The sequence below is a fragment of the Paenibacillus sp. FSL R5-0407 genome (assembly GCF_038009185.1).
Classification (GTDB): Bacteria; Bacillota; Bacilli; order Paenibacillales; family Paenibacillaceae; genus Fontibacillus; species Fontibacillus vini.
Window position 1 is genome coordinate 3,742,231 of the sequence record NZ_JBBPAX010000001.1, and the last position, 57,671, is coordinate 3,799,901.

The 57,671-nt window shown below is 46.2% G+C and carries 56 protein-coding genes and 1 pseudogene (2 of these 57 only partly in view); 11 read left to right on the forward strand and 46 right to left on the reverse strand.

The genetic code is table 11. From position 1 onward, the window contains the following. Positions 1 to 362 carry the final stretch of a coenzyme F420-0:L-glutamate ligase gene (locus tag NYE70_RS17725; protein ID WP_290406436.1) on the forward strand. 829 nt of this gene lie to the left of the window's left edge, so 362 of the gene's 1,191 nt are visible here — the last part of the coding sequence; its start codon lies beyond the left edge, outside the window; the stop codon is at positions 360 to 362. Between the two features lie 94 nt (positions 363 to 456). On the opposite strand, the pseudogene NYE70_RS17730 reads toward NYE70_RS17725, so the two are convergent. The 4 genes and pseudogenes from NYE70_RS17730 to NYE70_RS17745 all read right to left on the reverse strand — a co-directional run. After that, positions 457 to 687: pseudogene (locus NYE70_RS17730) on the reverse strand (SDR family oxidoreductase); the annotation flags it as partial. Positions 688 to 728: 41 nt separating this feature from the next. Further along, positions 729 to 1,142 carry a VOC family protein gene (locus tag NYE70_RS17735; protein ID WP_290406435.1) on the reverse strand — a complete coding sequence of 138 codons (414 nt, stop codon included), beginning with the start codon at positions 1,140 to 1,142 and terminating at the stop codon, positions 729 to 731. A 23-nt stretch (positions 1,143 to 1,165) separates the two neighbouring features. Beyond that, complete coding sequence (locus NYE70_RS17740; RefSeq protein WP_290406434.1) at positions 1,166 to 2,104, reverse strand: VanZ family protein; 939 nt, start codon at positions 2,102 to 2,104, stop codon at positions 1,166 to 1,168. A gap of 44 nt (positions 2,105 to 2,148) precedes the next feature. Beyond that, a complete protein-coding gene (locus NYE70_RS17745) occupies positions 2,149 to 2,985 on the reverse strand; it encodes a helix-turn-helix transcriptional regulator (protein ID WP_290406433.1) in 837 nt (278 codons plus the stop codon). 154 nt (positions 2,986 to 3,139) lie between these two features. Between NYE70_RS17745 and NYE70_RS17750 the strand changes: the two genes are divergently transcribed. Further along, the gene (locus NYE70_RS17750) at positions 3,140 to 3,745 is read left to right on the forward strand and encodes an isochorismatase family protein (RefSeq protein WP_290406432.1); all 606 of its coding nucleotides are present in this window, start codon (positions 3,140 to 3,142) and stop codon (positions 3,743 to 3,745) included. On the opposite strand, the gene NYE70_RS17755 is transcribed toward NYE70_RS17750, so the two are convergent. Then, entirely contained in the window at positions 3,742 to 4,095 is a 354-nt protein-coding gene (locus tag NYE70_RS17755; RefSeq protein WP_211024448.1) for a DUF4260 domain-containing protein, read from the reverse strand. The genes NYE70_RS17750 and NYE70_RS17755 overlap by 4 nt on opposite strands. A gap of 11 nt (positions 4,096 to 4,106) precedes the next feature. Then, positions 4,107 to 4,523 carry a MerR family transcriptional regulator gene (locus NYE70_RS17760; protein ID WP_341047208.1) on the reverse strand — a complete coding sequence of 139 codons (417 nt, stop codon included), beginning with the start codon at positions 4,521 to 4,523 and terminating at the stop codon, positions 4,107 to 4,109. A gap of 183 nt (positions 4,524 to 4,706) precedes the next feature. Here NYE70_RS17760 and NYE70_RS17765 point away from each other — a divergent pair, with 183 nt between their 5' ends. Then, a complete protein-coding gene (locus tag NYE70_RS17765; protein ID WP_341047209.1) occupies positions 4,707 to 5,123 on the forward strand; it encodes a VOC family protein in 417 nt (138 codons plus the stop codon). 306 nt (positions 5,124 to 5,429) lie between these two features. Here the strand turns inward: NYE70_RS17765 and NYE70_RS17770 are convergent, their stop codons facing one another. The 9 genes from NYE70_RS17770 to NYE70_RS17810 form a co-directional block, all read right to left on the reverse strand. Then, on the reverse strand, positions 5,430 to 7,169 hold the full coding sequence (locus tag NYE70_RS17770) for an ABC-F family ATP-binding cassette domain-containing protein (RefSeq protein WP_211024428.1): 1,740 nt from the start codon (positions 7,167 to 7,169) through the stop codon (positions 5,430 to 5,432). Positions 7,170 to 7,252: 83 nt separating this feature from the next. After that, positions 7,253 to 8,920: a recombinase family protein gene (locus tag NYE70_RS17775; RefSeq protein ID WP_341047210.1), complete on the reverse strand. Its 1,668-nt coding sequence runs from the start codon at positions 8,918 to 8,920 to the stop codon at positions 7,253 to 7,255. A 90-nt stretch (positions 8,921 to 9,010) separates the two neighbouring features. Further along, complete coding sequence (locus NYE70_RS17780) at positions 9,011 to 9,133, reverse strand: hypothetical protein (RefSeq protein WP_341047211.1); 123 nt, start codon at positions 9,131 to 9,133, stop codon at positions 9,011 to 9,013. A 122-nt stretch (positions 9,134 to 9,255) separates the two neighbouring features. Further along, on the reverse strand, positions 9,256 to 9,675 hold the full coding sequence (locus tag NYE70_RS17785; RefSeq protein ID WP_341047212.1) for a hypothetical protein: 420 nt from the start codon (positions 9,673 to 9,675) through the stop codon (positions 9,256 to 9,258). 118 nt (positions 9,676 to 9,793) lie between these two features. Further along, entirely contained in the window at positions 9,794 to 10,579 is a 786-nt protein-coding gene (locus NYE70_RS17790; protein ID WP_341047213.1) for a DNA-methyltransferase, read from the reverse strand. A gap of 85 nt (positions 10,580 to 10,664) precedes the next feature. Beyond that, a complete protein-coding gene (locus NYE70_RS17795) occupies positions 10,665 to 10,919 on the reverse strand; it encodes a DUF5348 domain-containing protein (protein WP_341047215.1) in 255 nt (84 codons plus the stop codon). A 398-nt stretch (positions 10,920 to 11,317) separates the two neighbouring features. After that, a complete protein-coding gene (locus NYE70_RS17800) occupies positions 11,318 to 11,869 on the reverse strand; it encodes a crossover junction endodeoxyribonuclease RuvC (protein ID WP_341047217.1) in 552 nt (183 codons plus the stop codon). Then, complete coding sequence (locus tag NYE70_RS17805; protein ID WP_341047218.1) at positions 11,850 to 12,743, reverse strand: hypothetical protein; 894 nt, start codon at positions 12,741 to 12,743, stop codon at positions 11,850 to 11,852. Before NYE70_RS17805 ends, NYE70_RS17800 begins: the two co-directional genes overlap by 20 nt. Positions 12,744 to 12,747: 4 nt before the next feature. Beyond that, positions 12,748 to 13,266: a TOTE conflict system archaeo-eukaryotic primase domain-containing protein gene (locus tag NYE70_RS17810; RefSeq protein ID WP_341047219.1), complete on the reverse strand. Its 519-nt coding sequence runs from the start codon at positions 13,264 to 13,266 to the stop codon at positions 12,748 to 12,750. Positions 13,267 to 13,415: 149 nt separating this feature from the next. Between NYE70_RS17810 and NYE70_RS17815 the strand changes: the two genes are divergently transcribed. The 3 genes from NYE70_RS17815 to NYE70_RS17825 all read left to right on the forward strand — a co-directional run bounded on the left by NYE70_RS17815 (position 13,416) and on the right by NYE70_RS17825 (position 14,433). After that, on the forward strand, positions 13,416 to 13,577 hold the full coding sequence (locus NYE70_RS17815) for a hypothetical protein (protein WP_341047220.1): 162 nt from the start codon (positions 13,416 to 13,418) through the stop codon (positions 13,575 to 13,577). Between the two features lie 68 nt (positions 13,578 to 13,645). Next, positions 13,646 to 14,029 carry a hypothetical protein gene (locus tag NYE70_RS17820; protein WP_341047222.1) on the forward strand — a complete coding sequence of 128 codons (384 nt, stop codon included), beginning with the start codon at positions 13,646 to 13,648 and terminating at the stop codon, positions 14,027 to 14,029. Continuing rightward, positions 14,026 to 14,433 (forward strand): hypothetical protein, encoded by a 408-nt coding sequence (locus NYE70_RS17825; RefSeq protein WP_341047223.1) that lies wholly within the window; start codon positions 14,026 to 14,028, stop codon positions 14,431 to 14,433. The genes NYE70_RS17820 and NYE70_RS17825 overlap by 4 nt, the downstream gene beginning before the upstream one ends. Positions 14,434 to 14,770: 337 nt before the next feature. On the opposite strand, the gene NYE70_RS17830 is transcribed toward NYE70_RS17825, so the two are convergent. Beyond that, positions 14,771 to 15,673: a tyrosine-type recombinase/integrase gene (locus NYE70_RS17830; protein ID WP_341047224.1), complete on the reverse strand. Its 903-nt coding sequence runs from the start codon at positions 15,671 to 15,673 to the stop codon at positions 14,771 to 14,773. 125 nt (positions 15,674 to 15,798) lie between these two features. Then, positions 15,799 to 16,731: a hypothetical protein gene (locus tag NYE70_RS17835; protein ID WP_341047226.1), complete on the reverse strand. Its 933-nt coding sequence runs from the start codon at positions 16,729 to 16,731 to the stop codon at positions 15,799 to 15,801. A 368-nt stretch (positions 16,732 to 17,099) separates the two neighbouring features. On the opposite strand from NYE70_RS17835, the gene NYE70_RS17840 reads away from it, so the two are divergent. Continuing rightward, a complete protein-coding gene (locus NYE70_RS17840) occupies positions 17,100 to 17,477 on the forward strand; it encodes a type II toxin-antitoxin system PemK/MazF family toxin (protein ID WP_341047228.1) in 378 nt (125 codons plus the stop codon). Positions 17,478 to 18,070: 593 nt separating this feature from the next. Here NYE70_RS17840 and NYE70_RS17845 read toward each other — a convergent pair. From NYE70_RS17845 to NYE70_RS17860, 4 genes are read right to left on the reverse strand one after another with little or no spacing between them, the layout of a single operon-like run. After that, positions 18,071 to 19,798: a DUF262 domain-containing protein gene (locus NYE70_RS17845; protein WP_341047230.1), complete on the reverse strand. Its 1,728-nt coding sequence runs from the start codon at positions 19,796 to 19,798 to the stop codon at positions 18,071 to 18,073. A gap of 30 nt (positions 19,799 to 19,828) precedes the next feature. Next, the gene (locus NYE70_RS17850; RefSeq protein WP_341047232.1) at positions 19,829 to 22,513 is read right to left on the reverse strand and encodes a DEAD/DEAH box helicase family protein; all 2,685 of its coding nucleotides are present in this window, start codon (positions 22,511 to 22,513) and stop codon (positions 19,829 to 19,831) included. Then, complete coding sequence (locus NYE70_RS17855; protein WP_341047234.1) at positions 22,513 to 24,123, reverse strand: site-specific DNA-methyltransferase; 1,611 nt, start codon at positions 24,121 to 24,123, stop codon at positions 22,513 to 22,515. The genes NYE70_RS17850 and NYE70_RS17855 overlap by 1 nt, the downstream gene beginning before the upstream one ends. Positions 24,124 to 24,139: 16 nt before the next feature. Next, complete coding sequence (locus tag NYE70_RS17860; RefSeq protein WP_341047236.1) at positions 24,140 to 27,016, reverse strand: SNF2-related protein; 2,877 nt, start codon at positions 27,014 to 27,016, stop codon at positions 24,140 to 24,142. Between the two features lie 186 nt (positions 27,017 to 27,202). Between NYE70_RS17860 and NYE70_RS17865 the strand changes: the two genes are divergently transcribed. Continuing rightward, on the forward strand, positions 27,203 to 30,217 hold the full coding sequence (locus tag NYE70_RS17865; RefSeq protein ID WP_341047238.1) for a TrlF family AAA-like ATPase: 3,015 nt from the start codon (positions 27,203 to 27,205) through the stop codon (positions 30,215 to 30,217). Between the two features lie 32 nt (positions 30,218 to 30,249). On the opposite strand, the gene NYE70_RS17870 is transcribed toward NYE70_RS17865, so the two are convergent. Further along, positions 30,250 to 30,597 carry a YopX family protein gene (locus NYE70_RS17870; RefSeq protein WP_341047239.1) on the reverse strand — a complete coding sequence of 116 codons (348 nt, stop codon included), beginning with the start codon at positions 30,595 to 30,597 and terminating at the stop codon, positions 30,250 to 30,252. A 144-nt stretch (positions 30,598 to 30,741) separates the two neighbouring features. Here NYE70_RS17870 and NYE70_RS17875 point away from each other — a divergent pair, with 144 nt between their 5' ends. Then, the gene (locus tag NYE70_RS17875; RefSeq protein WP_341047240.1) at positions 30,742 to 31,491 is read left to right on the forward strand and encodes a helix-turn-helix domain-containing protein; all 750 of its coding nucleotides are present in this window, start codon (positions 30,742 to 30,744) and stop codon (positions 31,489 to 31,491) included. Positions 31,492 to 31,596: 105 nt separating this feature from the next. On the opposite strand, the gene NYE70_RS17880 is transcribed toward NYE70_RS17875, so the two are convergent. From NYE70_RS17880 to NYE70_RS17910, 7 genes are all read right to left on the reverse strand, one after another. Beyond that, positions 31,597 to 32,211 carry a tyrosine-type recombinase/integrase gene (locus NYE70_RS17880; RefSeq protein ID WP_341047242.1) on the reverse strand — a complete coding sequence of 205 codons (615 nt, stop codon included), beginning with the start codon at positions 32,209 to 32,211 and terminating at the stop codon, positions 31,597 to 31,599. A gap of 142 nt (positions 32,212 to 32,353) precedes the next feature. Further along, positions 32,354 to 32,581: a hypothetical protein gene (locus NYE70_RS17885; protein WP_341047244.1), complete on the reverse strand. Its 228-nt coding sequence runs from the start codon at positions 32,579 to 32,581 to the stop codon at positions 32,354 to 32,356. A gap of 251 nt (positions 32,582 to 32,832) precedes the next feature. Next, positions 32,833 to 33,312, reverse strand: coding sequence for a 23S rRNA (pseudouridine(1915)-N(3))-methyltransferase RlmH (rlmH, locus tag NYE70_RS17890; protein ID WP_341047246.1), 480 nt, complete (start codon positions 33,310 to 33,312; stop codon positions 32,833 to 32,835). 254 nt (positions 33,313 to 33,566) lie between these two features. Continuing rightward, positions 33,567 to 33,785 carry a hypothetical protein gene (locus NYE70_RS17895; protein WP_341047247.1) on the reverse strand — a complete coding sequence of 73 codons (219 nt, stop codon included), beginning with the start codon at positions 33,783 to 33,785 and terminating at the stop codon, positions 33,567 to 33,569. Between the two features lie 15 nt (positions 33,786 to 33,800). Then, positions 33,801 to 33,968: a CxxH/CxxC protein gene (locus tag NYE70_RS17900; RefSeq protein ID WP_213653314.1), complete on the reverse strand. Its 168-nt coding sequence runs from the start codon at positions 33,966 to 33,968 to the stop codon at positions 33,801 to 33,803. A 201-nt stretch (positions 33,969 to 34,169) separates the two neighbouring features. Beyond that, positions 34,170 to 36,029 carry a glycerol-3-phosphate dehydrogenase/oxidase gene (locus tag NYE70_RS17905; RefSeq protein ID WP_341047249.1) on the reverse strand — a complete coding sequence of 620 codons (1,860 nt, stop codon included), beginning with the start codon at positions 36,027 to 36,029 and terminating at the stop codon, positions 34,170 to 34,172. Positions 36,030 to 36,619: 590 nt separating this feature from the next. Next, positions 36,620 to 37,873, reverse strand: coding sequence for a S1C family serine protease (locus NYE70_RS17910; protein WP_341047629.1), 1,254 nt, complete (start codon positions 37,871 to 37,873; stop codon positions 36,620 to 36,622). A gap of 371 nt (positions 37,874 to 38,244) precedes the next feature. On the opposite strand from NYE70_RS17910, the gene NYE70_RS17915 reads away from it, so the two are divergent. Then, positions 38,245 to 38,454 (forward strand): hypothetical protein, encoded by a 210-nt coding sequence (locus NYE70_RS17915; protein WP_211024417.1) that lies wholly within the window; start codon positions 38,245 to 38,247, stop codon positions 38,452 to 38,454. Here NYE70_RS17915 and NYE70_RS17920 read toward each other — a convergent pair. The 7 genes from NYE70_RS17920 to NYE70_RS17950 form a co-directional block, all read right to left on the reverse strand. Beyond that, positions 38,423 to 39,229: an MBL fold metallo-hydrolase gene (locus NYE70_RS17920; RefSeq protein WP_211024415.1), complete on the reverse strand. Its 807-nt coding sequence runs from the start codon at positions 39,227 to 39,229 to the stop codon at positions 38,423 to 38,425. The genes NYE70_RS17915 and NYE70_RS17920 overlap by 32 nt on opposite strands. Positions 39,230 to 39,237: 8 nt before the next feature. Next, positions 39,238 to 39,993 carry a two-component system regulatory protein YycI gene (gene yycI / locus NYE70_RS17925; RefSeq protein ID WP_211024413.1) on the reverse strand — a complete coding sequence of 252 codons (756 nt, stop codon included), beginning with the start codon at positions 39,991 to 39,993 and terminating at the stop codon, positions 39,238 to 39,240. A gap of 28 nt (positions 39,994 to 40,021) precedes the next feature. Further along, complete coding sequence (locus NYE70_RS17930) at positions 40,022 to 41,314, reverse strand: YycH family regulatory protein (RefSeq protein ID WP_341047251.1); 1,293 nt, start codon at positions 41,312 to 41,314, stop codon at positions 40,022 to 40,024. Continuing rightward, a complete protein-coding gene (walK, locus tag NYE70_RS17935; RefSeq protein WP_290406424.1) occupies positions 41,311 to 43,134 on the reverse strand; it encodes a cell wall metabolism sensor histidine kinase WalK in 1,824 nt (607 codons plus the stop codon). The genes NYE70_RS17930 and walK overlap by 4 nt, the downstream gene beginning before the upstream one ends. 1 nt (position 43,135) lies before the next feature. Beyond that, positions 43,136 to 43,849: a response regulator YycF gene (yycF, locus tag NYE70_RS17940; RefSeq protein WP_341047255.1), complete on the reverse strand. Its 714-nt coding sequence runs from the start codon at positions 43,847 to 43,849 to the stop codon at positions 43,136 to 43,138. A 198-nt stretch (positions 43,850 to 44,047) separates the two neighbouring features. Beyond that, positions 44,048 to 45,634 carry a peptidoglycan DD-metalloendopeptidase family protein gene (locus tag NYE70_RS17945; RefSeq protein ID WP_341047256.1) on the reverse strand — a complete coding sequence of 529 codons (1,587 nt, stop codon included), beginning with the start codon at positions 45,632 to 45,634 and terminating at the stop codon, positions 44,048 to 44,050. Between the two features lie 236 nt (positions 45,635 to 45,870). Then, entirely contained in the window at positions 45,871 to 46,677 is an 807-nt protein-coding gene (locus NYE70_RS17950; RefSeq protein WP_341047258.1) for a hypothetical protein, read from the reverse strand. Between the two features lie 324 nt (positions 46,678 to 47,001). On the opposite strand from NYE70_RS17950, the gene NYE70_RS17955 reads away from it, so the two are divergent. Then, positions 47,002 to 47,244: a hypothetical protein gene (locus NYE70_RS17955; protein WP_341047261.1), complete on the forward strand. Its 243-nt coding sequence runs from the start codon at positions 47,002 to 47,004 to the stop codon at positions 47,242 to 47,244. A gap of 261 nt (positions 47,245 to 47,505) precedes the next feature. On the opposite strand, the gene NYE70_RS17960 is transcribed toward NYE70_RS17955, so the two are convergent. The 10 genes from NYE70_RS17960 to NYE70_RS18005 all read right to left on the reverse strand — a co-directional run. Further along, the gene (locus NYE70_RS17960; RefSeq protein ID WP_213653306.1) at positions 47,506 to 48,792 is read right to left on the reverse strand and encodes an adenylosuccinate synthase; all 1,287 of its coding nucleotides are present in this window, start codon (positions 48,790 to 48,792) and stop codon (positions 47,506 to 47,508) included. Positions 48,793 to 49,028: 236 nt separating this feature from the next. Continuing rightward, positions 49,029 to 50,390, reverse strand: coding sequence for a replicative DNA helicase (gene dnaB, locus NYE70_RS17965; protein ID WP_211025828.1), 1,362 nt, complete (start codon positions 50,388 to 50,390; stop codon positions 49,029 to 49,031). A gap of 1 nt (position 50,391) precedes the next feature. Then, a complete protein-coding gene (rplI, locus tag NYE70_RS17970) occupies positions 50,392 to 50,835 on the reverse strand; it encodes a 50S ribosomal protein L9 (protein ID WP_211025826.1) in 444 nt (147 codons plus the stop codon). Next, positions 50,832 to 52,814: a DHH family phosphoesterase gene (locus NYE70_RS17975; RefSeq protein ID WP_341047264.1), complete on the reverse strand. Its 1,983-nt coding sequence runs from the start codon at positions 52,812 to 52,814 to the stop codon at positions 50,832 to 50,834. The genes rplI and NYE70_RS17975 overlap by 4 nt, the downstream gene beginning before the upstream one ends. A gap of 11 nt (positions 52,815 to 52,825) precedes the next feature. Further along, positions 52,826 to 53,746, reverse strand: coding sequence for a DUF2232 domain-containing protein (locus NYE70_RS17980; RefSeq protein ID WP_211025822.1), 921 nt, complete (start codon positions 53,744 to 53,746; stop codon positions 52,826 to 52,828). Positions 53,747 to 53,752: 6 nt separating this feature from the next. Continuing rightward, positions 53,753 to 54,055, reverse strand: coding sequence for a MazG-like family protein (locus tag NYE70_RS17985; RefSeq protein ID WP_211025820.1), 303 nt, complete (start codon positions 54,053 to 54,055; stop codon positions 53,753 to 53,755). A 104-nt stretch (positions 54,056 to 54,159) separates the two neighbouring features. Further along, positions 54,160 to 54,591: a CBS domain-containing protein gene (locus NYE70_RS17990; protein WP_211025818.1), complete on the reverse strand. Its 432-nt coding sequence runs from the start codon at positions 54,589 to 54,591 to the stop codon at positions 54,160 to 54,162. Positions 54,592 to 54,739: 148 nt separating this feature from the next. After that, the gene (locus NYE70_RS17995) at positions 54,740 to 55,837 is read right to left on the reverse strand and encodes an LCP family protein (RefSeq protein ID WP_341047267.1); all 1,098 of its coding nucleotides are present in this window, start codon (positions 55,835 to 55,837) and stop codon (positions 54,740 to 54,742) included. Positions 55,838 to 56,105: 268 nt separating this feature from the next. After that, a complete protein-coding gene (locus NYE70_RS18000; protein ID WP_341047270.1) occupies positions 56,106 to 57,149 on the reverse strand; it encodes an ABC transporter ATP-binding protein in 1,044 nt (347 codons plus the stop codon). After that, positions 57,146 to 57,671, reverse strand: partial view of an ABC transporter ATP-binding protein gene (locus tag NYE70_RS18005; protein ID WP_341047272.1) — the 3' portion only. Its footprint extends 509 nt past the window's final position; 526 of the gene's 1,035 nt are visible here — the last part of the coding sequence; its start codon lies beyond the right edge, outside the window — the gene reads right to left on this strand; it ends in the stop codon at positions 57,146 to 57,148. Before NYE70_RS18005 ends, NYE70_RS18000 begins: the two co-directional genes overlap by 4 nt.

Consider the following 57,671-nt stretch of genomic DNA (forward strand, 5'->3'; position numbering starts at 1 on the left):
AAGTCATGGTTTATGGCGATGGGGCATTCAAAGATCCTGTCGGGAAGATTTGGGAGCTTGCAGACCCGGTAGTATCACCTGCTTACACTCAAGGACTTAATGGCACGCCAAACGAAGTGAAATTAAAATATTTGGCAGATAACAACTTTTCGCACCTTCGTGGAGAAGAGTTAAAACAAGCTATTTCTGAATACATCCAGAATAAAAATGAAGACTTAGTTGGTGCGATGGAAGCTCAAGGTACTACACCTCGTAGATTAACGGACTTGATCGGATCATTGTCTGATTTGACTTCTGGTAGTGGGGACAAAGGAACACCTATGGTCTATATCCAAGGTTACTTCGATAACTATACAAAATAAGATCAGTAACAAAAAGGGGGTCTTAAACCAAGACATCCTTTTTGTTGCCGTTCGGTACGTTGGCGGATTTACCCGATTGAGCGCCCCGTAGAACTTACAAATGTGAACCGCTGGTTGCGTCAATGAATTGTCCCGTTATCCAGCGGCTACCCGAAGAGGCGAGAAACGCCGTCACATCCGCGATGTCAGACGGTTGTCCAACTCGGCCAAGGGCAGACATGTCATTCGCTTGCTTCTGCCCTTCTGGAGTATGGAGCCAAGGAGCGTTAACATCCGTATCCACAATCCCCGGAAGAACCGGATTTACCCGAACTCCCCAATCTTCAGCATCTCGGCCACCGCTCCTCTCCGGTTAAAGTCTTTTCCCTAGGCATCCCCCGACGAAACAGGGTTAACCGCGAAGAGGGAATGAATGTTGCCTTCAGGGTCTGCAAAGAAGCCCGTAGTATGCCCCCAGGACATGACTTTCGGCGCAGTGATCCCTATCGCTCCTTTTGAAATCAACTCATCATACATCACGTAGACATCCTCAGGAGTATCACATTCAAAATTAAGCTCAAAAGACTGCCCTTTCCGCTCTTCTGCATAAGAAGGATGATCGTTTGTGTTATCCGCCATTAAGGGTGCCGAAAAAATAGCCAGACGAACGCCATCATTTTCAAATTCCGTGTAATTCTCTTCGGTTACGATCACCTTGAACCCCAGCACATCACGATAAAAGCTAGTTAATCCAGGAACGTCCAGCGCCAAAATCGTAATTCCTTCTAATTTTACTCTCATCCCAACCCATCCTCTCCTTAATCTTACTCCCAAGAATATACCATCTCTCTATATCCCACATCCCATAGGGCTTCATCCCCCTCAATAGTTATTGTAAGCTCGTTTCCCTGCTCGATTAAAATGGAGCCCATACCTAGCTCATGGCGCCCGGCTTCGGCAGACGCGGACAACACCTCCCGCCCATCGACGGTAACCTTAATGCTGCCCTGGGAATCCAGATGATCCGGAATGCCATAATTAAAGTAAAGATAAAACTCCTTCTTATTGTCTAGCTTATACGTGAGTGTTTCTTTATTTTTACCTTCACTGCGGTACACATTATATTGAGGTTGTACCTCTTCGCCCCCAATCTTCAGCGGGGCCAGCTCGGTTCCCGTCACTGGAACCCCGGTACCGTCCTCCAATTCGTGGATCGCCACAAAAGGGCCCATTTCCTTCGTGAACACTTGATCAAGGACTCCAAAGACTCCCCATACCCCAATCATCAAGACAATGCCGGATAGGACCGTAACAGCCATATTTCTCAAGTCATTCTTCGTACGAAAACCCAGTTTGTACGCACCGAATCCGACGGCCGCGCCCGTTGAGTTCTGGATGACATCATTGATGTCGAAGCTCCCGAGCAAGGTGAATGCCTGTATGGTCTCCAGCACGAGAATGGATAGGATAAACAACGTCATAAAACGAACAAAGCTCATCCGATATAGCAACGGAATGAGTATACCGAAAGGAATGAAGGCTGCGACATTCCCAAAACCCACCAAATCCATCACCGTAGGGTTCAGAAGATCGGATAAATCCGGCAGCCTAAAAAAACCGTCCGGTAGAAACATAAACGTGTACTCGGAGATTTGATCGGCCTTACCCGCTCTGCCGAAGGCGAAGAATAAAAAGTAAAGAATAAATACGGTATAGAGTATAGTGAGGGTGAACATAACTTTGCGGTGTTTCTTTAAATGCATGGTCTTTCCTCCCATGATGAGACTTTCCTGTTCATTTTAAATTATCATAATCCAGAAAGTAGTTTTTTTATTTTTTCAGTTGTTGGGGGATCCAAAGGAATATTAACTGTAACTTGGAGATCAACAGAGTCTATAGCCTGTAGAGAAAGATGGCCAAGACGAAGGGTACCCGCAACAGGATGATGAAGTAGCTTTTCACCTTCCGGTACATTTATAACATGATGCAACGGCCACCACTCCCGGAACTCCTTGCTTTGCTGATTCAGATCCTCAATAAACTCTTCCCACCAAGGATCCCCGACTTTATTTGCATAATTCGCCCGGAGCTGCGCCAGCCTAAGTTTGGCGTTAGCTTCCCAACTATCACCAAGCATTTGCCTGGCATAATCCGTAGTGAATAAGCGCCATATGGAATTTCTTTCTCTTGCCGACATGGATTCATAATCTCCATAAACAAGAATCGCGGCCTGGTTCCAGGCTACAATATCCCACCTTGAATTGACCACAAAGGCGGGGCTTTCCCCCTGTCTGTCCAAGAAATCCTGCAGTAGCCGGCTTACGTTGTTCTGGGGTGCATATTGATTCGGGGGTAAATGTCCTACAGCCAGCAAGAAGAGATGCTTCCGCTCAAAGTCGTTTAATCTCAGTGCACGGGACAAGCTATCAAGCACCTGAATGGAAACTTGAATATCTCTTCCCTGCTCCAGCCATGTGTACCAATCCACACTGATACCTGCGAGTGCGGCAACCTCCGCCCTTCGAAGACCAGGTGTCCGCCGTCTTTCACCGGGAGGCAAGTCTACCTGCTCCGGAGTCAGAGAGGCTCGTCGGATACGGAGAAATTCCGCTAATTGCCCGGTCTTTTCGCGTTCCCCCTGCATTTTATTCCTTCCCTCCACTCCTGTATTCTGGGAGTAACACTCCTAGGATCATTCCCTCTCTCGTTATTCTATACCATCGACTATATACTAATGTAGTCTTCATTTTAATACAGGATGAGGGTATGAAGCTCATGATCGGAGGAGGAGAATCTATATGAATCTACCACAGGGAAATCAGTTAAAGGGTGAGGAAAGAGAAAAGTTATTGGATTGGAGCAAAACCTCTCTGGTCGTCATCGACCTGCAAAAATGGATCGGCAATCAATATGCTCCTTATTCTGCCGAGACGGTCATTGCCAATTCAGCTAAGCTGGCCCGTCATTTCCGGAATAAGGGGGCTTTTGTGACGCTCGTGCACGTATCCAGTAAAGATTTCAAAGATATGCCTTCTCCCAAGCTCGATATCACACCACCTAAACTAAATCTGATAGAGGGCTGGGATGAATTTGTTCCCGAGCTCGGAGTGACGGAAACAGACCATATCATCTCCAAAAAGCAATGGGGAGCTTTTCATGGAACCGACCTTGATCTGCAATTACGCCGCCGAAACATTGATACGATCGTTCTATGCGGCATAGCCTCAGGGATTGGAGTGGATACAACCGCCAGAGAGGCATTTCAGCATGGCTATCATCTTATTTTTGCAATCGACGCCATGACCGGGTTTACCAAAGGCGAACATGAGCATGTAAGAAATATCATTTTCCCTAGGATGGGCCGGATTCGTACGACAGAAGATATCTTGCTAGCGGAACCTTAAAGCCTTTGTATATGTGTATTAGTAAATGAGGAATCCTGATATTTCAATCCGGCACCTATTGCTCTATCCATGCATATATGAGCGATCCAGATGATTGATCCCAATAATAGATAATCGTTTGAAAAATATAAATAACCTAATACAAAAAGCAGGGGGAAAATAAAGGTGTGTCCCAAATTATAAACCATCGCACCTATTTTCTTATTCATTGTGTACCCAAGCATTGTAAGATCAGGAACGAATAAAAGAACTACGAACAACCATATGGGAAAGTGTAGCTGCATGTAAATAAAAAGGGAAAGCGCAAAGGCAACTGCATATTCAACATGAACGATTTGTTTATTCGTCATCATCTCTCTCCTTATAAATCCTTTTGAAATAAACCAAGCACTAGTTTTTCAATATCGTCTATATTCTCTAAATACTTCACATCACTTGCAAGTTCTTTAATGGTCTGCACGACTTTCAATGCCTGTTGATAAAACGAGATTTTTTCCTCAAGTTTCATGATTTTTTGATCGAATAACAATACTGTTGTATCCTTACATTCGGTTGATATAGATTTGTTGTATCGTAATAGAAGTAATTGTTGAATTTCCTTTATTGTAAAACCTAATTGCTTTAATACGATGGTAATTTGTATTTGTTTTTCACATTCTTCATCAAATTCCCGATAACCATTTTCTCGTCTAATTGGAGTCAATAAGTTCTCTTTTTCATAATAGCGAATGGTGTCCGTTTGAATTTGGTATTTGCTCGCAAAATCCCCGATTTTCATTTTAGCCCCCCTTCCAGGAAAATCATAACATTGGAGTAAACTCCAGAGTCAACTATTTATGACAGATAGCGCTAATGAACCACTTCCGAATCAAGTAGTCCGATGAATTTCCGGCTCGGGTTTCGTCTAAATAAACAAAAGCATCAATGACAACAAACCAATTTGAAGATGAGGTGTATATAAATGGCATTAACATCCACATTCACGAGCATCAATCTGCCTGTAAACAACGTAGAAAAGTCGAAGGCGTTCTTCACCGGACTCGGATTCGAGCTCAACCCTCAATTCCCCGATAATGAGGTGTCGGTGGCCATCGTGATCGGCGATAACCTGCAAGTCATGCTGATCGATGAAGCATTCTTTAAAACGCTCACGGAAAAGGAATCGGTCGATACGAGCAAGTATGCGCAAATGACGATTGCATTGGCCTTCGAGAGCCGGGAAAAGGTCGATGAAATCGTGAATACCGCGGTCTCCTTGGGCGGGAAATTACATGCTGAGCCTGAATATCATGGTTCCATGTATCATTGGGGCTTCGTGGACTTGGACGGCCATTTGTGGGCAATCAACTGCATGAACACGGATGCAGCTCAGGGTTAAGGATAACGGAGAGCACTTATATTGGGATTAACAGGAAAGACGCCGGGAGCCTACCCCGGCGTCTAGTTTTATTCGTTGTATGCAATAGACAGATGATCCGAACCCGCCTTACTAAAACTTTTCGTCATTTAGGATACGGTTCACCGTATGACTCTATCAGCGAATTTTTGCAATATACGGGGCTAATCCTTAATTAATTTTACCAGCCCATAGTGAATTCAATAAGTATGCAGTATAAAGACACTGAGATATTATTCAACAGTGTCTTTTTTGGCCTTTTTCTACCGTTACTCTAAGCGTTGCCGTCTAAAGCTGCTTAATGATGTCTTCCAACTCGTCGACCAAGCCTTTTGCCGTTTCAAAATCCGTATTTTTCAAAGCTAATTCGATCTGCATTTCAACGGCCTTTTTCTTCTGTTCGTTTTCCAAATAGTCTTTATCAAAATGGCTGGCGTAGATCATCTGTCTGAATTTGCGCATACTCATTTTTCTAATCGTCTTGTCGTCAATGATCAGCACATAATCCATGCCGTTTACGACGGAATAGAAATCGTGGGATATCATCAAAATCGCGCCTTTGTAGTCTTCGATGGCTTTCTCCAGCGCAATCTGCGTATAGAGGTCCAAATGGCTGGTCGGTTCGTCAAGCAGCAGCAGGTCGGCTTGGCTACCAGCGACTTTAGCCAGTTGAAGCATGTTTTTTTCTCCACCTGATAATGATTCGATCTTCTGATCCAGAATTTCGCCTTCAAAGCCGTAGTTCGCAAGATGCGCTCTAATCTCGTCATACGTTTTGAACCCAGCGTCGATGAATTCATTAAGGATCGTATTCGAGTCTTTTAGCGTTTCGTCTTGAAGCTGCGATAAATAGGCCACTTTCACATCTGCATTGATTTCGATGGAGTCATGGTTGTTTTTGAAGATTTCGCGGAGCAAAGTCGTTTTCCCTGTGCCGTTCGGGCCGATGATCGCGACTTTATCTGTAGATTGGATTTCAAAATTAACGTTGTGCAGAAGCAGCTCGTCGAAGGCGACGCTGTAATTGGCAACCTTTACAACAGTGGCGTCTTCCACTTCACGATCCAGATCAAAACGAATATTCGGCTGCTTGATCTCGACAAACGGCGCTTTGATTCGGCGTGCTTCCAATCTTTCCTGAAACTTAACTCTGGCTTTTAATGCTCGGCCTCTGGACGCGTCTGCAACATTCGTTGCGATCTCTCTAAGATTATCGATGATGTGATCGTATCGCTCGATTTCTTCGGCTTCGGCGACAGCGATTTCTTGCAGTTCGATCTTGGTCTGAAGCAGCGAGAAGTTATAATCGATATACCGCCCGTCAAACTCCTGGATCTCCATGTTTTCGAGGTGAATGATTTTGTTGAAGCAATGATTTAACAGATAGCGGTTGTGCGTAACGACCAGCAGCATGCCTTTGTGGGAATTGATCAATTTTTTGAGCGCATTGAGGTTTTCAAAATCCAAAAACACGTCCGGTTCGTCCATAATCATCAAGTCCGGGCTGCCGAGCATTTCCTTCATGACTTGAATCAGCTTGAATTCCCCGCCGCTCAAGGAAGATACTCTGGCGTCTTTCAGCTTCATCAGATTGGCGAGATTCAGCTGCTTATTAATCGTGCTCTCGAAATCATCCCCGCCTATGGCATCGAGTGCGTCCAACGCAGATTGATACTTTTCCATCAGCGAATCCATATCCGACGTGGTTTCCATCTCAGCATAAATCGCGGTGAGCTCATCCTGGATCTTGATAAAGTCTTCCCCGATATATTCAAAAACGGTCATTTCTTTCGTTTTGTCCACCTGCGAGAACTGACTGACGTACCCGATTCTACAATCTGGGTCAATCTCCAGCTTGCCCTCGAACAAATGCCTTTCCGGGTCCATCAGCATCTCGATCAGTGTACTTTTCCCGCTGCCGCTCGTGCCGATAAAGGCGCAGTGTTGTCCTTCTTCGAGCGTGAAGGAAATGTTTTGATATAGTTCTTTTTGCGGGAAAGAGAAGGATAGGTTATCTATTTTAATCATGGAGTTACCTTTCTGAATCGCCATAACGGCGGGTATTGTGGGGTGCGCGGCAGCGTTTAAACTTAAGGTTGCCGATTTTCAGATTAACACTGTTTGGTGGGGAGTACAATTGATTTGTAGGTTATACTCTTTTTGGAATTTTCTTCGCTAACTATTAGAGCTGAATTTGCGAAAACCTCAAGGCTTTGAGTTTTTACTTGTGGTATGGTTCTCCGCGTATCATTTAGTGGTAAAGCATTGTCTTCTGAAAACCAGAAGACAATGCTTTTTAGAGATTTCCTGTCAGGCTCCACTTCTATCCTTTTGACCAACGCCCTAATCAATTGTTTCTTTTCTTCGTTATCAGCTATCTCAAACATTACCTCAAAATTTTGCATCGCCTCAATGATGAGTTCCTTATTAATTGCGTAATTTGCCGACTTCTTCTCTAAACCCACTTGAATAACATGAATAGTACGTTCTGCTTCTTCTATTTTCTTGTTTACTGCAATAATGGCTTCGTTGTAGGCTTCTGCTTGCATTGTGCCACTCAACAAACCTTGGTTAAAATCTTCTTTTCTCTTTTGAAGTCTATTCAGCTCTTTTAATTGAACTGAATGTTGTAACGACAACTCCGCTGTATCATGTGAGCGTTCATGTTCGATTTTTTCAATTATTTGTTCAACTACGTCTTGCTTTTTCATTATGCCATGTATAACATTAAGCACTTGCTCTTCTGCAAATTCCTTATCGATTAGGTTCGTTTTGCAAGCTGTTATTCCTTTTGAGTGGTATGCTTGGCACATGTAATATAAATGATACCCTTCACCATTTCTCTTCTTTCTTTTGGTCATGACCGTTCCAGCCCCACATTCGGGGCATCTTAGTATACCCGAAAGCAAGAATTGTCCCTTGTAACTGCTAGTAGTCGATGCTTTACTAAGTTGCTGTTTTCCTATTTCCTCTGCCCTATTCCAGATTTCCTCACTAATAATAGCTTCATGATTCCCTTTAACTATAATGGGATTAGTAGATTTACCTTTGCGTCTTCTTTTCTCCCATTGACGATGATTACCCCATCTGATTTTTCCGATATAGGTTGGATTGCTAAGAATGGTTTTGACGGTATTGATTTGAAACTGTTTATCATGCTTGGTTTTGTAGCCCATTTCGTTTAATCGGCTGGCAATTGATTTATAGCCTAATCCAGTTACTCTCAACTCAAAAATCTTGTTTACAATGCCCTTTTCTTCCTCATTTATTATCAATTCTCCGTCTATTGAATCATATCCAAGAATTTTTCCACCATTCCAATTTCCTTCTGATGCTCTTTTAGACATGCCCATTTCCACTCGCTCAATAATTACCGTTCGCTCATACTCTGCAAATGTCCCAAGTAAGCTAATAAACATATATCCATTTGTTGTAGAACTATCTATGTCACAAGTGCTTATCATTAATTTCATATCGCGTGGGTGTAACTCCAAATCAATTAATGTAAGGACATCTCTATTACTTCGTGATATCCTATCGACCTTCCACGCTAGAACTGCATCAAACTTATTCTGTCGGATATCTCTTAATAGTCTTTGAATTTCTGGACGGTTAAAATCCTTACCCGAATATCCGTCATCAATATAGATGTCGTAAACATCGTACCCTTTCTTCTTTGCATACTCAACCAATATAGCTTCCTGACTCTCCAATGAAAAACCGCTTGTTTGCTCTTCTGTTGATACACGGCAATATATTGCTATTTTTTGTTTTTTCATGATTTAAATTCCCTTCTGTATTTGTTCTTGTAAGACTTCGATTTATAAACAGGCAGGTTATCATCGATAACCCGCCGCGTCAATCAGGTTCTATTTTTGAATTTTTGTTTCCGCATATTTCTTTATCATGCCTACAAGTACTTCTATAAGTTGCTGCTTTTTAACTTCTTCCGCCGTAGGTGTTATAAGATCACGATTAATGTTGTTGTCCATTTTGTTTTCCCCTTGCTATATATTAAAAGCCACGTCCGTGTGACTTGTGATTTTTTGTACTACTGATTTATGGGTGATCTTTCCGAAATACTATGTATTTTAGTAAACCACACTGCAGATAGTTACTCGCCTAGGATAACGGCACTTGGGTACTTCATGACAAGAGATGCTTCATCATTAACAATATCAATCAATTTCGCTTCGTTATGAGCAGTAATTGCATGTATTAAGGTAATTGCTTTCGGTGTCCTCGCTACCCCGTCTACCACGAAGAATTTAGTGGCTGTAATCGTCTTATCAGGGCTTATGTGGCTCCAAGTTCGGTGGCAGATAATATCGTTTATCGTTGATTTTGATACGTTAAATAGGCAAGCTAATTCTCTTTTAGTACAGTAGCCCTGATTGTGCCAATATCGGATTTGTCTAACTTGGTATTCCTTAAGCTTGGAACAGTGATTATTTTCACCGCTGTAAGGGGATGCTGCTTTGTTGTATCGGTAGCTGTTAATAATATGTAAACCTTTTGATAGTGTATTTTTCATGTGTATTTCCTCCTGGAATTTTGATTTAGTGGCTTCTCCCTATTGCTGGTTCATCGAAGCCTATATGATGAACTGTTTTTGGACAAACAGAATGTTTTCTTTGTTATAAGATGCTTACTTAATCTTCGAGAAGATGGGCAAACTGCATTTTGAATTCATTCGTATTGTCCAACCGCATATTGGCTAACTCTATGTATGCTGGTTCTCTTTCAAAGGTAATAAAATTGCGACCTACTATTTCAGCAGCAACTGCCTCTGACCCACTCCCACAGAACGGAACGAGAATAATGTCGTCTTTATGGGAATGTAACTGTATGAGTTTTATGGTTAGTTCCAGCGGCTTTTGACACGGGAACTTACCGAACTTCTTCTCTCTTTGCGGTGTGAGCGCCGTTTCAATAATGTTCTGAATGTTTTTTCCGCCATTGATTTTCTTAGCGAAGTGTAAGTTGTAAGTCCTGCTTTTGCCTTTAGTCGCCCATATAATGGACTCGGTTGCAAAGTGCGGTGCATTCCCTGAAAAGTTTGGTGGAGGATTTTTCTTTCTCCATTCATACTTGGCTCGAACGGTTAGTCCTGTTCGCTCTATAAAATAACCGACTGAAAATAAGTTGTGAAAAGTGCCGTATACTAAGATTGAGCCATTTGGTTTCAAAACACGGTAGCATTGCTCAATCCACTCTCTATTGAAGGTGTCGAAGTCCGTAATTTTGTCCCAAGCTTGGTTGAAAAAGTTGTAGCCGTACTCGGCTTTTAAGTTGACCTTCGTGCCTTTTTCCCCTGTGTTATACGGTGGATCTGCAATTATGAGATCCACACTGCCATCAGGAATCATTTTCATGCCCTCTATGCAGTCTCTTTGATAAATTCGATTAAGTTGTAGTCCATTCAGTTGTTTTTCCATATTTGATAATTCCTTTCGTAAGTTTTTTAGCTGGCTGACTTGTTTTTTATTGATAAGTTCGTGTAGCTTCTTGGATTCTTTGTTTTCATGACGAAATTTGGATCTCGTATTTTTCATTTGGGTGAAGCTTAAAGCGTTTGTTACTGCTGATTACGTACCAGTCGTTGTCCATCTCGATGCGACATCTCAGCTTCTGTTCGCCAATCTTTAAGTGAAAAACATCTCCACAGTGGAGATAGTCTATCAACCATGCTTTTTTGCCAGACTGATATCCCCATCTGTCATTTTCCTTGTCATACTGTAAGGTTAAAGATGCTTGCGTCAATTTCGTCTGTATCATGGGAACTCCTCCGTTGCTTGATTGCTTGTTTTCATGCCTTGCCGTATTACGATGACGAGCGATATTCAGTTTTCAAAAGAGCAAAGGGAGTCCTAATGGACTCCCTGGGGCTGGCTATAAACCAAAAACACCCAAGGTTTTACCGTATGAGAATCGTTTCTCATCTCATCTTCTATTCGATTCCTATCTCTTAGGGCAGACTACTCCCTGTTAGATAGGCTCGTTTAGAAGTAAAACATTAAGATGAGCGCTTACTGTGTGGCTACTGCCATTCAGTAAGACCGATTCCGCACATCCTTTCGGATGTCGGTAACCTTGGGTGTTACATATAAAGTTTAATTTGTCTAAATCGCTCGAATGAGCTTGATATGAATTCTAGCAAAGCAAGGCTGCAATTGTCAATCATTTCTTTTACTATTTTTCATCGACTGCACTTCATCGCCTAGACTATCCAAAATGACACTAGCGTTCGGATAAGTGAAACGACTCCAAAAAAAGCCCATAGAAAGTGCATCGCTAACATTATGATCGTATGATGGGATATGTTTGAACTGATTATAAAAATAATTGTATAACGTCATTTTCTTGCCATCGGGCAGGTTTAGCATGGTCTTAATGCCATGTGTACGCCATGTAGTGACATGTATACTTTCGAATGGAATGCATTTGCGCCAGCATAAACTTTCTATGGTGTAATAGAGCATGCATAGCTTGCGGTAAGTCCTCACATTGCGTTGCATCTGAATTTCCTCGATTACAACGTGCTGTATGTCATAGGTGGAAATCATTTCATTTAGCCAGCCTTCAATTTCAAACAATCGATTCATGATTTCTGTTTTACCGTTCAATTGCAGTAATCCAGCCGTGACTAATGTACATGATGAAGCCGAGACATGATAGACGCTGTACCCGAATTTGAGCAGGGACTGATCACAGAAGAGAACGTTCATAGCGCTCATTCTCCCTATCGACCAGTTTGTATGTATCCTCGAAAACCCCTTGGAATGTTGTTGACCCAGAAGGCAATGTGGTATCGGGGTGATACTCTTCCAGTATTCGCATATAGTAGCTGCTCGCCTGTTGCTTATAGTAGCTACCTCGTTGCATTAGCATTAATTGCTCGTTCTTCATCAACTCTTTCACTCGCGCATGTACCGTACTCTTTTTACAGCCTGTAATAGCCCCGATTTGTCTGATGGAAAAGAAGAACTGCCCCTGATTATTGAACATTCGACCAAGTATGATAATGCACCATACGATTTTTCTTGTCGTTTCATTCTTGATATTACGGACATAGGCTATGTCCAGCTGACTGACACGGACCTCATCGCAAATCATGGCTGGGAAATGCTTGTTATCATCATAGATTCCCTTTACGTCAGATTGTACGTCCGAGATGATTTCCTGTTCTGTACTATTGGATCTTCCGTGTTGCCTTTCGTTCATTGCCCACTCAATGACCTTCTTCGCAGTTTTCTCACGACTGTATCCTTCATGCTTATAATACAAGATTACAAAAAGCTGATAATAATGACGGCGACGAGTTGCTGTCATCTCTTGGGGGTCCATTCCGAATTGAATTAACTTCTGTGCTAATGTATATCCTGCAAGCAGGCTTCCCTGCGGAATTTCGGCAGTAAGTTTTGATTTCGCAACAATAGAATTGCCTTGACAGGATTCACTTATATCCTCATTCATTTCAGGTTCGATTGTTCGCCATATCTGATAAAAACGGTTAATATCCATTGGGCGGATTTGCAGGAAATATTCTATTGAGTCATTAAGAGCTTGCAAATTATGCCCCACAAATAAGGTTCGACGCATAACTTTACGATGAATCCCGAAAGGGAGCTTGATGCCGCCGACTGTTCGACGGTTTCTCTGGTCGAAGCTCAATATTTGTTTTAGAGACACCAAGCTGTGTACGGATGAAATCCCCAAATGAAACCAGCAGTTCAATTCGTATCGGGGTTTGGAAGAAGAGCCAGAGATGCCAACCTTTCGTTCCGCTTTCTTCAAGATGAATATCCTCGGCTTGGAAACCGTAATTCTTAATCAACTGGATTAGCCCTAATGGAACAGCTGGGTCTTTAACATCGATGTCAAAGACGAGAAATTTGCTATGACTGCCTTTATAAAAGCAGCCAAGTGTCATGCTCCCCGCCAAATGCTGTTCTATTTGCACATCAGTTAATGTTTGGTTGGCAACGGTACGATAATCGACACTTTCATATTTACCGTATTGCTGAATAAATCGTTTACGTTCACCGAGAATAAGTTCGTTTATTTTAAGAGTAAGCTCTTGCTTGCGTAATTGAATTTGGCTTTCGATTAAATCTTGTTTCATGTTCTTTCCTCCATAACATTTGAATTATGGAGATTATATTTTGTATCTGAGAGAAGTCAAATTTCAAACTGTAAAATTTTGTAATTTATCTCATTCTGGACACATCACTATCTTTTTTCTTCTTGAACTGAACAGAACTAAAAACATCCTTGGCAAGAGAGAAAGAAGCAGCTATACTAGGCGCTATAGATTTACTGGATAAATATGGAGGTCGTTATGATGAACATGATTACACCACAATTAATTATATGGATTGCATTAGCCCTGGTTATACTAAGCAGGTTGGACATATGGCTGAAAAAGACAGCTAGGAAAATGAATGCGCCAGCATTTTCAGCTTCACAGTACCGCCTAAGATTTCAGCAAGAATATGACACGGATGAAAATAACAAACATCTTCATTTCACAAAAGGCAAAGGAGAAGCTGACCATCAACATTAAATCACAAAAAATCGGATTTTATATTCGCGGCGAAACACCACGCACTTTATCAGCGCAACAATATGATCTCCAACGATTTTGTAAGGACTATAACTTTCCAATCGAGGATGTCCTCGTTATTCGAGATGTAGCTCGCTCAGATGGATTGCGTCCTCAGTTGGATCAGCTCTTGCGAGGAGAGAGGAAAATTGACATACTGGCGATGAGGTCGCCTCATATCCTTCATTTATTTCATAATGAGTCAGAGAAGCTTGCCGAATTGTTAAGAAATATAGGCATCGCTGTACTGTACGTAAATTCCAATAAGGAGCAATCGGTTTGACCTATTATGGAACTGTAAGTCTCAGTAAGCAGAAATTGTACCTCTTGATTGCAGCGAATATCTTCCTCACCGCCATCAGCATCATGTTTTTCCTTGGAAATTTCTCTTGGTCCTTGCTTATCGGATTGGTGGCTCTCACGTCATTGTTGTTTATGGAACTGCATTTTTCGGAAAGGAAATCCAGTGCGTCAATATCATCAACCGAATTTCACTATAATCGTGCTTATCTATTTGGATTGCTTGCCATCAATCGTGTCTATCGATTTACACATGCGCACATCATACAGGAATGTATCGATGAAATTGAATCCACTGGCGCCGCGACATTTTCGAGCGATACCCTTGATGAGGCGACACATGCAACCATTGTTTTTTATCGAAATGGGGCAGTTTTTTCTGAGTAAAAGCACTATTTTTTAGATTATTTCTGTAATAACGACGGGGTTCATGCGTATTTTCAAAATAATATATTTCACAAGATGGGCTGATCCAATCCTGTGTTTGATCAAGTATCTAATCCATCTCTCAACAAAACCCGCACCCATTTATTTATTGGATTTATCGGTTCCATTTGTTTTATCCGATCTATCAGCTGTATCAGATCTGATAGAGATATTGAGTTTGATATAGCTGATACATCGGAGTTATAGAATAGGTTTGTTATTTCCCACCCATACCGTATATTAAGAAAACCAAGCAGATGATCTCGCTTAAACGAGACGTCGGCTTGGTTTATTGATCTTACATAACGTGATCGAGTTGTCGTAATACGCTATCCAATTCCTCTTTGCGATGTAACGTGTAGACTTCTGTGCTGGAAGTATGCCGATGTCGAAGAAGTTCTTGGGTCTTCTTGATATTGCCCGTCTGGTCAATGATTCTTTTGCCGAATGTGTGCCGAAGCTGGTGGCATGTAAAGTCTCCTACACCAGAGGTTTTGCGCACTCGTTCTACCATCTTAACGGCAGACCGTTTCCCTGCATGTGGGGCTTTACGGCTTACAAATAGGTAGGGGCTGTCTGCAAATCGGCAAATAGCTCTTACTCTAAGCCATTCGTCAATTGCTTTGCGAAGCTCCGTACTTTCCAAAGCTAGCTCCCCGTAGAATCCGCCTTTGCCTTGCCGAATAATAACTTTCTGTTTGCCTGGCGTTCGCACGAGGTCGCTTAATTGAATATTCAGCATTTCTTCTTGGCGCAGACCAATGTACAACATTAAATAGATCATACAGCGGTCGCGAGAACGTAAGAACTCATTTGGCTCTTTTTCGATGGCTTTGCGAATTTCCCGTATTTGATCTCGGTCGAGGTACTTGGGTTCCTTTTGCCGTTCAAGATCAGACAATGCTTCATCTTTAATATGAATCGGTTCAGATTGTTGACCGATTGTCGTCAGATACTGAATCCATTTGCGAAGTCCTGCCAGCTTTCGATTGATTGTTTTGGGATGGTTCTGCTTGACGGTCTTCAAGTGAGATTTGAACTCCAATGCAAGCAGCTGCGTAATATTCGCCTCTTGGTCATCTGGCAATGCCGAGCGCCATGTTTGATATTCCATGACGGTTGCATTGTAAGAGGCGATTGTTTTGGGACGTACTTCCTGTTGTTTGAGATATAGGGTAAAGTCCAATCGGTTCATCTCCATTTAACATTCTATATCCTAATATTTCGTTGCGAATGCCACTCTTGTTAAAAATTCTATACCCTTATATAGCATGAAAGGACACAGAATCCAAATTCTATGTCCTTTCGGCTCAAAAACACATTATGCTAAATTTCTCCAGAATGCTTTAAACTAGTTTCATTTTTACATAAATATTGAATTGCCAATTCAGCAGTCTTTAGTTTTTGCAAAATTAATAGGTCTTGATCACTTAGACGAACAACCATTTGTACATAATTGTCATTAATTTCGAAAACAGAATTACTGTCTTTCACGGTGAAATCTTGTTGTAACCACAGTATACAAGCTGGACAAACTTCAATCAGATGATCCGAGTAGTGAATCGTCCCTTTACTCGTTTTTGTGTCCATACTGAAAATTGCCTCAATTTTATTGGATATATCGCAATCTACTGTTTTAACCAACTTACTTATATTGTTCTTGCCAATTGAAGCTTCAAAATTATAATAGCCACTTAATTTATCATTTATTGCAATTTCCATCACTCGGTATTCGTGCTGATCATTGTTAATGAATTGTAGGCGACTTGAAATTGTTGAATCCTCATCTGATTTATAATCTGGATAGAGATAAGTCAATGCCGCAATTTGGATGTTTCGAAGATACTGACAGAGTGCTTCAAAACAATTGCAATGTTGAGCAATTCTTTTTAGATGCTTTTCAGGCATATCAAATGTTGTTATTTTAACTACCGCGAGATCACTTTGTCGATCTAGTGTCGTAAAGTAATCAGTACATTTAAAATCGTAATGTGAAGTTTCTAACTCTATTCCTATAACCCCTAATTTGACTTTCTTCATTTCTAAGCATTTTGATAAGCTGGCGCTGTATACTTCTACAGATTGTACAATTTGTTGTTCAACCAGTGTTCTGGCACAAAGTGCAGCAAAAGCAGGATCAAGTTCAACCTTGCCTGATGTAAATATGTATCCTTTACTTGCACATTGACCAATGGTTTTTCTGCTGACAGTGTAGTTTGTTGCTTTCTTGTTAAGTTTGTTTAAAAGTTGGTTTTTCATTGTAAATCATCCTCCATGGGTTTTTGTTTTTGTTTGCTATTCCTGTTTTCAATGTACTTGGGACAAAAAAAAGAGTCCCTCCGATTGAAGGGACCCTCTTACAAAGAAATTGAGCCATTCAATAGGGAAGCAGAGGTGTAAGAATATGGTTTACACCTGGCTCCGCGACACTCCTCATACGAGGCTGTCCGACGCTTTCGCGCCCTGTTGAATGACTCAACTTTATTCCGTTATTTAATTATTGCTATCATATTATGAAGAATATTTCCTTGTCAATAGGATTTTGAAAACTTTTTTGCGATTTTGAAAAAATCTCTTTCGATGATACCATTCAGCATTACCATAGATTTTAAAGTGAGGGTACTATAATGGCGCAAATTATGGATTTGTTGCAAATAGAGAGAACGATCAAACGTGGGGAGTTATATTTATGTGATTTACCAGCAGAAAGGGGATCTGTTCAATCCAACTATCGTCCAGTAATTATCTTACAAAATAATACGGGCAACCGTTTTTCTCCAACCACCTTAATAGCACCATTATCCAGACAAAACAAGCCACTGCCTACTCATGTTCATCTAAGCGAGGGAGTTGCTGGATTGCTGTATGATTCTCATGTACTATGTGAGCAGATACGAACGATTGACAAGTCATGCCTAACAAAATACATTGGAAAAATTAATTCCGACTCTGAAGAATTCAAGAATATTGAGAAATCGATATTAATAAGCCTTGGAATTAAGTAAGAAAATTAAGAAGCCCTTCGCGGGCTTCTTTTGATTTTTATATAAGGCTGTGTTAAACCTAATTGTTGATTTTTTGGAGTACGCAGTTACCTAGTCATATCGCAAAAAAAACACAGCCTATTATAGAGGACAAACCAACCTCAATAATTGGGTGAAGGAGAATTAACAATGGCGTACAAAAGACCAAAGTATAAGATGTGCGAAAGATGTGGCAGTTATTTGTTGGACAACCGTAAGAATTTTGGAATACAAGCTACAGGTCAGCAGTGGAAACAGGATTGGTGTCTAGCATGTAGAACTGAATGGGTACGGAATAAGAAGTATAATGAAGAAAAACGTAGTGATTAACAAAGAACGTTAGTTCAATTTGACTGCCCCTTATTAACGGGGCGGTTAATCTTTTGCTCGAAAATCAACATTCAACGATAACAGAGCCTTATATAAAGCTCTGCATTTAGAAGAAGTAGAACGACAAATTGTGACAGCTTGAACTATCAGACACATTTTCAAAGATTTGCTGTCAAAGCTCCTAGTAAACGTCCTCGCCTAGGCAGAAAAAATCCCCACCTGTTTCGGTAGGGAAGTCATAATACTCAAATCAAAATTTGCTTCAGTTTATTGATAATAAGCGTCTCCCTTTGCTTCATAAACTCCTCAAACTTGTTAGCCGACAATTCGACATACGGAATATAATGCTTCTGCTTGTAATCCGTCTGTTCTTGTGCCGTCGGATAGGTTTGATCTAACCATTGCTGAGTAGGCATATCCGACTTTTCAATGTTAGGTATGCCTTCGAGAAGTTGCAGATTCCCGATGTAGTCAACGTTTTCCAGACAGAAGTTAATCTGATCAGTGGTTAGACCCAATTTCCTCAATTTCGCTTGGGATTTCAGCAAGCTTCGAGGAATGATGTGATCTTGGTGAAAAATATTTCGATAATCCAAAGTTGGATAGAGCAATGCCAGAAGTGAGAATGCGTAATTACTTCCGTATTTCGTATACAGCAGCTCGTTAATGTCATCATCGTCAATCTTTAACGATTTATTGGTGATCTTTAGGTTTGACTTAATGGCATCAAAACTAAACTTATCTGCCATTCCTTTAATGATTTCACGCATGGGACGGAGTACATTATCAGGTTGACCACCAAAAACCCTTTTGAGAAGCGACACAATAACAAACTTCTTAATTTGATTGCGATCATCCAGATGCTTTGATGCAACATCAAAATTAATAGGATTACCAATTTTATAGATGTAATAAGCAACAGGAATAATGACTGAATTCGCAGTTAAAGTTTTTCCATTATACCCGAATGAAACGAGCAGTTTAACTGCAATACGAATAGATTGAGCAATCGTATCCCATTCGTCTTCAATCTTCTTCATGTTGGCAGCATTGAAGTTATCTACTTTAAACGAGATATCCGTAAAATCGCATAAGACAAGGCAAGATTTCAAAACAATATCCTTGTCAAAGTTGAATCCATCCCCGTAATCGTTAATTTCGTCCACAAGTTCGGTGATTTTGTCCCGAGCATCCTCGTTCTCCCATTGCGCTGTTGCGATAGAAAGCAACAGATCGGAATAGGTCAATTGTGTCCCACCGCTGTTTACCCGAATAAAGATATTTAATACTTTGTCCAATTCATTTCCTTTTTCCATAAAGAAATGAATGACTGGAGACATGATAACTTGTTGAAACAACATCATCAGACATTCCGACGCGAAATTTTCTGTGATGTTATTGGCGGTAATAAACTTGAAGATATCGGGCATTCCGCTACAGTTTAGAATATCCCCGACTCTATACCAGAAGTACTCTCCCTGTGGAAATGCTGCAACTTCCTTATCGGATAGAAATCTGAAATCATACCTGAAATCGATTCGATCCGACGGTGCTAACAAGTTTAAATAAAGCCTTTTTCTCTCATATGCATTTGGGTCATTCACTCTTTTATAAGGAAGTTTCTCCGTATATGAACCCTTAAGTCCAATGTAAAGAGAAGTTAGCCGCTGCTGACCATCCAGAATAGCTGTTAAAGCATGCATCCCCGATGTATTTGCCTTTGGATTCCGTTTATTATCTTTCTCATGAAAGTCACGAATAAATTCGTAAAACTGATAGTTCTGCACATTCCCCCCCTGAACAGACCAGAAGAGAAAGGAGCCAACAGGGTATTCTTTCATCAGGGAGTCGAACAACTTCTCCATTTGCTCTGGCTTCCATACAAACTCCCTTTGGATGGAAGGGAGCAGGAATTGATGCGCCGCTATATTCTCAACGGCTTCTTTAATTGTTATTGGCTTTTCAAATGCCATGTGCTTGATCCCTCCATTCCACAAAGCCATTTACTTGAACAAGTATCGTGACTTCAAACCTTCAATTGTCATGTTCTCCTGAACGTCTGTATGTGGGATAAGCAAATAATTCCACTCTTTACCGCCATGTTCCCGTTCGTGCTTTGAAGCATGAGAACACCACTCCAGGACTGCCCTCGCTTTGGCTTGAACGGTTGCTTCTTCAATTTCTTTTTCTTTTTTGATTTCGCAGATGAACTTGCCCGTCTTGGTTTCCACAACAAAGTCAGGCTCATAGATACTGCTATGATTGTAATAAATCTTGAAGTGTTCAGCTAAAGGCTTAAACCACTTCTCGACGTTAGGGTCATTCTCGCATATAACCGCAAACTTTCGTTCACTGTCCGAATCGAACTTTTGTTCGGGATAGAGGCATCTAATAAATCCACCAAACACCATACTGCGAATGCGAGTTTTGTCTTCTACAGGCTGACGGAAAGGTCTCACGCCTTCAGCCAATAAAGTCGTGTAACTAACAGGCTTGAATGTCGTGAAGCCCTTGCTAACAATGACTTCATAGGAAGTCGCCGTTTCGTAAAAATGGTTCTTCATCTGTATATGAATAAGTTCGGCTAGCTTACCACGGTTATACTGTAAAACATTGCGAACTGCTTGATCATCAGGTAAGTAGCTCTGCAAGTGTGCAACCATTTGATTGCTCAACTTATACAACAGTTCTGCGTGGTCGTCATAAGAAATATCTGAGTAATCCATCAACGCCGAAATCAAATAATCTTCTAATCTATCTTCGACAGCTTGGCTGCCGTTACGTTGAAGAATCTCACGATCATGAGTTCTCAGGTGCTGAATTAGTATATGTTCGTCAACAGGCTGCAGTCTGACACTCGAAGCTTCCAAATTGAAATCATGGTAGCCCCAAGTTAACTCACCAACTGGTTGAACAACGATTCTTGGGATATCTATACTATGCTGTATCGTTTGTTCGACTAGTGCTTCAATGACCTGTTCCACCAGTGCATTCGTCTGCTCAGGGAACAAATCCAGTTGGTTTACGAGATATTCCGACCGAACTTCCTCAATCAATTGGCGCTTAATTTCTCCTGTTGCTAAATGTTTAGAACTCGGCAGATGCTCGTAACTTTGGATCTTCCTTTGTGCGAGTTCAAATACACTTTTAACGTCTTCCGTTTGAACAGGCTTGGATTCATTATTCGTCGTCTTTATAGTAGAGACCTGAGCTTGAACTTGTTCAACGACCACCTGTTCGATTTTCGGAACAGAGGTTACAGGTTTTTTCTTCTCTTTGGCGACATCTTTCCCAATGTAGACACCATTCCGAATGATGGAATTTGGGTTGTTCGCTTCATCAACAATATCTTGAAACTTGTCATGCGCAATAATCGTGAGCCGATCAACTGCTTTAACACCAGTTCTTCTGCCATAAGGCAACCGTAAACCTCTGCCAATTGATTGTTCAACAAGAGTTTTTGAGTTCGCTGCTCGTAGAGGGATAATGGTGTAGAGGTTGGTGACATCCCAACCTTCTTTAAGCATATTGACGTGAATAACAATTTCCGTTTCTGAAGCAGGATTTTCAAGCTTCATTAACTCCTGAATTGTTTCATCCTTCTCCTGACCACTTTGATTGGAATGAACCGTAATGACCTTGTTTTTGTACCGCCCTTCAAAGAAGTCGTCCGATTGAATGACCTGCATCAAATTGCCTGCATGAACTGTGTCTTGCGCTACTATAAGGATGAATGGCTTAACTATCGGTTGATGATTCTGCCGCGCGTATACTTCCAACTCAACTTTCGTTTCTTCATGCACAAGAATACCATCTTCGAGCTTGAGTCGTTCTAGCTGATCCTCAGAATACTGGCTTGCATTAAAGTTCTCACGAGTCGCAACAGCTGGTTCTTTTACAAACCCATCTTCCATGGCTTTATGTAATGGGTAGCTATAGATAACATTGTTGAACGGGATGGTGCGTGTACCCGATTCTACTTGTGGGGTAGCCGTTAATTCCAAACCAAGTATCGGTTTCAACTCGTTCAGTACTTTAACACCAGCGGATGCACGATAACGATGAGATTCATCCATCAGCAGCACCAAGTCGGGTAGAGAGGCAAGATATTCAAAATAGCTCTCGCCAATGTACTCGCTCAATCTCTTGATGCGCGGCGCTTTACCGCCGCGCACCTCAGAGTTGATTTTCGAGATATTGAAGATGTTGATATGTGCTTCATCATTGAAAATACTAAATTGATTGCGATTGCCGATTCCATTCTCATAATTGTCACCTGTAATAATAACAGGGGGCAGATTAGTAAATTCTGCAATACCCTTAAATACATACTTAGGTGTATTTGGAGTAAAGTCTTGAATCAGCTTGTTATAAATCGTCAAGTTCGGAGCAAGGACAAAGAAGTTCCTAATCCCTTTACTCAGATAAAGATAGGAAATAAAAGCACCCATCAGCCTTGTTTTTCCTACGCCAGTTGCCAAAGCAAAACAAAGCGATGGAAACTCACGTTCAAAATCCGTTACTGAAGGGTACAGTGACTTTATCTTTTCCATTTCAGTAACTATCGTATCGTTGTCATATCGTCCAAGTTCAATTACGTCTATAACGTTCGACAAGATCTCTAATGACTCTTTCTGCGGTTTTCTAAGGCTGAGTCTAGCAGAAATTGAATTTAGGTGTTTGTTCATTACTCTTCCCCTTCACTGAACAGCTCCAATTGCTCCGACTTCTCTTGTTGAGGGAGCTGTGCCACACTTAGGCTATAATCGTCTTTTCCAAATTCACATTTATTAAGAATAGATGTTGGTATTTTTTGGAATGTAATATTAGCATAATCGGAAGCATTTATGTTGAATGCTTTGCAACAAATCAAAAGGGACTCATTTTCACCTAGTTGATCATTAATCTGATCTGCTAACTCCCGTGTTACCAACTGAGTTGTTGTATAGATGTAGTCCGTTTCAGTTGATTTCCCTTGCTTCCAATAAATTGAATCATCAGGTGCGTAGATAAACCCATGATGCTTACACATCGCCTCAGCAAGCATAGGAGCATTGAATTCTTTGTTGATAACCCAGTTTCCGAATTTATCCTTTTCCAAGAGGCTTGGGGCTAATTTATAATACCTATAGCCACCGCCTCCCTGCCATTTCACTTGTTTCGATACTCCACTGTCATCCTCACCAGTAATAATATTTTTAAGCCTAGGTATAATGTGAGTATGACAATGCTCGCCCTGCTCAATCATTATCCATTTTCTTTTTATCTTATGAGCGACTGCACCAGTCGTACCAGACCCAGCAAAGGAATCTAGTACCAAATCCCCCTCATCTGTGGACCAACGAATAATTCTTTCTAATAATTCTTCATGCTTTTCATGTTCAAAATCTGTAATTTTTCCTGATGTTTTAACATCCATCCATACGTCAGACATTATTTTATAATTTCTAGGGGCAACATAATATTGAACTGTTCCCTCATCATCTTTTTTAAGAAAGTCTAACTCAACACCTTGTTGCTGAAAAACATATCCGTAATACTCATCCAAAGTCATTTGATCGGAATAATCGTTCAAGTACTCTTCATAGTTTTTTATAGCTTGAAATGCCCTCTCACTTGCCCATCTCCACTGACCTCGCTCAGGCTTTACCCCAAAGAGTTCATACCTCATTGTCGGTCTATCTGTACCCCTCCAAAAGGTATCCCATTTTCCTGGAGTTGCTGTATCTTCAATTTTCATGAGCTTGGGCATTCGTGTTGTTGCCAACTTAGAATACAAATAAATCGTATCATGACCTGATGTTAATGAATCAATTGTCTCAAACTGAGATTGAACATTTTTGGTACCTCTACGGACAATAATTTCATTTTTAAAACAATTTGCACCAAATACCTCGTCTAATAATAATTTCAGTCTTGCACTTTGCCTGTAGTCAATCTGTACAAATAATAACCCATCTTCTTTAAGAAGTTTCTTAATAAAAATAAGTCGCTGTTTCATTAACGATAACCAAAGGCTATTTTCAATCCCATCATCGTAATGTTCAAATGCAGCACCCGTATTATATGGGGGATCAATATAAACACATTTAATTTTACCAGCGTAATCCTGTTCAAGTGCTTTTAACGCTAGCAAGTTATCTCCATAAATAAGTACATTATCGAAAAGGTCACTTCCCTCTTTTTTAACAGGGTTGTGAAAGGAACAGCTAGCATCCTCTAATAAAATCCTTGGTTCTAACCGAGTCTCAACTTCCTTACCTATCCAGGTCAATTCCATTTTCACTTTCTTACTCATCTTTACACCTCAATTGTTATACTAATTGCCACTTGATTAAAAATAAGTGCTTCTTGCTGACCTTCTGTTCAAGCTTCTTTTCAACGTCTTGAAACAGTATTTCCTTCTGACGATCAATTTCGTCCTGTGCTTCAAATAAATTGCGGCGTAATTCGCTGCGTTGCCTCTCGCGTTCACGAATCGTCTTGTTAATTTCGAGCTTCTCGGTAATCTGCCGCACTAGCCTTGCATCCTTTTGAAGCTGAGTGATTTCGGCATCCAGTTCTCTCAACTCAATCTCAAGTTTGTCTTTCAAGTCCTTAGACCACTTATCTAATCTCTCCAGCTCACGGTCAAGGAACTCATTCGTGCGCTCTTGTATGTCCCACAGAATCGCCGATTCCTGCTGGCGATTAATGTTGGTGATCTTTTCCGCTATAGGAGGGCTTATAAATGGTTCAATACCATGCATTTCGGTCTCACTCGCTGGGAGATCAAACAACTTCTCACATAGCTCTTGTTCCAGTTGATTACCACTAGAATCAATTGCAGAGAATATCAAATGCTCCTCATCCTCAGCAGCACTTACTTGTAATAAGTCCAGTGACAAGAAACCACTGCTACCGATCTTATTTTCAAGCAGGCTCACTTTACCCTCATAATCACTGTATCGGAAGGTGAGTATCTTCATTGGCAAAGGGCGACCTTTTGCTTGTTCAATCCACTGTTCAGCTAGTGGATGCCCTAAGCGATAGTGATGGACATGCTCATTCAACGAATTTTTCTTCGCGTGTGATATGAGCTGATACTTGTCCTTACCACTAGTTAATTCAAAGCTTAGCTGCTGCGAATTAAATAAAGCCTGCGAACTTCCTTCATAGACCGATAGCGCCCATAGATAGCGCTCCAACTTGTTCAATTGAAGGGTGGTCTGCTCATAGTGGGTTCTTAGTTTCTCACGTACTTCATCATCGAAGTTTTCGAGCAAGTTCTTTCTTGTTTCCTGCATCTTACACTGTATCTGTTCGTCAAGTTCCAACTGCAACTGATTGAAGGCATCTTGAATTTCTTCTGCAGAGCGGCAAGTTTGGTAAATCTGCTGAATTCTTTTTTCGAAATCCACACCTGACTCCAGCGACCCCAATACTTCATCAGACGAACCGAATACACCATCAAACAGGCTGAACTTCTGCGATAGTAATTCGAAAACCCTTTTATCCGCCGCATTCTTACGATTCAAGAAATTGATGACGACGACATCGTACTTCTGACCGTAACGATGGCATCTGCCTATTCGTTGTTCAATCCGTTGAGGGTTCCAAGGCAAATCATAATTGACGACAAGGCTACAGAATTGAAGGTTAATACCCTCCGCCGCTGATTCTGTTGCAATCATTATCGCAGCATTATTGCGAAAATACTCAACTAACGCCGCTCTCGTATCTGCTGACTTGGAACCCGTGACCTGATCATCATTTTGATGTTGTTCAAGCCAGTCCTGATAAATCTCCTTAATCTCTGGCGAGTTATTCGTACCGTTGAACATGACAATTTTGCCAGCATAACCGTTTTCTTCGAGCATTTCTTTCAAATATTGTTGTGTTCTTCTGGACTCTGTAAAGATAACCGCCTTGTCGTTTGCTCCAAGCTCACGAAGTTTGGCAAAACCATTCGCAAGGGCTACAAGCAGCGCTTTTCCTTTTTCATTCTCGGTAATAGAGGTTGCTAGTTCATAGTAAGCCAACAGTTCTTCTCGTTCGCGCATAAGCAACGCTCGTTCCTGCTTTGAAATGTCGCCTTCTTCGGATTGTTCGTCCTCGTCCGACCACTCTTCCACCGTGGCATCCAACTCATCAATATCATTATAAATGTTTTCAATCCCTTGTTCGCTTCCTTCTTCCTCCAACGAGGTCTCAAGCCTTCTTACTAGAGAAAGCAATGTATCGGAAATGGCAAAAGATGATGAAGCCAATATCTTGCGAACCACCAAGGTCATCAGATTTCGCTGACTTCGAGGCAAAGCTTGAATATCGTCCCTTTGGAGATACGAAGATACTTTCTCATACAACTCCCATTCCAATTCGCTCGAAGTAAATTCCTGAACAAGTGGAATCCTCTTCGTATAGGGAACGTATTCAGTCACCTGGCGACGGAGCGTCCGATGGCATACTGGACGAAGCCTATCCTTCAAGTCAAGGAAATCGAACTTGGTCATCTCTTTGGTTCCGCTTCCGAACTGCTTGCGGAACGTTGATTCATCACCGAATAACCTTGGGTCAATGAAGCTAACCAGACCGTATAACTCCATAAGCGAGTTCTGCAACGGCGTAGCGGTTAAAAGCACCTTGGGAGCGCCGTCTGTTGCATCCCGTAGTATTCTTGATATTTTATTTGTTTTCTTGTAGACATTGCGAAGACGGTGGGCTTCATCGATGATGATTAGATCCCATTGGGTTCGCTTAAGGTCAGCTGATTTATTGCGTGCGAACTGGTATGAAGTTATGACGACGTTATCCCTCTGCTCGAACGGGAAAGTTTGTCCTGCTTTCGCGAATTCATTGTAGTTCTTACTCTCGATGATAACGGATGGGATATAGAACTTCTCAATCAGTTCCCGATTCCATTGCTTGCGCAGCGGCGGGGGGACAATGACGAGAATTTTCCGTTTCCGTTCTGCCCATAGTTGACTAATAATCAATCCAGCTTCAATTGTTTTACCAAGACCGACCTCATCGGCGAGAATAGCCCCTCGTTCAAGCGGAGCGCGAAATGCGAACAAAGCTGCCTCCACCTGATGTGGGTTAAGGTCAACCGTTGCATTAATCAAAGACTGGTTCAATCGACCTACTGTATTGGAAGCATTCTGCTTGGTTAACTCATAAGCAAAGTATTGGCTATGATATGCCGTACTCATATAAAAACGCCACCCTGTATGGTTTCTATTCTAAATTATACAAGAATAGAAACTTATTCGACAGGATAGGTCTTGAATCCTTGTTTTGGAATAAAGATTGGAGAAAGCATTTCCAATTTGCAGGGGATTTGTGGTCTATTGTCGAACCTTGAAATAAAGCATTCACTAAGAAGGGGGCAGTTGTACGTGAACTACGAGAACGGTTCTATGTGGGCAAAATGGGACTTACACGTTCATACTCCGCATTCAATAATAGAACACTTTAGCGGATCAAATGAAGATGAAATATGGGAAAACTACATAAGGGACATAGAAAACTTGCCATCTGAGATAAAAGTTCTTGGAATCAACGACTATATCTTTATAGATGGTTACCGAAAGGTCAAACAATATAAGGATAATGGTCGTTTATCCAATATTGATTTATTGTTACCTGTCGTCGAGCTTAGACTAAACAGGTTTGGGGGAACCAAAAATAAACTCAGTCGTGTCAATTTCCATGTTATTTTTTCCGATAAGGTAGATCCAGATATTATTGAACAATGCTTTCTGAATGCACTTACAAGTAAATATGAACTCTCTCCTCAGGCAAGAGACAAACAAATACAATGGAACTCTGTTGTTAATCGAAGTTCACTTACTCAATTAGGTCAAATGATTAAATCGACAGTTCCAGAGGATCAGCTAATCCACTATAAAAGTGACTTAGAAGAAGGCTTTAATAATCTGAATTTAGACAAGGATAAGATCTTTGAAACTCTGCAGCAACATCATTTTCAGGGGAAGTATATTACAGCTGTCGGAAAAACAGAGTGGGCTGATATTAAGTGGAATGAGGGGTCCATTGCTGACAAGAAAAATATTATTAATGGTGTCGATTTAGTCTTTGTATCTTCATATTCCGCAGAAGACTACAAGAAAGCAGTCGCTTCACTTACAGAGGCTGGGGTTAATGATCGATTACTTGATTGTAGCGATTCACATTACAATTCTTCATCGACGGAGAAGGATAGATTAGGAAAGTGTTTCACTTGGCTCAAGGCGGATACTACTTTCCAAGGTTTAAAACAAGTTCTTAATGAATGGGAAGAGCGTGTTTATGTAGGTGATCTTCCTGAGAAGGTTGCATCGGTTCAAAATAAGAAAGGTAAATTTATAAAATCAATTTCAGTTAATAAAAAGAACAATAGTGTGGGTTGGTTTGACAATGAGACCATTCAATTGAACCACGATTTAGTTGCGGTTATTGGTAATAAGGGAAACGGCAAAAGTGCATTAGCAGACATCATTGGTCTGGTTGGAGGAACAAAGAATACAAATGAATTTTCTTTTTTAACAAAGGGTCGCTTTAGGCAAGGCTCCTTAGCAAAAAATTATGAGGCAGTACTGGAATGGGAAAACGGGGTGACTGAAAGTATTTCACTGGATGAGAATCCGCAAGATCATATACTAGAAAAGGTAAAATATCTTCCTCAACGTTACTTGGAAACGTTATGCAATGTGGAGGATGATAAGTTTGAAAACGAGTTAAAAAAAGTAATTTATTCTCATGTAGATGAAAAAGATAAACACAATAAGTCTTCCTTAAACGAGCTAATACAATATAAGAGCGAAACGATTAAAGATTCTATCCGAATCTTCTCTGAACAATTAAGTCATATTAACGAGCAATTAATTAATCTTGAAAAGAAAGCAACGCCAAATCATCTTTCGGGTGTTCAGGAACTCTTAAAAAACAAAGAGCAGGAATTTGAAGCGCATTTAAAACAAAAGCCAGAAGAAGTTTTGCCTCCTGACGCCAGTTCAAGCCTTAGTGAGGAGTTAGTCGGGTTATCTATCAGTGTTGATAATTATAAAAACTCTCTCCAAACCTTGAATGAAAAAATTGAAGCAAAGAAGTTAGAACATATCGGTGTGAAAGATAAGATCTCTTTGGTTCAACGACTTGAAGAGAAGATTAAAAATTTCGAGATGCAGTATACTTACTTTCATAGCAATTGTACTGAGGAATTAACTACATTCAATTTGAACATCGAAAATATTGTTTCTTTTAAAGTGGATTACTCTACTTTAAAAACAATTCAAACTGAATTAAACAAACAGGACACCCAACTTACAATAGACCTTGATAGATCTGACAGCAAAAATAGCTTACTCAAACAAAAGGAAGAGTTAGAATTAAAGATAAAAGAAAATCAGAACAAATTAGACGAGCCTACCCAGAAGTATCATCAGTATAAGAAATTGCTATCAGAATGGGAGCTTAAGCAGGTTGAGACAGTTGCTGAAATTACAAAGCTGAAAAATTATATTTCAACTCTTCAAAATGAGCTGAAAAATCAAATTATTGAATACAAGAAATTTCGATTGGCAAAGACAAAGGAAATATATTTGGAAATATTGAAAATCTCTGAGATATACTCCAGTCTATACAAACCAGTTCAAGAATTTATCGATACCCACTCATTAACTGACTCTGATTTTGAATTGAAGTTTGAAGTTTCTATTGATGGGAACTCAGTTTTAGATGGAATTTTAGACAAAATAAGTCAAGCTGTTAGAGGCAAGTTCTACGGATCAGAGGAAGGTAGAAGATATTTAAAATCAATTATTGAGGAAACAGATTTTAATGATGCCGATTCAACTATAGCGTTTACCGAGAACATCCTGAAAAATCTAATAAACGACCCATCACAGCCTGACTTAACGAATATTGAGATGCAGCTTAAGAAGAATGCAACAGTTTTAGATTTCTATCAATATCTGTTCTCACTTGAATATTTGAAACCTTTTTACAGTCTAAAACTAGGTGATAAGGAAATTACTAAGTTATCTCCAGGGGAAAAGGGCGCTTTGCTTTTGATTTTTTACCTGCTAGTGGATAATGATGATATTCCACTGATAATTGATCAGCCTGAGGAAAATTTGGACAACCAATCTGTATTTAAGATGCTTGTTCCTTGTATAAAGGAGGCTAAAAAAAGAAGACAAATAATAATGGTAACTCACAACCCTAATTTAGCTGTTGTTTGCGATGCAGAACAAATAATTCATGCGCAGATTGACAAAACAAACAACAACAGTATTAGCTATAAATCTGGTGCAATTGAAAATATTGAAATAAATAAATCTATCGTCGATATTCTAGAGGGTACGAAGCCAGCCTTTTCAAATAGGCAATCGAAATATTCATTATTTTAAAAAGCAAAGGCGAGGTGAGTTAGCCTCGCTTTTTACATGTAATAATTCCCAATTACTTTGTACTTTTTCTTAACGAGAAAATGCAGAGACCGTCGAGCGCTATTCTTAATGTTTATTCCAATATAGCTTCCTTTTTTCTTATCATAACTGATACAGTATGTATTTATCCCGTCCGATAAGAGATCAGATTCATAAATTTCATTATCATCTATATCCAGCAATTCAGTTGATTGAATAACATGAATTTCATCAAGGTCATAGCTATTTTCTAAATTCCCTCTAAAATGAATTGAAAGTTTCTTTCTTCTGAAATCAATAGATGTGACTTCGTATAATTTCTTATCAAAATCATCAATAGCTTTAAGCTTATATTCCCTCATTTGAACCCCTCCTTACTCTAAGGTATTCATCTTCTATCAGTACAATGATAGGAAATTGATACATTAGATTCGGAGTAATTGAAGGTTTATTGTCTATAATTTTACTAATAACTTTTTGATGTAGATGTTAAAGGAGGGATACAAATGGACGGTGAACATTGCATCACATTTGAACACCTGTTAGGGAAGTTGTTGCAAAGTGAACTATCACAATTAATCAACAAACTCCGACAACCTGCATTGACCACACGCAAGAAATACCTGACTATTAGTGAAGTATCTGAATTAACAGGTGTCGGGACGTATACCTTACGTCAATTAACATTTGCAAGGGCAATGCCACATCGGAAGCTTAAAGCACGTATTATTTTTGATCAAACCGAAATTACAGAGACAATTGAAAAGTATAAAAAATTAGGTTGGAACGACCCCGAAAATGAGTGGGATGTACCGAAAATTCAGCTTCAGATTGCTAGTTTGCATAAAAAGAAGGAGGAGACTCCCTTGATTGAAGATATTATTAGAAAGCTAATTAAAGAGGAACTGGAGAGTTTTTCAAAGGAGATTGCAAGTCTCACGAAAAAGGATAAAGAGCGATATTACGGAAGAACCGTTCTGACCATAAAAGAAGCAGCAGAACATTTTAGGACAAGCCCATCGACAATATATAGTTTGGTCAAAGATGAGGGAATGCCCCACTTAAAAATACAAAGTAGATTTTATGTTGTATTAGAAGAGGCTGAGGCATATCTTTGGAGAGAAACAGCAAAATCCTATGCAACAACTGGAAATGTTTATTGGCAGCGCATCTTACAAAGGCTTGATTGGGAAGAAACTGAACGAAATGAAGCGTATGGAAGAGCATTAAAACGACTAGAAGAAAGAACATACTAAAACAGTTAAGTCGCCTATTCAATTATGGAGGAGGCGACTTTTCTTGCATTAATAAGTCAGTTACTTTCACGTTCCAACAGTTTCGGGCAGTAAAACGCCAACAGTTTAGAATTTAAACCGTTGGACTGGGCTGAATTGATTGTGCTGAATTCTTGTTTCACCCTCACCCATATTAATATACTTGCGGACCATTTGAAGGTCAGCGTGACCTAGTATCCGTTGGAGAGTGAAGGGGTCGCCACCGTTTAAAATATAGTTCTTTGCAAAGTAATGGCGGAATGAGTGCGGGGATACACGACACCCTTCAATCCCCGCCTTATCCCGATAAGCAACCAGCCTTTTTCTGAAACTTGTTTTTAGGAATGGCGTGCCGTAGACACTTAGGAACAGTTCTTTGGCGTTGAACGCCTTTTTGTTTTCCTGCACCAGATTAAACAGAAGCTTACTGACCTTAGGGGAGAGAGGTATAAGCCTTCCAGTGCGGGTTTTGACGTTACTAGCTTGTAGATAAATAGTTGACGCTTGAAAGTCCAAATCGTCGCTTGTAAGTGCAGTGGCTTCCTGAATGCGAATGCCTGTATCTAACAGCAGCATAAGTAAGCAGTAATCACGATAACCCGTATAACACTTCGTATCTATAACTTTCAATAGTGCTTGTATTTGCTCTGTATTTAATAGCTTCAAGGTGTCTTTATCGGTTTTCATTAGCTTGATTTTCAAAGCGAGATTTTCTTGGAAATAGTCTTCATCAGCCAAGAATTTAAGGAAGCAACGCAATGTACGTACTCTTGTATTGATTGTAACTGGGGAAATCTTAAGTTCGGTTTTCATAAATTCAATATAAGCTCTGATTGTAGTGATATTAGGTTCGCTCGTTCAGAAAAGAAGTATGTTCGTTATTTTCAAGCCATGTGGTGAAGTATTGAAAATGACTGGTATGTTCTTTGAGCGTGCTATCACGCAATCCTTCGGCTCGTTTGGCGGTTATAAAGATAGCGTGGAGTTCTTTCAAGGTAATGTTTTGATTTGACTTGGAGCTTCCCTCACGGGACATAATCTGCTTCTTGCCACGAAACGATATTCTGGACATAAAAATAACCCTCCAATTGGTTTGTCGCCAACGGAGGGTTATCGCACATTTTGCCTCAAAATAGTCCAACAGTCTATCCCAAAATCACACTAGACTGTTGGGTGGCTTTCATGTTCTAAAAACCCGAAAAGCCTTGATTTATAAGGGTTGGCGCGCCCGATACGATTCGAACGTACGACCTGCAGTTTAGGAAACTGCAATCTTATCTATAAAGAATTTATCAATCATAATCTCTTGCTTCTGCTTTACCACTATTTGTGATACGGTTCCCCCCGATTTATCTTCACTGCCCGATAAATTTGCTCTACCAGCACCAGCCGCATGAGCTGATGGGGCAGCGTCATGCGCCCAAAAGACAGCCGCTGCTGCGCGCGGCTAATCACGGCATCGGCGAGCCCATGGCTCCCGCCGATCACAAACACGACATGGCTCGTCCCATACGTGCCGAGCCTGTCAATCGCAGCGGCGAGCTCTTCCGAGCTCCACAGCTCGCCGCCAACTTCCAGAGCGATGACATGAGCATCGCTCTTCACCAAACCCAAAATGCGCTCGCCCTCTCGCGCCTTCACCTGCAATACCTCCGCCTCACTCATCGTCTCCGGCGCCTTCTCGTCGGGTACCTCGATAACTTGGAACTTCACATACGGGCCCAGCCGCTTTGCGTACTCTGCAATGCCCTGCACCAAAAACTTCTCCTTCAACTTGCCGACCGCAATAATTTGAATAAACATCTCCGTATCCTCCATCTATCTATCGAATTTCCGCCATCTATGCAAAAAGGCCGCTTTCCCCCGCTCTGGTCGAGAAAACCGCCTCACCGAACTTTTCTATTCTCCGAAAGCATCGCACCCTGGCCAAAGCCCTCAGCACTTCCTCATTCGCAGCAAAGCATCAGCATTTTCTTTCTTCAAGGTCAGCATAAAACTCCACGCACCAAGCACCCAAACCTCACTTCAGCGCCTCGCTGCCAGCCCCGGACCCCGGGCTAAGCCCTAGCCGATGATCCACTCACTCCTATAACTAGCACAAGCAATCCCAAACAAAAACACACGTACCCATCCCATTTATCGCAGACGCGCATCTTCAGAATCACTCCCGATTCACGGCCACCGACCATTCCTGCCAGCCGGCACACGACCAAACCCGGCCTTCGTTTGAAATTCAGCAGCATGAAATCAGCCGTCCCCGAATCCCATAACGCCAAACCAAACAACCTTCCTTACACGATCAAAAATTTCGCCTCATGATCGCAATGCTCGCATTTCACCGGCGGTTCCCAATCGATGAACTTCGTGTGCTCCAAATCGACGACATCCGGGGCCTCCTCAAACTCATCCACAAACATATCGATCGCCAGCTCCACATGATCTTTGCAAACTACATACATACACCAAGCATCCTTTCCCTACCGCTCCCGCGGCGCGCTCCGTATTAACAGGTTGTCCTTTATCTGTTCTACCATACTCCGCCCCAAAAAGGAACCGCACAGATCACTTATAACCAAACAATCTGCCCCTCGTCGCCATTCCTTACCATTGTACCCGCTATCGCTTGCCGCCTCAATCAACCTTCCAAGCTAACCATTCGCCTATCCTTCACCCAATTGCCCCGCCTGCTCCGGCTCCACCGCCTCCGTCAGCGCCCGCTCCAGTTCATCGGCATGACGCGCCTTCTCCTCCGCCGACCACCCGAAATAGCCCGCCATATAAGCGATCACCGGCTCCTTCCACCTGCGCGCCCAAGCGATATCAAACAGCAACGAACCCGTTCTTCGGATAAAAAAGTCCCCCGGCGTCACCACCATCTCCTCATCCAGAGCGTACTTCAGTGGAACCGCCACCTCCAGCGGCAGCGCGTCAGACCCGGCCACAGGCCGTGCCTCCCCTTTAACAAAAGACTCTCCCCCGGCTTCAGCCTTCACTTCCGCCTCTTCTGCCACCGAACCACTCCGGCCCGTTTCTTCCACCTCCGACTTAACGGAACCGCTTCGCCCCTCTACCTCCGGCTCCGGCTTCACCGCGCTTTTTCCCAATCCCTTATTAGCCGTCCGCTGCATCTCGCTGGCGATCGCCATCAACTGGCCCGCGTTTGAGCCATACTTCATCGCCCATGCCGCGCCCAGCTCCCGCGGAAGGCCAAGCTCCTCGGCTTCTGTGCTCTTGGTCTGCACATATCCATAAAAATCCTCCCCGCCCCCCACATGCCCTCCCGATATGGGCAAATGCTTTGTCGTACAGGCATGGAAGCGGAGACCATGTTCACGCCCTAACTGGGCGGCTACCCGGTCAACGACCGTCTCGGCCATTTTACGGTAGCCCGTCAGCTTACCGCCCGCCATCGTAATCAGGCCGGAGTCCGACTGCCAGATCTCATCCCGGCGCGAAATCTCCGATGGCGATTTCCCTTCCTCATAGATCAAAGGCCGAACGCCCGCCCAGCTCGATTCCACGTCCACCGCCGTGATCCCAAGCGAAGGAAACATTCCGTTGATCGCATCGATCACATATTGGCGATCTTCCGCGTTCATGCGCGGATGGGCGATATCGCCTTGATACACCGTGTCCGTCGTACCGACGTAGGTCTTGCCCTCCCGTGGAATCGCAAAAATCATCCGCCCATCCGGCGTATCAAAATACACCGCCTGCCGCAAAGGAAACCGCCCCTGGTCGATCACCAGGTGCACGCCCTTGGTCAACTGCAGCATTTTGCCCTGCTTGGACCCATCCCATTCGCGCAGCGTGTCGACCCACGGTCCGGCGGCATTCACGACCTTCCGAGCCCGCAGCTCGTAAGTCTCACCGCCGATCCGATCCCGCACCGCTGCACCGACCACCCGGCCGTCCTCATAACGGAACTCGGTCGCCTTCGCATAATTGACCGCCATCGCCCCTTGCGCCACGGCGGCCTTCAACACCTCAATCGTCAGCCGCGCGTCGTCAGTGCGGTACTCGACATAGTAGCCGCCGCCGAGCAGCCCTTCGCGGCGCAGCAACGGCTCCTTCGCTAACGCGTCTTCCGCCGACAACATCGACCGCCGCTCGCCCCGTTTCACCCCGGCGAGCAGGTCGTACACCCGCAGGCCCACCGACGTGCTGAGCCTGCCAAACGTGCCGCCCTTGTAGATCGGCAGCAGCATCCATTCCGGTGTCGTCACATGCGGACCGTTCTCGTACACGATCGCACGCTCACGTCCGACCTCCGCCACCACCCCGATCTCGAGCTGCTTCAAGTATCGCAGCCCGCCATGCACCAGCTTCGTCGACCGGCTCGACGTCCCGGCCGCAAAATCCTGCATCTCCACCAGCCCGGCCCGCATCCCCCGCGCCGCCGCGTCCAGCACAATCCCGGCGCCTGTAATCCCCCCGCCGATCACCAGCAAATCCAGCGGCGCCTGCGTCATCGCCTGCAGCATACCCGCTCTACTCTTTCCCGCAAACAGAGAATTCATCACTAATCCTCTCCCTTCCCAAGAAGCCCCTGTACCATATCTTATGTATTTTATAAACACCATGACTCGACTTCCCTTGCATCGCTCTTTACTCTTTACTCCTTACTCTTTGCCCTTGCCCTTACTCTTTGCCCTTATGCCCTTATGCCCTTTGTTCTTTGTTCTTTGCTCTTTGCTCTTTATTCTTTGCTTTTTGCTTTTTGCTTTTTGCTTTTCACTCTTTGCCCTTTGCACTTTGCTCTTTGCTCTTTGCTCTTTGCTATTTTGCTTTACATCTATACTTAACTCTTTACCCTAACGCCTAACTCTTACACGCACTAGCCCCTGCTTACACGCCTAACAAGAGTCTTAATTCCCCCGGTAATGACGCCCCAAAGGCATCCCGAACACATCCCGAACTTCATTTGTCCGTGCTCCGAGGACAAAATCCAAAAGTGTCCACCCAAAAGGAGGACAAAACACATATACCTCGCCCGCCTCCATACAAAAAAAATCCCCTTACATTTCAGACGACGCGCTTATGCAACGACTGCTCATGTAAAAGGACCCTTGTTGGTTCATCTATTCTGTTTCTGTTTCTGTTTCTGTTTCTATTTCTCTTCAACCTCAGCATCTAATTCCGCTTCGGACGGTTTATCCGCAAGCTTAACGGTCACGGTTTGTGGCTTACCGTCCCGGTAGAAGGTAATCTCCATATCCTCGCCGATCTTCTTGTCCTCGTACATATATCTCCGCAGCTCCAGCGTGGAGCTGATCGGCTGCTTGTCGAGCTGAGTGATGACATCGTTCAGCTTCAAGCCCGCGTCCTTCGCAGGGCCATGAGCTTCCAGCACGATGATACCCTCGGTCACATGGCTCGGTAATTTCAGGTCCGTCCGCTGCTCCTCGGTCATTTCCGCATACGGATTGTTCAGATCCAGCGAATAAACGCCAAGATAAGGACGAACGACCTTGCCGTACAACATCAGATCGTCTACCGTCTTCATGACCTCGTTGACCGGAATCGCAAATCCGAGCCCTTCAACACCCGTATCGGCGATCTTCATCGTATTAATACCGATCAACCGGCCGTTCAGATCGACAAGCGCTCCGCCGCTGTTGCCTTCGTTAATGGCCGCGTCGGTCTGAATCACTTCCTGCTCCCAGTCATACACACCGTCCTGACTCAGCGAAATCGGAATCAGCCGGCTCGTGTAACTGACGATGCCTGAAGTAAGCGTGCCGCCCAGACCCAGCGGATTGCCGACCGCGATCACCGTCTCGCCGGGACGCAGCTTCTTGGAATCGCCCAGATCGATAACGGAGTTAATACCCTTGTCATCCACTTCCAGCACCGCAATGTCGTTGATGGAATCTTGGCCAATTACCGTGGCCTTCCGTGAGTCTCCGTCACTCGTCACCACTTCCAAATTGTCCGCACCCGAGATGACATGCGTATTGGTGATGATGTACGCCTTCCCTTTATCCTTTTTATAGATTACGCCTGAACCTAATGCAGCCTGCTTGGGGTCATCGGATAGCTCGCTGTGATTCAGGATGCTCACCACAGCTGGAGCCACCTTGGCCGCCGCTGTGCTGATCCGGTCAAAAGGATCGCCTTCCCCAAGCGCCGCGGCATTGCCGTTCGCGCCGGCGCGATTGGAGGCTGAGGGGAGCCCGGTAATCAAACTAAACAGCAGTACGGCGACTACCGCACTAAGGATGGAAGAAACCAGCGAGATCTGCAACGTGGACCAACCGTTCCTCCTGTTGTTGCCCTGCCAGCGCTGAGCGCTGTCCGAACTTCTGCGAAGCTGCCGTCTCGACACCTTTGTAGAGTAAAAATCATCATCAAACAATCCCATCCCGTTTCTCTCCCTCCATGGACTGCCCCGGTCCTGATGCTCCATTGGTCTGTATCCTTTATTACCCGGAAGCCGCTGCACAATTCACTCTATGCCGCGACGGCAAAGCCATATTCCCGTTCAACTCTTTACTATCTTAACGTAATGAAACGGCTGGATGTTGCCTACCATGAAAGATTTTTTCTTGCTGTTTTCATTCTGCAGGAATGTTTATGCCCATGCCGGACTACACTAATAATAAAGCGCTAGATTGATAGATTTATTCTACCATACCCGGAGGTTTCAGGTGCATTTTCCTTTTAGGGAATTTTCGGGAAATCGAGGCGCAATTCCCCTAATTTTTGTTGAATACAAAGGAGGCCCAATCCAGCATGAATTCACAATTTTCCACGCCGATGAATGAGGTTAATATGCTTGCAAAACTTGCGGATATGAAAGAAGAGCATTACCACCAGTTGGTAACGCTCAGCGCGATCATGGAACTATTGATTGAGAAAGGGATTCTTACCCGTCAAGAAATCGAACAAAAGGCCGCCGAGTTGGACCGGTTTATAACTCCGCCACCTTATCCCACGGTGTAGGTCGGTCATAGTACGTATCCCGCAGCTTGAACTCGCTGTCCTTATAGAAGCAGCCGCGGTCCTCCATAGAACCCCGTACGGCCATGCGGGCCAAATCCATCATGTTATGCTCACGGCTGAGGTGAGCCAGATACGTCCGCTTGATCCGCCCGTTCATCAGCTCACTGAGCAATTCGCCCGTGGCTTCATTGGACAAGTGGCCCATATCGCCGAGTATGCGCCGCTTGATATTCCAAGGATAGCGCCCCATGCGCAGCATCTCGATGTCGTGGTTTGCTTCCAACACCAGCACGTCGGAGTCCGCGATCGCCGCTTTGACCTTGTCGCTGGCATAGCCTAGGTCGGTGCAGACGCTCAGCTTTTCCTTGCCGTCATAGAAGCAGTAGCCCACCGGCTCCGCCGCATCGTGCGAGATCGCGAACGATTCCACTCGAAGCGATCCGAAATCCCGTGCCTCGCCTGTGCCCAGTACGCGGCGGTTCTCGTCCGGGATCTGGCCGACCGCTTTTTCCATCGCGCTCCATGTCTTCTCGTTGGCATACACGGGCAGATTATATTTTCTCGCCACCGCTCCGAGACCTTTAATATGATCCGAATGCTCATGCGTCACCAGAATGCCGCTCAATTCCTGACCCGATACTTCACGCTCCGACAGCAGCTCGTCAATCCGGCGGCAGCTGAAGCCGGCGTCGATCATCAGCGTCGTTTCCCCATTGGCCACTACCGTCGCATTCCCCGTCGACCCGCTCGACAACACCGTAAATCTCAATCCCATGATTCGCACTACTCCTTTGTTTTCTCTGTGTTCGGACTAATTACGTCCCCACTGATGCCTTGTACATAATACTCCTTGCCGCTTTCCAAAATAAACCTCCACGCCGGGGCCGCCGGCAGATGCGCGTCCGAGTTGAACACTTCCCCGTAATAACCCAGCTCGATTTCCGTCACGACCGAGCCTTCCGGCAGGAAGTTCTCGATTAAATTCCCAAGTGCCTTGGATGCGGACAGCACCCGCTGTTTCTTCTCGCCTTCCGAGCCGCCGATTTCGATGACTTGCTCCCGGTAGGAAATGATCTTCTGATTGCTGTAGTATAGCTTCAGCTCAATCTTGAACAGCGGCCATTTTCCGTCGACCAGCGGATGAAGCATCATGAATTCCCCCGCCCGGCTTGCCGCCTCGTCATAACGGTAATCCCCGATATTCGGCAGGCTTGTCTTCAGCGCATTCGCCAATTCCTTCGGCGTATAAATCAGCTTACTGTCCACCGGAACCGGCAGGTCAACCAGCTCCCCGCCCTGTTCGCCGCCATTTACGAAGCGGTAAGATATTTTTGACAGCTCCGGCGTCTCGGTCGGAATTTTAGCCAACACCCGGATCCGTTTATCGTCCATTGATTTCTGAATACTGCTCTCCAGGGAGGTGAAATCCGGATTGGAATCCGCCTGCTCCTGCAAGTCATTCCACAGCTGATAACCCAGCACCAGATTTAGCAGCAAAAATGCGTAAATCAGCACGTTTTTTGCCCGGCCCCAATCCATGTTCTCACCTCCGAATGGTTCTATTGGTTCAAAACAGCATGCGTGTAGCTCCGTTTTTGAGCTCGACTGCCCAGATCGGCTTCAATTGCAATCCTTCTTTGGAGAGCGAAGGAAGGTACGCCGGATACAAGCTGACGATTTCTGACTCTTTCTCCAGTCTGGCAAGCTGCTCGCGTAATTCGTCCCCGCTGGACAGCTCAACCATCGTTTTCTCCCAGAACTCGCCGGTGGAGTAGATCAGCGAGCGCTCGTAGCCCGTAATGGTGCCCATCCGCATCTCCAGCGTAATCTCTCCATAGTGGAACGACGAGATATCGATAATCGGAAAAGCGCCGAACTGTCCTTCCCCGTAATATTGCTGAAACACTACGGTATGTTCTTCTCCGCCCGTGTCCGCAGTCTTCTTCAGCCGGTATTGGCCGTTCCATCCGCCGTGCTGATTGACAAAGTCAACGCCGGACAGTACGTTCCGCCCCGGATTGTTCTCGCCCGCCGCCGGTGCGGCCGGGTCGGTATAATTGATCCAGTTCCGGTCCTGCCGTACCTGCAAGCTCCGCTTACTGTCCGTATAAATCTCGGAGCCGTCTTTTTCGCGGATATACCGGGTGATACTCGGATCAGAGAATAAGCTGCTCTGCATCTGATCCGTGGAAAAAAGGCCTATCTCCAACCCCGTCTCCACCATGCGGACCGGCTTCTCGGGAATGTAATACCCGTTGACCAGGGTGTAAGGCACCCAATCCTTGCCGAAATCGACCTGTTGCCGGACATCCTGCACCGTCAAATCGGCTTTGGTCGCTTCATACACGACATCGCCCTGCGAGCTGAAAAAGAACACCCGCACCTGATCCTCATTTTCGGAATTGTATATCAGCACCCGGCTGATGCTTTCCCCTTCGAACAGCGGATCAGGAGCGATCTGCATCACCTTTTGCAGCAACGCCACCGGCATCCCGTCGCCGAACTGCAGCTCTATCCCCGTATGGCGGCTGCGGATCTCGGTCCAATTGATGTTTTCCACTCCATAGCGCTGGAATCCATCGAACTGCCGTCCTTTCAGCCGGGAATAGATCAAGTTATAGAAAGCCGAGTCCGGATAAAATACCGTGTGCCGGTCCTCGCCCAAATGCACGGCAATCTGGGACGGAAACAGCATGTCTTCGGCCTCCGCACTCTGCCCCATATTCTCTGTCTTGATATAGTCGCTTTCGGTTTTGACGACCGGGTCGCTGCCCGGCAGCCGATAGATGAGAAAGTAGCTCTGCACCAGGCTGCATAGAACCAGAAGTGCGAGCATCAGCGATTTTACCCGTTCCTTCACTGACCGTCGCCTCCTTGTTCATGCCGCGGCAGCATAAAGGTCACCTTGGTGCCTTTGCCCAAATCCGACTGTAAAGAGATCGTCCCGCCATGCGCTTTAACAATTTCCCGGGCAATGGATAGGCCAAGGCCTGTCCCGCCCATATTCCGCGAACGAGCCTTGTCGACCCGGTAAAAACGTTCGAAAATCCGGTCCAGGTCCTTCTTCGGGATTCCGATCCCGTCATCCTGTACCGAAATCGCCAGCGCGCCGTCATCGGTCAACCTGGCCTCGATAGCGATCGTGCCGCCCTCCGGCGTATATTTCATCGCATTGGAGATCAGATTGTCCAGTACCTGGTCGATTTGATCTCGGTCCACCCAGGCGGAGCCTACGCCGTTGCCGACGAAAAACGTTGGCTTGATGCCTTTTTCCTGCATCTGAAAAGAAAACCGGTCCGTCACCTCTTCCAGCATCTCCATCACGGAGACCGGCTGCTTACGCAGCTGCGCTTCCTTGGAGTCTAACCGCGACAGATGCAGCAGATCGGTGACGAGGCGGATCATTCGCTCGGTCTGGTTCTGGATGACGGAGGCAAATTTCGGACCCAATTCCGGGTCCTCCATAGCACCGTCCTCCAGCGCTTCAGTATAGCTCTTGATCGTAGTCAACGGCGTGCGAAGCTCATGCGATACATTCGCCACAAACTCCCGCCGGGACGCTTCCAGCTGCTCCTGTTCCGTAACGTCCTGGAGCACCGCGATCGTCCCGACAATCCCGATTTCCCGCCGGTGGATCGGGGTAAATGTGACGCGGATCAGGAAGGTGTCCCCCTCCGGCGTTTCGTTCTCCAGGATCGTGGAATGCATCGTCCCCTGCTTCAAGATCTCGCGTTCTTCCGGGGTCAGATGCAGCAGCGAGATGATGTCGGTACCTCCATCCAATTCCCCATTGATCCGGAGCATTTCGCTCGCCCGGCGATTCATCAGAATGACCGTCCCGGTATCATCGGTAGCGATAACGCCGTCGCTCATATTGGTGAGAATCGAAGCCAGCTTCTCCTTCTCCTCTTCATTCTGCGCCAGCGCGTCGCGAAGACGGCTTGTCATATAGTTAAAAGCTTTGCTAAGCTGCCCGATCTCGTCATTGCCGAGCACCGGCATCTTCTGGTGGAACTCGCCTTCCGCCACCGCCGTCGCCCGCCGGGTCAACTCCTTGATCGGCGAAGTGATCGTGTGCGCCAGAATGACGCCCAGCACCGCCGTCAAACCGAGCGCCAGCAATATTCCCGAAATAAAAATATTATTAATCCGCTCCATCGTATCGTACAGCTCGTTCATCGAGGCGGCGATGTAGATCGCACCTACGATTTTGCCATCGTTGACGACCGGCTTGGCCACGACTTTCTTGCGGATATTATCTTCGTCAATAATGTATTCCTCGTTGTCCCGGATCCCTTGCAAGGCCCGGTTGACTACGGTCTGCGTATTCTTCGTGCCGACATAATCGGCATGCGACGGTTTGGACGTCGTAAGCACCTTGCCGCTGGCGTCCAGCACCTGTATTTCCGCACCGTTGATGTTGAACAGATTGTTCACCAGCACGCGCAGGTTCTCCAGCGATTCTTCCGCCGAATCCCCGGTCACCCCTAGGTTCTGTGCCGCCAGCACGGAGAGCAGCTCCGCACGTTCCTGCAATTCCTTCGTGAAATTGCTCGTCAGCGACGTTTTCATCGCGCTCACGAAATAGACCCCGATCAGCTGCATCGCGATCAGGATCAGCAGCACATAGATGATGATCAGCTTTGCCTGGATGGTGCGGAAAAAGGAGGGCAGCTTCATGCTAGAACCCACCCGCCTTGGAGCTTCGCATCATATAGCCGAGGCCGCGCCGGGTCAAAATGTATTCCGGCTTGCTCGGGTCCTTCTCGATTTTCTCGCGTAACCGGCGAATGGTCACGTCGACCGTCCGCACGTCCCCAAAATATTCGAACCCCCACACCGCTTGCAGCAGGTGCTCCCGGGTCATGACCTTCCCGGCATTCTTCACCAGATAATGAACCAGCTCAAATTCCCGGTGGGTCAGATCAAGCGGGTCCCCATTTTTCGAAGCCGTATACGTATCGGTATCAATAAAAAGTTCAAACAAACTGATGCCCTGCCGTTCCTCAGGCCCTTCCTGCGCGACAGGCTTCTGCTGCCTGCGCATTTGCGCCTTCACCCGGGCCAGCAGCTCGCGCGTGCTGAACGGTTTGGTAACATAGTCATCCGCGCCGAACTCGAGACCCAGCACCTTGTCGATCTCTCCGTCCTTGGCTGTCAGCATAATGATCGGGGTTTGCAGCTTGGCCCTAACATCCCTGCAGACGTCCATGCCGTCCTTGCCGGGCAGCATCAGGTCAAGCAGGATCAAGTCCGGCTGCTCCGAATACGCCAGCTCCACCGCTTCGATCCCGTCAAAAGCGAGAATGACTTCATAGCCCTCTTTTTCCAGATTAAATTTCAAAATATCCGCGATGGGCCGTTCATCGTCAACGACCAGAATTTTACCTTGCATGCTTTATGTTCACCCCAAACTTTCAGGCCTTGGCCGAATCTTACTCTATCTTACCATACCTGGCCCCGCCCTACATAACCTCAATAGATTTGGCTATAGGGAATTTCAGAGAGATTTAGTATCCATTATTGAATTCTGTCCAAATCAAAAACCCGGCCTAAGGCCGGGTTCGTTCATGTAATGCAACCTAATTATGGTTTACAGATACTTCGACGGGTTTTGGACACTTCCGTTCTTGTGAATTTCGAAGTGAAGATGCGTTCCTGTCGAACGGCCGGTGTTACCCATGACGCCAATTTTGGTACCTTTCTCGACGACATCGCCCTTCTTCACACTGATTTTGCTCAAGTGTCCGTACAATGTTTCGTATCCGTTCTTGTGATTGATGATGATGCAATTGCCGTAACCGGACTTGGTTCCAGCAAAGGTGACTACACCATCATCGGAGGCAAGAATGTTACGGCTGGAGGAGACCATATCGAGGCCTTTATGCGTTTTGCCCCAACGTTTGCCGTAACTGCTGGTCAAGGTCGCTCCGGATACAGGCCAGGCAAAATCACCCGAGCCTTCGCCCAGCACAACTTTGGTGCCTTTGACCACAATTTTCGGCTGCGACTCTTTGACGACCTCTTGTCCGAGCCACTCTTCTGCCACAACCTCGCCGTTCTCCTTCGTCAAGCGGTACTTCATCGTCTTAAGTCCGCTCTCGCCCAAGGAGATTACCTTGGACTGACCGGACCTCATGTCCGCGCTCTTGCGAACGATGACTTGAGGTTCCGTCACGATTTGCTCGGATACGCGTTCCACCGTTTTTACCGTCAACGCCGGCTGTACGGCATTGATCTTCAGCTCCGTGCCGATTTGCAGCGTCAATTCCTTCACGCCCGGATTGTTGCTGAACAGTTCCTTTTGGGTAATACCGAAACGGGCCGCAATGGAAGAGATCGTGTCCCCTTCCCGGACCGCATACGTAATAGCAGCTTCGTCACCCTCCAAAATACGGGCCACCGCTTCATTCACGTCCAGAACCTTGTTCGGGTCCGTATCGATGGTCTCAGTGGCGACATCTTCTTTAATGTCTACCGATTCCAGCATAGGATCCGATTCCTTTGCCGTATTTGCGGAAGTCTGCTGCTGTTGGAGTCCGCCGGTCTTCTTCACCTTGGATGCAAAAGTCGTCGAGGCCGAGGCCGCCACGGCCTTCGCTTGCGGGGCGTACTTGCCTTTAATTTGCTCCAGTACGGCATCGGCCGTAGCCTGATCCTTGACGATACCGATCGTTTTGCCGTCAACCTTCAGCTCTATGCCTTTGGCGTATCCCGTAAGCATGCCGCTGAGCGTGTTCAACGTCTCATCGTCACTTACCTTTGCCTTATACGCTTTTTCCTCAACCGTAGTGATACCTTCGGTATGTACCGCCATCTCTACCTGCGGGTATTTTTCGTTATATTCTTGCTCCTTTTGTTTGAAAAGAGCCTGCAATTGTTCCTCATTAGCGATCGTTCCAACTTCTTTGCCTGCGACGTAAACCCGATAGTAGGACACCATATTGGCCTCCACATACTGCTGCCCCGCCAGATAGATCCCGCCTGCAGCTACCAGGGCTGCAATCGCGCTTATGGCGATCATACGTGGTTTAGACCGGCGGCTTCCACCCTTACCTTCGTTTTCCGTGTGTAGTTCGGACATCTCTTGATCGTTTTCCGGACGGCCGTGATTCATCGTCTGCGCCGGGTTCTGACCCTTGCGCCACAGCTGCCAACGTATCCCCCTGAAACCTCTCATGCTGATCTCCTTTTCCCATTCGACTAAATACGACATAAAATGGTTTCAAAATTTTAACCTTTTACCGCTATTGTTTACTTTAACATAGCCAGGTTAATGATTTCAACCAATGCCAAAAACGCCCAGAACCCCCTTGTGGCAAAGGTTCAAGGCGTTTTATCGACTTTTCCGGGTTAAGGTATATTTTAACAATCCTGTGAATGTCATCGCTTTACTGTAATAAAAATAGAAGTTATTTAGCTGTTTAGAATCTTCATCATCTTACTGTATTCCGTCTTGTCCAGGTATTTGGATAAAATTTGCTCAATTTCAATCATCTCCGATTCCGTCAGCCCTTCCTCCATGGCCTCCGTCATCTTCTGCATTTCAGCCTGCGGCAGCTTCGACATCAAAATAGCGAATACTTCTTCCTTATCCTTATCCGAAAGTTCGTCTTTCTTGGCCACCATTTCGTCCGGGGTCACCACTACCTGCTGGTCCTGGCCAAGGGCTTCCTGGCTACCGGATGATCCAGAGTTCGAGGAGATGCCTCCCATCACGGATAAGGCGTCCTCAGGGGCTTCCTCCCCGCCGGAGCCGCCGGTCTGAGCGTCTGCATCCTTCTGGCCGCCGTCGGGAATACCGGCAACACCGGTTGATCCATCGGTGCCTTCACTCCCTTTGCCAGCTTCAAATCCGGAAGTTCCATTATTGGCTCCATTAGCTCCAGTTCCGGCTCTCCCGGAGCCCCCCTCCGAGTCGTCCATCCCTCTGGATCCGCCAGTCCCTCCGGTTGCACTAGTTCCGTCGGTGTCACCAATTCCACTAGTTACGTCGGTCCCTCCGCCTTCCGCCTCTTTTTTGTCCTTATCATCTCCTCCAAACCCAAACATCCCCTTCATCATTCCGCCCAGGGTAGGCGCCTTACCCGCAATAGGCAAATTATAGCTTCCAAGCAGCGACTGTATATACGTATTCACCACGTAACCCGTGGTCATCACCGTCAGCATACTTACCGTAACTACCGTTATAACCAGCTTCGCCAGCCATCCGATCCATTTCATGCGGCTTCCTCCTTCTGCCTGCCGGCCAGGCCGGCAATCTATTCTCCTAATTTCCAGTATGGACGCAGAAAGGAAGTTTCAACCTCATGAAATAGAATCGCCATACAAGTAGTGGATCGGGTGTGGATCGGGTGTGGGTGTGAAAGTGGTGGGGGCGAATGTGGTGGATGCCCGAATGTGAGTGCGGGTGCGAGGTGGGGGTGGATATGGTCGATGCGAGTGCGAGTTCGAGTGCGGATGTGGGTGTTGGTATGGATGTGGATGTGGTAGATGCGAATGTGAGTGCGGGTGCGGATGTGAGTGCGGGTGCGGATGTGAATGGGGATGGGTGTGAATGGAGATTTGGGTTTGGGTTTGGGTTTGGGTTTGGGTTTGGGTTTGGGTTTGGGTTTGGGTTTGGGTTTGGGTTTGGGTTTGGGTTTGGGTTTGGGTACGGCTACGGCTACGGTTGCGAATGTAATCCCTAAATATAAAGTAACTGTAAAACCTACATCTATTTCTCTTCTTTCTTCGAATTCACAACAAATAAATGGAAAACATACATCTAATTTCCTCCTTTTCGGCTAGTAGAAGCAAAAGGAGCGAAATTAACTGCAGGTTTTACATCTAAATGCCCCAATTAGCCCGATTCTCCAAAATTAGATGCAGGTTCTACAGCTAATTTTCCCCTCCTAGTAACTCTGCCAGACTCGCACCACCCATCAAGCTACCATCCATCAAGCTAAACCATCCATCATGCCAATATCCATCATGCCGACACCACCAAGCTTATCCAAAAATACAAAAACCGCCCCAGGGAATTTAATCCCTGAGGCGGTTCTAACTACCTTACTCGTAGATCGGCAGTACTTGGTTAGTCTGGCTGCGGTTGCGGCCAACCGAGAAGATGGCGATTGGAATGCCTGTCAACTCGGATACGCGCTTCACGTAATTGCGGGTCGTTTCAGGCAGATCTTCCAGCGTCTTCGCGCCGCTGATATCTTCGGACCAGCCCGGAAGCTCCTCGTAGATCGCTTCGCACTCGGCGAGCATTTTCAGGCTGGCCGGATAATGCGTGATCACTTCGCCCCGGTATTTATAGCCGGTGCAGATCTTGACCGTCTTCAAACCGGTCAATACGTCCAGCGAGTTCAGCGAGAGGCCGGTCAACCCGCTGACGCGGCGAGCATGACGGACCACGACGCTGTCGAACCAGCCAACGCGGCGCGGACGCCCTGTAACCGTGCCGTACTCATGGCCGGTTTCCCGAATGAAATCACCGATTTCATCGTGCAGTTCCGTCGGGAACGGTCCGTCGCCGACACGTGTCGTATACGACTTCGCTACCCCGATGACCTGATCGATCTTCGAAGGTCCCACACCGGACCCGATGCACACGCCGCCAGCCGACGGGTTGGAGGACGTTACAAACGGATAAGTCCCTTGGTCGATGTCCAGCATGACGCCTTGCGCGCCTTCGAACAGAACCTTTTGCTTCGCATCGATCGCATCGTTAAGCACGACTGAAGTATCCGTGACGTACGGACGAAGAACTTCCGCATACTCCAGGTATTGCTTCAGAATCTCTTCCACATCCAGCGGCTCCGAACCGTAAACTTGCTGAATGACATGGTTCTTCTCGTTCATCAAATGGCGCAGCTTCAGCTCGAACTCTTCCGCATCCATCAGATCCGCGATCCGGATGCCGCTGCGAGCCGCTTTATCCATATAAGCCGGGCCGATCCCTTTACGGGTTGTTCCAATTTTGTTCGGTCCCTTACGATCTTCCTCCAGCGCATCCAGCACCATGTGATAAGGCATGATGACATGCGCACGGTCGCTGATGACCAGATTCTTCGTACTGAAGCCATTTTCGTGAATATAGTTGATTTCTTGAATCAGCGCGGCCGGATTTACAACCATGCCGTTACCGATAACACACTTCTTATCCGAATAAAACACGCCCGATGGGATCAGGCTGAGTTTGTACTTCTTGCCGTCGATAAGAATGGTGTGACCGGCGTTGTTGCCGCCTTGATAACGGGCCACCACTTCGGCGCTCTCCGCCAGATAATCCGTGATTTTACCTTTACCTTCGTCTCCCCATTGGGTACCTACAACGACTACCGTTGACATGTACATTCCCCCGCCTGGTGCCCTCGCACCTGTATTTGAACAATTCATAGACATACGCGACAAAGCCATTTACTGCTCTAAAGCAGCAATATCAGTTTACCAGTCCCCATTTTTAAAGTCAAATTAAAAACGAACAATCACACAGTCACCTGCATGATTGTTCGGAAATGGATGAATAATGGCTATAAACCTGAACTTAAAACAAGCAGAATATGCATCGCTTCCGTCAAATTAGCTTACCCGGCAAAAGCGTCCATATGCGCACGCTCGTAATTCGCGAACTTGTTAAAGTTCTTCAGGAAGACCAGCTCGACGGTCCCGACCGGTCCATTCCGCTGTTTGGCGATAATAATCTCGATGATATTCTTCTTCTCGGTTTCCTGGTTGTAGTAGTCGTCCCGGTAAAGGAACGCTACGATATCGGCATCCTGCTCGATCGAACCGGATTCCCGAAGGTCGGACATCATCGGACGTTTATCCTGCCGCTGCTCAACGCCCCGGCTGAGCTGGGACAGAGCAATTACCGGCACTTCCAATTCACGGGCAATCTGTTTAAGCGTACGGGAAATTTCCGATACTTCCTGCTGCCGGTTCTCGCCCGGCTTCCCGCGTCCGTGAATCAGCTGAAGGTAATCGATGAGGATCATGCCTAGCCCTCTCTCCTTCTTCAGCCGCCGGCATTTTGCCCGGATATCGGCCACGGTCACGCCCGGCGTATCGTCAATGTAGATTTCCGCCTCGGACAAAGCCGCAATCCCCATCGTCAGCTTCGCCCAATCGTCATCGTTCTTAAAGTCACCCGTCCGCATAATTCCCGCGTCGAGATTCGCTTCGGCGCAGATCATCCGCTGCACCAACTGGGCGGCGGACATCTCCAGGCTGAAGATCGCGACGGTTTCTTTGGCGCGGACCGCCACATTTTGCGCGATATTCAGTGCGAAGGCGGTTTTACCTACGGATGGACGGGCCGCCACGATGATGAGATCGTTCCGTTGAAAACCGGCCGTCATCTTATCAAGATCGACGAAGCCGGAAGGGATTCCGGTCGTATTCCCGCGATTCTGATGCAGCTGCTCAACGCGTTCGAACACTTCCATAACCACGTCGCGAATGGCAATAAATCCGCTGCCGGAACGGCGGTTCGAAATTTCAAGAATGCGCCGCTCGGCATCGCTTAGCATGCCGGAGACATCCTCTCCGCCGGTATATCCATCGCTGACGATCTGGGTCGCGGTCCGGATCAAACGACGCAGCATCGACTTCTCTTCGATAATGCGCGCGTAATAATCCACGTTCGCCGCCGTAGGCACCGCATGCGCCAGCTTGGCCAAATAGCTGACCCCGCCGGTCTCCTCCAGTTCGCCCCGGTCCTGCAAACGAGAGGTCAGTGTAACCAGGTCAATCGGCTGCCCTTCCTCGCCGAGCTGAACCATCGCTTCATAGATCAACTGATGGGGCTTGTCGTAGAAATCATCGGTACGGACCCGCTCCATCGCCGTAATAAGCGCTTCGGATTGCAGCAGAATCGCTCCGAGTACCGCCTGCTCGGCCTCTAGATTCTGCGGGGGAATCCGATCGTAAAATATATCGCCGCTCATGTTACTCCTCCGTAACCTGAACCTTGAACGTCGCCTTTACTTCAGGATGAAGCTTAACCGGTACCTGGGTCACGCCCAGCGTACGGATTGGATCGTGCATTTCAATTTTGCGCTTGTCGATCTTCACGCCGGCTTTCTCCAGCGCTTCAGCCACCTGCTTGCTCGTAATCGCTCCGAACAAACGGCCGCCTTCCCCGGCTTTCGCCTTCAGCGTAACCGTCATTTCTTCGAGCTTCTTGCCCAGCGCTTGCGCTTCTTCCTTTTCCTTCTCCTTACGCTTCACTTCAGCCGCCGTTTGATTCTCCAGCGTCTTCACATTGCCGTCAGTAGCCGGACGAACCAGTCCGCGAGGCATCAGAAAATTTTGAGCGTAGCCTTCGGATACCTCTTTGATTTCCCCTTTTTTCCCTTGACCCTTAACGTCCTTCAAAAAGATTACCTTCATTCGAATAACCCCTCTTCCTTATCTATTTCCTCCAGCACGGCCAGCAAACGTTGCTCCGCCTCCGCCTGGGTGCCTTCCAGTTGTACCGCGGCGTTCGTCAAATGCCCCCCGCCGCCAAGCCGTTCCATGACTACCTGTACGTTCATGCTGCCTAAGGACCGGGCGCTGATGCCGATCAGTCCGTCAGGCCGCTCGCTGATGACGAACGAAGCCAGCACGTTCGTCATATTCAGCAGCGTGTCCGCCACTTGAGCGATCAGCAGCTGCGGAATTTTATGGTCTTCCTCCGTCACCGCCAGCGCGATATGCCCATAAATCATCCGGGCATGCTTGATGATGTCGGCCTTGGCGATGTACTCCTGAAGGTCTTCCTTCAGGAGCCGCTGCACCATGGCCGTATCCGCCCCCATCCGGCGGAGGAAGGCGGCCGCTTCAAACGTCCGCGACCCGGTATGCAGCGCAAAATGCTTTGTATCGATTGTAATCCCTGCCAGCAGCGTCGTCGCTTCCAGCGGGCTGAGCTCCACCTTCTCGTGAATATACTGCAGCAGCTCGGTGACGAGCTCGCAGGCCGAAGAGGCATAAGGCTCCAGATAAACCAGCACCGCGTCGTTGATAAACTCCTCGCCGCGGCGGTGATGATCCACCACCACGACCCGCCGGGCGACCTCCACCAGCCGAGGCTCCATCGTAATCGACGCCTTATGGGTGTCGACAACCACGAGCAGCGTGTGCGGGGTCATCATACCGAGCGCCTGCTCCGGCGAGATGAAGCGGCGCGCCAGCGCCTCTTCTTTGTCGACGCGCTCCATCAGGCGCTCGATACCCGGGTTGGGGCCATCCAGCACGATGTGCGCCTCGACCTTGTACATATCGGCGGCCTTCATCACACCGATGGAGGCGCCGATCACGTCAAGGTCAGGCATGTGATGGCCCATGATGATGACGCGGTCGCTCTCCTGCATCAAATCGCGCAGCGCATGCGCGATGACCCTGGCGCGGACCCGCGTCCGCTTCTCTACGGCGCCCGTTTTGCCGCCGTAGAAGGACAACCGCTGACCGGCCTTCACCGCGGCCTGGTCGCCCCCGCGCCCGAGCGCCATGTCCAGACTCGACTGGGCCAGTTCGCCCAGCTCGCTGAAGCGCTCGGTGCCGAAGGCGAGGCCGATGCTCAGCGTCATCGGCACCTTGAGGTCCGCGGTCATCTCGCGGACCTCGTCCAGGATCACGAACCGGCTTTGCTCCAGTTCGTTCAGCGATCTCTGATTCAGCATCATCAGATATCGCTCGGAGGACAAGCGCCGCAAATAAATGCGATGCTGCTTGGCCCATTCCGTGATAACCGATGCCACGCGGGCGATCAGAGCGGTCCGCTGCTGGTCGTCCATGCCTTGCGCGGCTTCGTCCAGATTGTCCAGCATCACGATGCCGAGCGCGGCGCGTTCATTCTCATAGCGTTCGCGCAGCATCGCCAGCTCTGTCATGTCATGCATATAAATCAGCCGCTCATCGTGATCGATGGTCAACTCGTAGTAGCGTTCGTTCGCCACGACTTCTACCGTGGATTTGCCGATTTTGTTGTCCTTCTTGTCCCGAGCCGGCTGCGGCAGCGGAGGCAAAAGCTCGGCCAATGACGAGCCTACTACCGTTTCCCGGCCGAACATCCCGCCGACAAAACGGTTGTGCCATTCTACCACCCGGTCTTCGCTATAAAGCATAATCCCGAACGGCAAACGCCCGATAGCTTCTCCTTCGACGCGTTTGATCCGGTACGTCAAATCCGTCACGTACTTAACCAGATCCCTGCGGAAGCGCCGTTCCGCCTGCAGCATGACGTAAGCCAGCACGCAGACCAGACACAAACTGACCAATCCAAGGATCCAATTATAGTAGGAGACGAATATAATGAGCATCAGCTGGAGCATGAACATCCAAACGGTCTGATAACCGTGCCAGCGCTTTTGCAGTAAACTAGGCATGCCTTCTCACCCTATCGTCTTGGTCTTGTAAGCATCTCACGCAGTGGAAACGCGATGTCCAAAATTCCGACAATGCGCAGCGGCGGAATAAATAACATTGCCACCACAAGAAGTACCGGGATCGCCGGATTCCATTTCCGGTGGTAAGCTGCGAAGAAGAACAGACTTGCCGACTGAATCATGAATAAAAACTGCAGGAGCGGCATCATATTTAGCAATATCGTTCCCATGAAGCCTTGATGAACCGCCTCACCGCCGAACATTTGAATCAGCAGGCCGATCAGATAGTACCAGATCAGCGATCTTGGCAGCCGCCAGTCGCGGACTGGAGGAAGCTTCGGCACAATATGACCCATACTGCCCAGCGTAGGACGGGCAATCGCATGAGCGATAGCCGTAATGACCAGAGCGCAGACGATCATGGTGAACGGAATCAGGCGTACCGTCAGGCTGGATACCTGTTGGCTCAACTCCGGAGACCAGACCACTCCGCTGGATAGCGGACTGTCCGCAACATTTTGCAGCGGTGCCATCGCCGTATTGAGCATTTCCTCAATGGCCACAGCCAGATTAAATTGAAAGAACACCGTGCTGACCAGCAGCACCATCAGGAACAGGGCCATTACTGTACCTGCTCCCGTCAGGATGGTCCGGATGGCGGACGCTCTTTTTTTATACAGATGTCCCATTACGATTCCGGGAATTAAAAAATAAGCAGCCTGCAGCCATATCATCGGTCCGAAAATCAAAGCACTGATGATCCAGACCGGCGCTATATGAAGCACGAACGCTTTAGGCGATAAAGTAGTGTACAGCAGAACGCCCGGCACAATCAGGAAAAAAGCCGTGACGACCGTAAGCGGGGTAGCGAGTGACAACAGGAGCAGCAAATAAACAACGCTCCAGGCCACCGATGTCCAGCGAAGCTTCAAATGGGTTCACCTCTTACGCATATGTTCTTCCAATGTAGATATATCCTGATACCAATCTTCGAGTTGGTGGCCTTCCTGTTTGTGCTTTTTCAACTTTTCCAGGATTGCTTCATCCAAATCCCGATAGGAAACGCCCAGTCTTCGCCCCAATATATAACTGCTGACGATAAGGCTGGCAATACTATCCGTTATCCTTGTCGTGCTGCCTTCCCACAATGCTTTGAATAAACGGGATACGTGATCGACTACTTCGGTTTTTAACCACTCGATCACTTTAGCTCGTTTGGCTACATCCATTTCCCTTTGCATGGCCGACAGCTTCCACCCTCCCCGAAAGGCATTATTCTTCATTATAGCATAAAGCAATCCCGGCAAGGGACGCAAACGGTCGCAGCAAGTTTTAACAATAGGACCTAGTTATTGCTTCGAACCGAAGCATCGCGAGCCACGAATTTCTCGCAGTATTCAATGATTTGGCTCCGGCGGACGATGCCGATAAACCGGCCCATATCATCCACGACCGGCACAAAGTTTTGCACTTTCGCCAAGTTAATCAGGTCTTCCATATCGGCGTCGATCGATACCGGCTTGATATCCATTTTAAGAGGAACGTCCCGCAGGAGAAATTTTGAAGCGGTCTCAAAAGTGACCTTGCCGGCCGAATTTTTCATATACCACAGCAAATCGCCTTCGGTAACCGTTCCGACGTAAACTCCATCCCTGCCAAGAATCGGTACCGCTGTGTACCGGTGAAATTCCATTCGTTCGAGCGTCTGCCGTAAGGTCGAATCCAAAGTAACAGCCACGACATCATTTTTCGGCAGTAAAAAAAACGCAATATTCATGAGAAAAATATCCTCCTCTACCTTGCTTATAAGCAATGCTTTCGTTCTTCAAATGGCGCGAAATCGGCAGCCGGTAAACCGGACTGCCGAAGGATTCGCGGAATGTATGAATGCTGATTCGCAATGTTGAAAATGATATAAGTGCTGACTACTTCGCTTGAGCAGATGTTCCCGCAGATTCCTTCTCGTTCGTATCCTTCGTCCCGTTCTCCGCCTCATCGGCGGCTTTTTCCCGGGCATCCGGCATCAGCAGTTGTTCCGTTTTAGTATCCGGATCCGTCCAGTTGGTGATCAATTGCTTAGCAAATTCAAGATCCTCTTCATTGGCCGCGTCATAATATACCCCGTTCTTGCGGAAGCCTTCCCCCATAATGGTAAATCCGTTGATCGACGGGGCATCTCCCAGCAGAACTTTCTTCGAGAGGTCAATAATGTAACTTGGCATCATGTCGGTTTTAAAGTTTTCCCCCAGCATATCCATGAGATCGGGGATCTTCGAAACCTGGTCCAGTTTCAGCATCCGGTCCACGATGGCGCTCAGGAACACCTGATGCCGCTTCGTCCGGTTAAAGTCGCTATCCTCGCGATAGCGGGTGTAGTTTAATGCTTCCTGTCCGTCATACAGCGGCTTTCCAGCTTTGATCGTAAACTTCTCGTGATCCTTCTGTTTGTTGACGATATCTTTCGTAATCGGCAATTCGATTCCGCCGAGCGCATCGACTACTTCACGCAGTCCCTCGAAGTTGATGGCCGCATAATAATCGACCGGGCTGCCGAGAAAGTTCTCAACCGTATCCTTGGCCATCTTTTCGCCGCCAAACGCATATGCATGATTAATTTTGTCTTCCTTGTCCCTGCCGACAATTTCCGTGTACGTGTCCCGGGGAATGGAAACCAACAATACCTTGGATTCTTCCGGCCGGACCACCGCGTAAATCATCGTATCCGAACGGGCCGGTTCATTCGCCCGCTGGTCCACCCCGAGCAGGAGAGCGCTGAACGGCTCCATCTTCTGCTCTTTGACGACCGGCTTCGGCTTCGCTTGCTCTCCTTCAAGCGGAGCATAGGACTTCTCCAGCTTCTTCTCGACCTGGCCGGAAAGGAATAAATCGAACGCCATGACGGCCAGCGGCTTGCGGAACAAATATCCCCCCGCTCCAAGAACGACAAGTGCCAGCAGCACAATTAGCGCCTTTTTGCCCCGGCTCCCTTTTTTCTTTACCCTTTTATCTCTTTGTTTCATCATATGCCTCCATCAGTGTTGATTATTTCTTATATAAGCATTCAGACGACGACTTTAATAACTAAATACCCTACCGTTTCGTACTATACCATATAGACGAATTTGGGCACAACAAAGTTACCTCCCCAAATATGGGTATAGGACGATAAATTCACCCTTTTTTGACTGTTTTGTGCACAACATTATTTTCTAATCTATTCCTTATATAACCATAAAAAAAGGCTCGCCCCCAAGAATAGAGGACGAGCTTTGCTAAACTTTCTTGATTTAATTAATTTACGCCTCCAGAATCGCCCTTCACTAACGGAAAATGACAAGCAACCTGCCGGCCTGGCATAATCTCCTCCAGCAACGGCTCCACTTGGGAGCATTTTGCTTGCGCTAAAGGACATCGCGTATGGAAACGGCAACCGGAAGGCGGATTGGCCGGTGACGGTACATCCCCCTGAAGGACGATCCGCTCCTGCCGGCGCCCCGGGGTCGGCTTTGGAATCGCCGATAACAGGGCTGCCGTGTAAGGATGCAACGGTGCGGCAAACAGCGTTTCCGTTTCCCCCACTTCTACCAGCTTGCCCAGATACATGACGCCGACCCGGTCGGAAATATGCCGGACCACGTTAAGACCGTGTGCGATGAACAAAAAGGTGAGGCCGAGCTCCTTTTGCAGCTTCATCAGCAGGTTGATGACCTGCGATTGAACAGAAACGTCCAACGCGGATACCGCTTCATCCGCCACAATGAATTGAGGATGCAGTGCAATCGCGCGTGCAATGCCGATCCGCTGCCGTTGGCCGCCGGAAAATTCATGGGGATACCGGTTACGGCGCGAGGCATCCAGACCTACCATCTCCATCAATTCGACAACCTGTTCATCGATTTCTTTCCCGGACATTTTCCGATGAACGCGCAGCGGTTCCCCGATAATGTCCTTCACCAAAAAGCGCGGATTCAACGACCCGAACGGATCCTGAAAAATAATCTGCATTTCCTCGCGAAGCTCTCGCAATTCTTTTCCGCCCATTTCATGAATATTCCGTCCGTTAAAGATCACTTCACCTTCCGTCGCTCCCTGAAGCCGAAGAATTACCCGTCCAAGCGTAGATTTGCCGCACCCTGATTCACCAACGAGTCCGAACGTCTCGCCTTTCCGGATCGTCAGGGACACGTCGTCCACCGCTTTGACCTGACCGACTACCCGGCTCAGCAATCCTTTATGAATGGGGAAATACTTCTTCAGGTTACGGACATCAATGATTACATCCTCCGTTGCCGCTTCACCTGTAGTTTGTTTATTGAGCGTGACTTTCGTACTCATGCGCGCTTCACCTCATCTCTGCCGCCTCTGCCGTCAACGAGTGCCACAGGCCGATCTTCAAACAGCCAGCAGGCGGCCCGATGATCGTCCCCATCCCCGACTAAAAAGTCGAAGGGTTCCTTTTGGCGGCAAATATCCATGGCGTGCGGACACCGCGGGTTAAAGCGGCACCCGGCAGGAAGTTGACCTATAGGCGGAATCGTTCCCCGGATCGTGTACAGCTCTCTGCCGCGCTCCCCTTCAAAACCGGGAATAGACTGCAGCAGACCTATGGTATACGGATGGCTCGGATTGTTGAAAATATCCTCCACAGGCCCTTCTTCTACAATTGCACCTGCATACATGACTGCTACGCGATCTGCCATCTCCGCCGCAACCCCCATATCATGGGTGATGAGCAGGATAGACATGCCCAGCTCGGCCTGTAGTTTGCGGAGCAGGTCCAGAATCTGGGCTTGAACCGTCACGTCAAGCGCCGTAGTCGGCTCGTCGGCAATCAGCAATTCCGGTTTGCATGCGAGC

What these genes read in the sequence shown, in the direction of transcription:
- yycF (WP_341047255.1), bottom strand. Translation starts at nt 43,849, where the DNA reads ATGCAAGGTAAAATTCTGGTCGTTGACGATGAACGGCCCATCGCGGAT.
- NYE70_RS17840 (WP_341047228.1), top strand. Translation starts at nt 17,100, where the DNA reads ATGGCGCAAATTATGGATTTGTTGCAAATAGAGAGAACGATCAAACGT.
- rlmH (WP_341047246.1), bottom strand. Translation starts at nt 33,312, where the DNA reads ATGTTTATTCAAATTATTGCGGTCGGCAAGTTGAAGGAGAAGTTTTTG.
- NYE70_RS17790 (WP_341047213.1), bottom strand. Translation starts at nt 10,579, where the DNA reads ATGGAAAAACAACTGAATGGACTACAACTTAATCGAATTTATCAAAGA.
- NYE70_RS17855 (WP_341047234.1), bottom strand. Translation starts at nt 24,123, where the DNA reads ATGAGTAAGAAAGTGAAAATGGAATTGACCTGGATAGGTAAGGAAGTT.
- NYE70_RS17780 (WP_341047211.1), bottom strand. Translation starts at nt 9,133, where the DNA reads ATGGACAACAACATTAATCGTGATCTTATAACACCTACGGCGGAAGAA.
- NYE70_RS17770 (WP_211024428.1), bottom strand. Translation starts at nt 7,169, where the DNA reads ATGATTAAAATAGATAACCTATCCTTCTCTTTCCCGCAAAAAGAACTA.
- NYE70_RS17830 (WP_341047224.1), bottom strand. Translation starts at nt 15,673, where the DNA reads ATGGAGATGAACCGATTGGACTTTACCCTATATCTCAAACAACAGGAA.
- NYE70_RS17750 (WP_290406432.1), top strand. Translation starts at nt 3,140, where the DNA reads ATGAATCTACCACAGGGAAATCAGTTAAAGGGTGAGGAAAGAGAAAAG.
- NYE70_RS17910 (WP_341047629.1), bottom strand. Translation starts at nt 37,873, where the DNA reads ATGGGATTGTTTGATGATGATTTTTACTCTACAAAGGTGTCGAGACGG.
- dnaB (WP_211025828.1), bottom strand. Translation starts at nt 50,390, where the DNA reads ATGAGCGGCGATATATTTTACGATCGGATTCCCCCGCAGAATCTAGAG.
- NYE70_RS17785 (WP_341047212.1), bottom strand. Translation starts at nt 9,675, where the DNA reads ATGAAAAATACACTATCAAAAGGTTTACATATTATTAACAGCTACCGA.
- NYE70_RS17835 (WP_341047226.1), bottom strand. Translation starts at nt 16,731, where the DNA reads ATGAAAAACCAACTTTTAAACAAACTTAACAAGAAAGCAACAAACTAC.
- NYE70_RS17985 (WP_211025820.1), bottom strand. Translation starts at nt 54,055, where the DNA reads ATGCAAAGGGAAATGGATGTAGCCAAACGAGCTAAAGTGATCGAGTGG.
- NYE70_RS17860 (WP_341047236.1), bottom strand. Translation starts at nt 27,016, where the DNA reads ATGAGTACGGCATATCATAGCCAATACTTTGCTTATGAGTTAACCAAG.
- NYE70_RS17820 (WP_341047222.1), top strand. Translation starts at nt 13,646, where the DNA reads ATGAAAATAACAAACATCTTCATTTCACAAAAGGCAAAGGAGAAGCTG.
- yycI (WP_211024413.1), bottom strand. Translation starts at nt 39,993, where the DNA reads ATGGATTGGGGCCGGGCAAAAAACGTGCTGATTTACGCATTTTTGCTG.
- NYE70_RS17950 (WP_341047258.1), bottom strand. Translation starts at nt 46,677, where the DNA reads ATGAAATGGATCGGATGGCTGGCGAAGCTGGTTATAACGGTAGTTACG.
- NYE70_RS17905 (WP_341047249.1), bottom strand. Translation starts at nt 36,029, where the DNA reads ATGAATTCTCTGTTTGCGGGAAAGAGTAGAGCGGGTATGCTGCAGGCG.
- NYE70_RS17870 (WP_341047239.1), bottom strand. Translation starts at nt 30,597, where the DNA reads ATGAGGGAATATAAGCTTAAAGCTATTGATGATTTTGATAAGAAATTA.
- NYE70_RS17920 (WP_211024415.1), bottom strand. Translation starts at nt 39,229, where the DNA reads ATGGGATTGAGATTTACGGTGTTGTCGAGCGGGTCGACGGGGAATGCG.
- NYE70_RS17900 (WP_213653314.1), bottom strand. Translation starts at nt 33,968, where the DNA reads ATGTATGTAGTTTGCAAAGATCATGTGGAGCTGGCGATCGATATGTTT.
- NYE70_RS17975 (WP_341047264.1), bottom strand. Translation starts at nt 52,814, where the DNA reads ATGCCTAGTTTACTGCAAAAGCGCTGGCACGGTTATCAGACCGTTTGG.
- NYE70_RS17800 (WP_341047217.1), bottom strand. Translation starts at nt 11,869, where the DNA reads ATGAACGTTCTCTTCTGTGATCAGTCCCTGCTCAAATTCGGGTACAGC.
- NYE70_RS17775 (WP_341047210.1), bottom strand. Translation starts at nt 8,920, where the DNA reads ATGAAAAAACAAAAAATAGCAATATATTGCCGTGTATCAACAGAAGAG.
- NYE70_RS17795 (WP_341047215.1), bottom strand. Translation starts at nt 10,919, where the DNA reads ATGATACAGACGAAATTGACGCAAGCATCTTTAACCTTACAGTATGAC.
- NYE70_RS17945 (WP_341047256.1), bottom strand. Translation starts at nt 45,634, where the DNA reads ATGAGAGGTTTCAGGGGGATACGTTGGCAGCTGTGGCGCAAGGGTCAG.
- NYE70_RS17845 (WP_341047230.1), bottom strand. Translation starts at nt 19,798, where the DNA reads ATGGCATTTGAAAAGCCAATAACAATTAAAGAAGCCGTTGAGAATATA.
- NYE70_RS17955 (WP_341047261.1), top strand. Translation starts at nt 47,002, where the DNA reads ATGGGTGTGAATGGAGATTTGGGTTTGGGTTTGGGTTTGGGTTTGGGT.
- NYE70_RS17995 (WP_341047267.1), bottom strand. Translation starts at nt 55,837, where the DNA reads ATGATGAAACAAAGAGATAAAAGGGTAAAGAAAAAAGGGAGCCGGGGC.
- NYE70_RS17760 (WP_341047208.1), bottom strand. Translation starts at nt 4,523, where the DNA reads ATGAAAATCGGGGATTTTGCGAGCAAATACCAAATTCAAACGGACACC.
- walK (WP_290406424.1), bottom strand. Translation starts at nt 43,134, where the DNA reads ATGAAGCTGCCCTCCTTTTTCCGCACCATCCAGGCAAAGCTGATCATC.
- rplI (WP_211025826.1), bottom strand. Translation starts at nt 50,835, where the DNA reads ATGAAGGTAATCTTTTTGAAGGACGTTAAGGGTCAAGGGAAAAAAGGG.
- NYE70_RS17735 (WP_290406435.1), bottom strand. Translation starts at nt 1,142, where the DNA reads ATGAGAGTAAAATTAGAAGGAATTACGATTTTGGCGCTGGACGTTCCT.
- NYE70_RS17755 (WP_211024448.1), bottom strand. Translation starts at nt 4,095, where the DNA reads ATGACGAATAAACAAATCGTTCATGTTGAATATGCAGTTGCCTTTGCG.
- NYE70_RS17915 (WP_211024417.1), top strand. Translation starts at nt 38,245, where the DNA reads ATGAATTCACAATTTTCCACGCCGATGAATGAGGTTAATATGCTTGCA.
- NYE70_RS17875 (WP_341047240.1), top strand. Translation starts at nt 30,742, where the DNA reads ATGGACGGTGAACATTGCATCACATTTGAACACCTGTTAGGGAAGTTG.
- NYE70_RS17805 (WP_341047218.1), bottom strand. Translation starts at nt 12,743, where the DNA reads ATGCGTCGAACCTTATTTGTGGGGCATAATTTGCAAGCTCTTAATGAC.
- NYE70_RS17960 (WP_213653306.1), bottom strand. Translation starts at nt 48,792, where the DNA reads ATGTCAACGGTAGTCGTTGTAGGTACCCAATGGGGAGACGAAGGTAAA.
- NYE70_RS17885 (WP_341047244.1), bottom strand. Translation starts at nt 32,581, where the DNA reads ATGTCCAGAATATCGTTTCGTGGCAAGAAGCAGATTATGTCCCGTGAG.
- NYE70_RS17740 (WP_290406434.1), bottom strand. Translation starts at nt 2,104, where the DNA reads ATGCATTTAAAGAAACACCGCAAAGTTATGTTCACCCTCACTATACTC.
- NYE70_RS17990 (WP_211025818.1), bottom strand. Translation starts at nt 54,591, where the DNA reads ATGAATATTGCGTTTTTTTTACTGCCGAAAAATGATGTCGTGGCTGTT.
- NYE70_RS18000 (WP_341047270.1), bottom strand. Translation starts at nt 57,149, where the DNA reads ATGAGTACGAAAGTCACGCTCAATAAACAAACTACAGGTGAAGCGGCA.
- NYE70_RS17850 (WP_341047232.1), bottom strand. Translation starts at nt 22,513, where the DNA reads ATGAACAAACACCTAAATTCAATTTCTGCTAGACTCAGCCTTAGAAAA.
- NYE70_RS17745 (WP_290406433.1), bottom strand. Translation starts at nt 2,985, where the DNA reads ATGCAGGGGGAACGCGAAAAGACCGGGCAATTAGCGGAATTTCTCCGT.
- NYE70_RS17765 (WP_341047209.1), top strand. Translation starts at nt 4,707, where the DNA reads ATGGCATTAACATCCACATTCACGAGCATCAATCTGCCTGTAAACAAC.
- NYE70_RS17810 (WP_341047219.1), bottom strand. Translation starts at nt 13,266, where the DNA reads ATGAAACAAGATTTAATCGAAAGCCAAATTCAATTACGCAAGCAAGAG.